General features: G+C 71.9%; 43 protein-coding genes. 22 read left to right on the top strand and 21 right to left on the bottom strand.

The window, feature by feature from the left end; all coding sequences use genetic code 11:
- Positions 1–7: 7 nt before the first annotated feature.
- The 4 genes from BGO91_RS10315 to BGO91_RS10330 all read right to left on the bottom strand — a co-directional run bounded on the left by BGO91_RS10315 (position 8) and on the right by BGO91_RS10330 (position 3,398).
- Positions 8–616: a response regulator transcription factor gene (locus BGO91_RS10315; RefSeq protein WP_290472675.1), complete on the bottom strand. Its 609-nt coding sequence runs from the start codon at positions 614–616 to the stop codon at positions 8–10.
- Positions 613–1,641: an ATP-binding protein gene (locus BGO91_RS10320; RefSeq protein ID WP_290472676.1), complete on the bottom strand. Its 1,029-nt coding sequence runs from the start codon at positions 1,639–1,641 to the stop codon at positions 613–615. Before BGO91_RS10320 ends, BGO91_RS10315 begins: the two co-directional genes overlap by 4 nt.
- A gap of 11 nt (positions 1,642–1,652) precedes the next feature.
- Complete coding sequence (locus BGO91_RS10325; protein ID WP_290472677.1) at positions 1,653–2,549, bottom strand: UbiA family prenyltransferase; 897 nt, start codon at positions 2,547–2,549, stop codon at positions 1,653–1,655.
- A gap of 66 nt (positions 2,550–2,615) precedes the next feature.
- Positions 2,616–3,398, bottom strand: coding sequence for a methyltransferase domain-containing protein (locus BGO91_RS10330; RefSeq protein WP_290472678.1), 783 nt, complete (start codon positions 3,396–3,398; stop codon positions 2,616–2,618).
- 160 nt (positions 3,399–3,558) lie between these two features.
- Between BGO91_RS10330 and BGO91_RS10335 the strand changes: the two genes are divergently transcribed.
- The 8 genes from BGO91_RS10335 to BGO91_RS10370 all read left to right on the top strand — a co-directional run bounded on the left by BGO91_RS10335 (position 3,559) and on the right by BGO91_RS10370 (position 10,973).
- Positions 3,559–4,581, top strand: coding sequence for an alpha/beta hydrolase (locus BGO91_RS10335; protein WP_290472679.1), 1,023 nt, complete (start codon positions 3,559–3,561; stop codon positions 4,579–4,581).
- Positions 4,582–4,926: 345 nt separating this feature from the next.
- Positions 4,927–5,706, top strand: a complete 780-nt coding sequence (locus tag BGO91_RS10340; RefSeq protein WP_290472680.1) for a C40 family peptidase — start codon at positions 4,927–4,929, stop codon at positions 5,704–5,706.
- 34 nt (positions 5,707–5,740) lie between these two features.
- Entirely contained in the window at positions 5,741–6,019 is a 279-nt protein-coding gene (locus BGO91_RS10345) for a hypothetical protein (protein WP_290472681.1), read from the top strand.
- Positions 6,020–6,106: 87 nt separating this feature from the next.
- Positions 6,107–6,565 carry a hypothetical protein gene (locus BGO91_RS10350; RefSeq protein ID WP_290472682.1) on the top strand — a complete coding sequence of 153 codons (459 nt, stop codon included), beginning with the start codon at positions 6,107–6,109 and terminating at the stop codon, positions 6,563–6,565.
- 187 nt (positions 6,566–6,752) lie between these two features.
- On the top strand, positions 6,753–7,883 hold the full coding sequence (locus tag BGO91_RS10355; RefSeq protein WP_290472683.1) for an AI-2E family transporter: 1,131 nt from the start codon (positions 6,753–6,755) through the stop codon (positions 7,881–7,883).
- A 137-nt stretch (positions 7,884–8,020) separates the two neighbouring features.
- The gene (locus BGO91_RS10360; RefSeq protein ID WP_290472684.1) at positions 8,021–8,770 is read left to right on the top strand and encodes a FadR/GntR family transcriptional regulator; all 750 of its coding nucleotides are present in this window, start codon (positions 8,021–8,023) and stop codon (positions 8,768–8,770) included.
- Entirely contained in the window at positions 8,767–10,077 is a 1,311-nt protein-coding gene (locus BGO91_RS10365; RefSeq protein WP_290472685.1) for an MFS transporter, read from the top strand. Before BGO91_RS10360 ends, BGO91_RS10365 begins: the two co-directional genes overlap by 4 nt.
- A 56-nt stretch (positions 10,078–10,133) precedes the next feature.
- Positions 10,134–10,973: an AraC family transcriptional regulator gene (locus BGO91_RS10370; protein WP_290472686.1), complete on the top strand. Its 840-nt coding sequence runs from the start codon at positions 10,134–10,136 to the stop codon at positions 10,971–10,973.
- A 97-nt stretch (positions 10,974–11,070) separates the two neighbouring features.
- Here the strand turns inward: BGO91_RS10370 and BGO91_RS10375 are convergent, their stop codons facing one another.
- Positions 11,071–11,970, bottom strand: a complete 900-nt coding sequence (locus BGO91_RS10375; RefSeq protein WP_290472687.1) for an NAD(P)-dependent oxidoreductase — start codon at positions 11,968–11,970, stop codon at positions 11,071–11,073.
- Positions 11,971–12,064: 94 nt separating this feature from the next.
- Here BGO91_RS10375 and BGO91_RS10380 point away from each other — a divergent pair, with 94 nt between their 5' ends.
- Positions 12,065–12,970 carry a LysR substrate-binding domain-containing protein gene (locus BGO91_RS10380; protein WP_290472688.1) on the top strand — a complete coding sequence of 302 codons (906 nt, stop codon included), beginning with the start codon at positions 12,065–12,067 and terminating at the stop codon, positions 12,968–12,970.
- Positions 12,971–13,070: 100 nt separating this feature from the next.
- Here BGO91_RS10380 and BGO91_RS10385 read toward each other — a convergent pair whose 3' ends face one another.
- A complete protein-coding gene (locus BGO91_RS10385; RefSeq protein ID WP_290472689.1) occupies positions 13,071–16,559 on the bottom strand; it encodes a S9 family peptidase in 3,489 nt (1,162 codons plus the stop codon).
- A 425-nt stretch (positions 16,560–16,984) separates the two neighbouring features.
- Here BGO91_RS10385 and BGO91_RS10390 point away from each other — a divergent pair, with 425 nt between their 5' ends.
- Together BGO91_RS10390 and BGO91_RS10395 are read left to right on the top strand one after the other, a co-directional pair.
- The gene (locus BGO91_RS10390; protein ID WP_290472690.1) at positions 16,985–17,782 is read left to right on the top strand and encodes a hypothetical protein; all 798 of its coding nucleotides are present in this window, start codon (positions 16,985–16,987) and stop codon (positions 17,780–17,782) included.
- 104 nt (positions 17,783–17,886) lie between these two features.
- On the top strand, positions 17,887–18,762 hold the full coding sequence (locus tag BGO91_RS10395) for a L,D-transpeptidase (RefSeq protein WP_290472691.1): 876 nt from the start codon (positions 17,887–17,889) through the stop codon (positions 18,760–18,762).
- 73 nt (positions 18,763–18,835) lie between these two features.
- Here BGO91_RS10395 and BGO91_RS10400 read toward each other — a convergent pair whose 3' ends face one another.
- The 4 genes from BGO91_RS10400 to BGO91_RS10415 form a co-directional block, all read right to left on the bottom strand.
- Positions 18,836–19,159 (bottom strand): hypothetical protein, encoded by a 324-nt coding sequence (locus BGO91_RS10400; protein WP_290472692.1) that lies wholly within the window; start codon positions 19,157–19,159, stop codon positions 18,836–18,838.
- Positions 19,160–19,475: 316 nt separating this feature from the next.
- Positions 19,476–20,891 carry an MATE family efflux transporter gene (locus tag BGO91_RS10405; protein ID WP_290472693.1) on the bottom strand — a complete coding sequence of 472 codons (1,416 nt, stop codon included), beginning with the start codon at positions 20,889–20,891 and terminating at the stop codon, positions 19,476–19,478.
- 102 nt (positions 20,892–20,993) lie between these two features.
- On the bottom strand, positions 20,994–21,473 hold the full coding sequence (locus BGO91_RS10410) for a MarR family transcriptional regulator (RefSeq protein WP_021761224.1): 480 nt from the start codon (positions 21,471–21,473) through the stop codon (positions 20,994–20,996).
- 24 nt (positions 21,474–21,497) lie between these two features.
- On the bottom strand, positions 21,498–22,235 hold the full coding sequence (locus tag BGO91_RS10415) for an alpha/beta hydrolase (RefSeq protein ID WP_290472694.1): 738 nt from the start codon (positions 22,233–22,235) through the stop codon (positions 21,498–21,500).
- A gap of 123 nt (positions 22,236–22,358) precedes the next feature.
- Here BGO91_RS10415 and BGO91_RS10420 point away from each other — a divergent pair, with 123 nt between their 5' ends.
- The 3 genes from BGO91_RS10420 to BGO91_RS10430 all read left to right on the top strand — a co-directional run bounded on the left by BGO91_RS10420 (position 22,359) and on the right by BGO91_RS10430 (position 26,522).
- The gene (locus BGO91_RS10420; RefSeq protein WP_290472695.1) at positions 22,359–23,570 is read left to right on the top strand and encodes an SfnB family sulfur acquisition oxidoreductase; all 1,212 of its coding nucleotides are present in this window, start codon (positions 22,359–22,361) and stop codon (positions 23,568–23,570) included.
- A gap of 14 nt (positions 23,571–23,584) precedes the next feature.
- The gene (locus BGO91_RS10425; protein WP_290472696.1) at positions 23,585–24,973 is read left to right on the top strand and encodes an LLM class flavin-dependent oxidoreductase; all 1,389 of its coding nucleotides are present in this window, start codon (positions 23,585–23,587) and stop codon (positions 24,971–24,973) included.
- A gap of 106 nt (positions 24,974–25,079) precedes the next feature.
- On the top strand, positions 25,080–26,522 hold the full coding sequence (locus BGO91_RS10430) for an APC family permease (RefSeq protein ID WP_290472697.1): 1,443 nt from the start codon (positions 25,080–25,082) through the stop codon (positions 26,520–26,522).
- Between the two features lie 20 nt (positions 26,523–26,542).
- Here BGO91_RS10430 and BGO91_RS10435 read toward each other — a convergent pair whose 3' ends face one another.
- The 5 genes from BGO91_RS10435 to ctaD all read right to left on the bottom strand — a co-directional run bounded on the left by BGO91_RS10435 (position 26,543) and on the right by ctaD (position 30,855).
- Positions 26,543–26,920 carry an SIP domain-containing protein gene (locus tag BGO91_RS10435; protein ID WP_290472698.1) on the bottom strand — a complete coding sequence of 126 codons (378 nt, stop codon included), beginning with the start codon at positions 26,918–26,920 and terminating at the stop codon, positions 26,543–26,545.
- A gap of 149 nt (positions 26,921–27,069) precedes the next feature.
- Entirely contained in the window at positions 27,070–28,242 is a 1,173-nt protein-coding gene (locus tag BGO91_RS10440) for an acetyl-CoA C-acyltransferase (RefSeq protein ID WP_290472699.1), read from the bottom strand.
- A gap of 57 nt (positions 28,243–28,299) precedes the next feature.
- Positions 28,300–28,911: a vitamin K epoxide reductase family protein gene (locus BGO91_RS10445; RefSeq protein ID WP_290472700.1), complete on the bottom strand. Its 612-nt coding sequence runs from the start codon at positions 28,909–28,911 to the stop codon at positions 28,300–28,302.
- 4 nt (positions 28,912–28,915) lie between these two features.
- Positions 28,916–29,164, bottom strand: coding sequence for a hypothetical protein (locus BGO91_RS10450; RefSeq protein ID WP_290472701.1), 249 nt, complete (start codon positions 29,162–29,164; stop codon positions 28,916–28,918).
- The gene (gene ctaD, locus BGO91_RS10455; protein WP_290472702.1) at positions 29,161–30,855 is read right to left on the bottom strand and encodes a cytochrome c oxidase subunit I; all 1,695 of its coding nucleotides are present in this window, start codon (positions 30,853–30,855) and stop codon (positions 29,161–29,163) included. Before ctaD ends, BGO91_RS10450 begins: the two co-directional genes overlap by 4 nt.
- Positions 30,856–30,995: 140 nt before the next feature.
- Here ctaD and BGO91_RS10460 point away from each other — a divergent pair, with 140 nt between their 5' ends.
- Positions 30,996–31,622, top strand: coding sequence for a helix-turn-helix domain-containing protein (locus BGO91_RS10460; RefSeq protein WP_290472703.1), 627 nt, complete (start codon positions 30,996–30,998; stop codon positions 31,620–31,622).
- 15 nt (positions 31,623–31,637) lie between these two features.
- On the opposite strand, the gene BGO91_RS10465 is transcribed toward BGO91_RS10460, so the two are convergent.
- Positions 31,638–32,516 carry a hypothetical protein gene (locus BGO91_RS10465; protein ID WP_290472704.1) on the bottom strand — a complete coding sequence of 293 codons (879 nt, stop codon included), beginning with the start codon at positions 32,514–32,516 and terminating at the stop codon, positions 31,638–31,640.
- Positions 32,517–32,611: 95 nt separating this feature from the next.
- The gene (locus tag BGO91_RS10470; RefSeq protein ID WP_290472705.1) at positions 32,612–35,164 is read right to left on the bottom strand and encodes an MMPL family transporter; all 2,553 of its coding nucleotides are present in this window, start codon (positions 35,162–35,164) and stop codon (positions 32,612–32,614) included.
- Positions 35,165–35,249: 85 nt separating this feature from the next.
- On the opposite strand from BGO91_RS10470, the gene BGO91_RS10475 reads away from it, so the two are divergent.
- Positions 35,250–35,831, top strand: coding sequence for a TetR/AcrR family transcriptional regulator (locus BGO91_RS10475; protein WP_290472706.1), 582 nt, complete (start codon positions 35,250–35,252; stop codon positions 35,829–35,831).
- 118 nt (positions 35,832–35,949) lie between these two features.
- On the opposite strand, the gene BGO91_RS10480 is transcribed toward BGO91_RS10475, so the two are convergent.
- Positions 35,950–36,615, bottom strand: a complete 666-nt coding sequence (locus BGO91_RS10480) for a TetR/AcrR family transcriptional regulator (RefSeq protein WP_290472707.1) — start codon at positions 36,613–36,615, stop codon at positions 35,950–35,952.
- Positions 36,616–36,711: 96 nt separating this feature from the next.
- Between BGO91_RS10480 and BGO91_RS10485 the strand changes: the two genes are divergently transcribed.
- Both BGO91_RS10485 and BGO91_RS10490 read left to right on the top strand, forming a co-directional pair.
- Positions 36,712–38,439: an MDR family MFS transporter gene (locus BGO91_RS10485; RefSeq protein ID WP_290472708.1), complete on the top strand. Its 1,728-nt coding sequence runs from the start codon at positions 36,712–36,714 to the stop codon at positions 38,437–38,439.
- A 23-nt stretch (positions 38,440–38,462) separates the two neighbouring features.
- Complete coding sequence (locus BGO91_RS10490; protein WP_290472709.1) at positions 38,463–38,957, top strand: MarR family transcriptional regulator; 495 nt, start codon at positions 38,463–38,465, stop codon at positions 38,955–38,957.
- A 13-nt stretch (positions 38,958–38,970) separates the two neighbouring features.
- Here the strand turns inward: BGO91_RS10490 and BGO91_RS10495 are convergent, their stop codons facing one another.
- Together BGO91_RS10495 and BGO91_RS10500 are read right to left on the bottom strand one after the other, a co-directional pair.
- On the bottom strand, positions 38,971–40,098 hold the full coding sequence (locus tag BGO91_RS10495) for a hypothetical protein (RefSeq protein ID WP_290472710.1): 1,128 nt from the start codon (positions 40,096–40,098) through the stop codon (positions 38,971–38,973).
- Between the two features lie 20 nt (positions 40,099–40,118).
- On the bottom strand, positions 40,119–41,282 hold the full coding sequence (locus BGO91_RS10500) for a hypothetical protein (RefSeq protein WP_290472711.1): 1,164 nt from the start codon (positions 41,280–41,282) through the stop codon (positions 40,119–40,121).
- Positions 41,283–41,335: 53 nt separating this feature from the next.
- Between BGO91_RS10500 and BGO91_RS10505 the strand changes: the two genes are divergently transcribed.
- The gene (locus BGO91_RS10505) at positions 41,336–42,109 is read left to right on the top strand and encodes a hypothetical protein (RefSeq protein ID WP_290472712.1); all 774 of its coding nucleotides are present in this window, start codon (positions 41,336–41,338) and stop codon (positions 42,107–42,109) included.
- Between the two features lie 11 nt (positions 42,110–42,120).
- Positions 42,121–42,708, top strand: coding sequence for a DUF4865 family protein (locus BGO91_RS10510; protein WP_290472713.1), 588 nt, complete (start codon positions 42,121–42,123; stop codon positions 42,706–42,708).
- Here BGO91_RS10510 and BGO91_RS10515 read toward each other — a convergent pair.
- Positions 42,695–43,705, bottom strand: coding sequence for a PHP domain-containing protein (locus BGO91_RS10515; protein WP_290472714.1), 1,011 nt, complete (start codon positions 43,703–43,705; stop codon positions 42,695–42,697). The two genes, BGO91_RS10510 and BGO91_RS10515, sit on opposite strands and share 14 nt — an antisense overlap.
- 51 nt (positions 43,706–43,756) lie before the next feature.
- On the opposite strand from BGO91_RS10515, the gene BGO91_RS10520 reads away from it, so the two are divergent.
- A complete protein-coding gene (locus BGO91_RS10520; RefSeq protein WP_290472715.1) occupies positions 43,757–44,314 on the top strand; it encodes a dihydrofolate reductase family protein in 558 nt (185 codons plus the stop codon).
- Between the two features lie 114 nt (positions 44,315–44,428).
- A complete protein-coding gene (gene acs / locus BGO91_RS10525; RefSeq protein ID WP_290472716.1) occupies positions 44,429–46,423 on the top strand; it encodes an acetate--CoA ligase in 1,995 nt (664 codons plus the stop codon).
- Positions 46,424–46,710 lie beyond the last annotated feature (287 nt).

Below are 46,710 nucleotides of genomic sequence, written 5' to 3' on the forward strand. Positions count from 1 at the left end.
GCGGGCCTCAGTTCAGCAGGCCCAGCCGGGCGGCCTTCCGCACCGCGTCGATGCGCGACGTGGCCCCGAGCTTCTCGTACATGTTCGTCGTGTGCCGCTTGACGGTGCCCTCGGCGATCGAGAGCGACGTCGCGATGTCGCGGTTGGAGTACGCCTGCGCGATCATGCGCAGCACCTCCTGCTCCCGGATGGTGAGGATGGTGCCGGTCACCTCGGCGTCGGCGCCGGAGTCCGCCGGCTCGTCGGCGGGCGGGGTCGCGCGCTCGATCACCGCGATTAACTGCTCGCTGTCCACGGTCTTGGTCACGAACTCCGCGGCTCCCGCACGGAGCAGCTGCCGCTCGAGCACGGCGTCGCTGTGCATCGTGAGGATGACGATCGCGGTGTCGGGATGGTGTCGCCGCAACCGCGACACCGTCTGCTCCGCCGGCACTCCGGGGATCTCGACGTCCAGCAGGAGCACCTCCGGGGCATGCTCGGAGACGAGGGTCCAGGCCTCGTCGCTCGAGCCGCCCTCCCCGACGATGCGGAACCGCCCCTCGATGAGCGCGCGGATGCCCTGGCGGAACATGCCATGGTCGTCGATCAGGACGACGGTTCGTGATTCGTCTGTCATAGGGTTCCCGGGCCTCTCGGAATGGTCAGGCTGAGGGTCGTCCCGGTGCCGAGGCCCGGGACGATGTCGAGTTCGGCGCCGATGAGCTCGGCGCGCTCCTGCGCCACGATGAGCCCGAGCGCGCCCGAGCGCACCGTCTCGTGGGCGAAACCGTGGCCGTTGTCGCTCACCGCGATGGTGAGGCTGCGCCGGTCCCAGTGGGAGTGGACGCGGATCGTCTCGGCGTGGGAGTGGCGGCGCGCGTTGTGCACGGCCTCGCGGATGATGATGAACGCCTCCTCCTGCACACCCGTCGACAGCCGGTACGGCGTGCCCTCGACAGTGGTCTGGACCGGCGGCCCCGAGTCGTCGAGGTCGTCGACGTAGTCGCGCAGGGCCTCGTCGAGGCGCTTGTCGCCGACCGCGTGCCGGAGGTCGAGGGCGATCGCCCGCGTCTCGTCCAGCGCGGCGCCGAAGAGCTGGAGCCCCTCCCGGAGACGCGGGTCGGAGCCGTCGTCGATGCCGCCCAGCTCGAACCGCTGGAGGCCGGCGGCGATGCTGTGCGCCACCCGGTCGTGCAGCTCGCGCGAGATGCCGAGCCGCTCCTCGCTGTGCGCGACGGCCAGGCGCTCGAGCAGCACGTTGACGTAGCCGACGGACGCCGGGACGACCGCGGCCATGATGGACGAGTTCAGTGCGCGCGCGAGGTCCCCGAGGCTGATGTCGGCGCTGTGGTCGGCGCTGATGATGGAGAAGGCCACGTCGAAGAGCTCCGTCGCCGCGCTGAGGCTGTCGACCGGGTGGATGTTCTGCCGTGCCCGCGTCTCGCCCACCCCCGACCCGTGACGCGCCGGGGTGACGAGGCGTTCCGCGTCCGCCGGCCGTCCCAGCCGGTCGAAGGTGCGGTCGAGGATCCAGTCGACCTGGGTCGCCAGCTGCTCCTTCACCTCCGCGTCGGCCACGAGCGTGCTCTCGGCGGCGCGCAGCCGCTCGAACAAGGTCTCCAGGATGCGGTCGCGCAGCGCGACGCCGTCGTCACCGATCACCAATTGGACTCTCAACCCCCCAGTGCGCCGAGCAGCGCTGCGATGTTCAGAGCGTACTGGCCGGTCATGAAGGACCGGTAGGGACGTTTCTCGTTTCCGCGGTCTCCACCGCGCGCGACGAGCACGAAGACGATGACGACCGGCCCGGCGAAACCGAGCACGAGCAGCGTGCGGAGCTGCTCGACGATCGCGCCCAGCACGAGCGCGGTGGCCGACACCAGACCGGTGCCGATGGCGACGACGGTCCGCGCGCGCTCCTCGCCGAGCAGGACGGGCAGCGTGCGGCGCCCCTCCGCGGTGTCGCCGGCGACGTCGCCGAAGTCCTTGGTGTGACCGACGACCACGATCCAGGAGGACGCCACGGTCGCGAAGGCGAACGCGGAGGCGGGCACCGTGCTCGCGACGATGTGCGCCGCCGCGAGGTACGTCAGGAACACGCCGCCCCCGGCGACCGCGAGCGCGGCGACGCCCGCCTTCTTGGCCGCCCACGGGCCCACGGAGTAGACCAGCCCCAGGCAGACGAACGCCACGACCGCGAGGGGGAACGGGTTGGGGAACAGCGTCGCCATCAGCAGAGACAGCGACAGGAGGGCCACCGCGATCACGATCGCCGGCCGCTTGCCCAGGCGGCCGCTCGCCAGCGGGCGCGACGACCCGTTGAGGCGGTCGCCCTCGATGTCGCTGATCCCGTTGATGAGATAGACGGCCCACACGGCGAAGAGCCACGAGGTGCCCGCGGTCCACAGCATCGGCGACGACCATTCCGCACCGGCGACCAGGAGCGTCCCGACGACGAAACGCAGCGCGAAGACGCCGATGACCACGGGTCGGCCCTCCAGGAAAGCCAGCCCCACCTGCGCCGCGCACTCCGCAAGTGCGCCCCGGCGTGGCTGGACCACACTGCTCATGGGCTCATTGTCGAGCCCTCCTCACCATTGCGGGCGGCGTGGCGGGTACAACGAAAGTCACATCTTTCAGGCCGGGACTGGTCCTCCGACCACGAAGAGTCTCCGGAACCCGAACACGGTCGCGCCGTGCTCGGCCGGGTAGGCGGCGCGGAGGCGCGGTCGCAGCTCGTCGATGAACGCGTCCGCGCTCGCTCCCAGGGCGGCGGCGTAGGGGCGCAGTCGCGTGCCGCGCATCCACTGCAGCACCGCGTCGTCGCCGGTGAGCACGTGCTGGTAGGTGGTCTCCCATCCCTCGACCCGGTGGCCGGATTCGAGGAAGACGTCGAGGTAGTCGCGCATGCCGCCGACCCGCGCGATCACGCCGTCGACGCCCTCCAGGGCCGCCGCCCAGCGCGGCTCGGCGGCGAGCTGACGCAGCAGCACCTGGGAAGGGGAGTCCTCATTGCCCGGGATCTGCACCGCCACCGTCGCTGCGGGGTGCAGCCGGGGGAGCCACGACCGCAGCAGCTCGCGGTGGCCGGGCACCCACTGCAGGGCGGCATTGCTCACCACGAGGTCGACGTCGGCGGTGGGCTCCCACTCCTGGATCGCCTGCTGCCGGAACCGGAGGTTCGCCCGGTCCGACGCGACCGCCTCCGCTGCGGCGAGCATCTCGGCCGACGAATCGATGCCGAGCACCTCGGCCTCGGGCCACTGGTCCGCCAGCGTCGCCGTGAGCTCCCCGGTGCCGCAGCCGAGGTCGACGACCCGCGCGGGGCTCAGCCCGTCGAGCCGGCTCGTGAGATCGAGGAACGGGCGCGCCCGCTCGTCCGCGAACGTGCCGTACACTCCCGGGTCCCAGCGCACCATACGGGCATCGTACGCACGGTCGTCGCCGGGACGGCCGGACCACTCCCGGAATCCCCAGGAGCGAGGGAGTCGAAGATGGTCCCGCGGGACCATCTTTCCGCCGACGCCGCTGGTACCCTCGCCCGATCCGCCGCTGGGCCGGCCGCCATACGTTGAATACATGAATTCCCGCACCGACGGATCCGGTCTCTCCTCCGCCCCGAACGATCCCCACGACCCCGCGCCCACCCGGAAACGGCGCCGCGGGCGGACGTTCCTGAAAGTCACCGCGTTCTCGATCGGCGGCCTCGTGGCCCTCGTCGGCGTCACCCTCGCCGTCACCTCCATCTCCAACGCGGTCGCCACCTCGGCGGAGGCGAAGGAGATCGAGCCCTACGGCCGGAAGGTCGACGTCGACGGCAAGAAGATGAACGTCGCCGTCAGCGGGCAGGGCGAGCAGACCATCGTCCTGCTGCCCGGCTTCGGCACCTCCTCGCCGGCGCTCGACTTCGGCCCGCTCACCGAGAAGCTCGACGCGAACTACCGAACCGTCGTCGTGGAGCCGTTCGGCTACGGTCTCAGCGACCAGACCGACCGGCCGCGCACCTCCGCCAACATCGTCTCCGAGGTGCACGACGCGCTCGGCGAGCTCGACATCCACCGCTATGCACTGATGGGCCACTCCATCGCCGGCATCTACGGCCTCGAGTACGCCAACGCCTACCCCGACGAGGTGACCGCGTTCGTCGGCATCGACAGCAGCGTGCCCACGCAGCCCGGGATGGACGACGAACTGCCGATCGGCGCCATGCAGGCCATGAAGTCGCTCGGGCTGATGCGCGTCGTCACCGACCTCGCGGGCGACCCGTACGCCGGGACCCCGTTCACGGAGGACGCGAAGAAGCAGATGACGATCCTGTCGATGCGGAACAGCCTCAGCCCGACCTACGTGAACGAGACGGAGCACTTCTCGCAGAACTTCCACGACGCGCAGCGCCTCACCTTCCCCCACGACCTGCCGGTGCTCCTGTTCGTGCAGGACGACAACACCGACGTGCAGGGCTGGATGACGCTGCACGAGGAGCAGGCCGCCAGCGTCGACCACGGCGAGGTCGTGCCGCTGAAGGGCGAGCACTACCTGCACCACACCCTGTCGGCGGAGATCGCCCAGGGAACCCAGCGATTCCTGAACGAATCCCGCTGATCCGCCTGTCGGGCCTCGCACCGCGCGCTCACGCGCGGTAACGTGGCCCGACGTCGGGGGGACTCGCCTATCGGGGCGACTCGTCTGGTTCGATTTCCAGAGTCCTCCACCATTCGATCCGCATTCTCCTGGTGGATCCCGCTCGTCGCGCCGGCCCTCGCCGTGATCGCGTTCGTCGTCGCCTCCGGCCTCGTCGATGGGGCCACCGCGACCTGAGAGAACCCGAACCCGCAGCGGGGTGGTTTGCCGGTGGCGCCCAGTGTGGCGCACCTAGGCTCGATCGGGTTGGGGAGGCCGGTCTGCACCGGGAGCACGCACTCACGGGGGCAACGCGGAAGGAACGGGATGGCCACGAGCGGACGAGCGCGTCATCGGATCGACGCCGGGACGACCCGGCCGGCGCGGAGACGGGCTGAGAAGCCTCCCGCGCCGAACGCCTCCGATGCCCGCCACCGCACCGGCCGTGCCGCCGCCTTCACCGCCTCCGCCGCCGCGCTCGCCCTGATCGGCGTCGTCGCGGTCGTGCCGCCGGCGGACGCGTCGACCTCCGCCACCGCGCTGGTCGACGCCTCCATGCTGGCGTCGTCGAGCTCCTCGGCGTTCGGCGGTTCCGGGGCCACGAAGTCCCAGCACCTCGCCCTCGCCCGTTTCGCCGCCTCCACCGTCAGCCGCGACACTCCCGTCGCCTCCGCGCTGGCGGGCATCGTGCAGTCCGAGGGCGGCGCGGCCGGCGATCAGGCGGCGTCGGCCATCCTGGACTCGCTCGCCGCCGGGGGAGCCCGCGCCGCGATCGTGAACGCCGCGCTGTCGTACCTCGGAACGCCGTACGTGCTGGGCGGTGCCTCGCACTCCGGGATCGACTGCTCCGGCCTGGTGATGCAGGCGTATGCCGCTGCGGGCATATCCCTCGGGCACCTCGTGCATCTGCAGGACGACGCCGGCACCGTGATCCCCGAGTCGGAGGCGAAGCCGGGTGACCTGGTCGTGTTCGACGACGAGGAGCACATCGGGATCTACCTCGGCAACGGTACGCTGATCCATGCACCCGATGTCGGCCGGGACGTGTCGATCACCACGGTCTGGCAGGGCGTCGCGCACCACTTCACCCGCATCCTGCCCGGTTGATCGCCGCGGGAGCCTCGACGCGAACGGAGGAACGATGACCGTGAGAACCGCCCGAGCACTGTGGTGCATCGTCCCGTTCGCCCTCGTCGTCGCCGGGGTCGCCTTCGCGCTCGTCGGCGCGCCCGGGATCGACCACGGCCTCTCCACGACCAAAGTCCCGTCCCACACCGTGCTGACCCGCCGCGAGTGGGTCGACATCGCCATCGGCTCCCTCTTCACGCTCATCGCCGTGTTCACCGCCATGCGCCTGCTCCGCCGTCGTCGGCCGGTGGAGGCCGCAGAGCCCGCAGAGGCGCTCGCCACCACCAACTGACCGCCGAAGTTCACGATGTGGCGGCTTCGCGGCCCCGAATGAGCGCAACGTCGTGAACCTCGGCGGGCGGATGGCTAGGATCCGGGCATGGAGTGCTGGGGGAGGCGCGTCGTGGCGGCTGCGCTGGCGGCCGCGCTGGCGGCGCCGCTCGCGCTGGTGCTCGCCGGTTGCGGTTCGGCGGTGCGGTTCGGGCCGCCTCCCTGCCTGCCCGCCCCGCTCCAGGTGACCCCGTCCGCTCCGGCGCGGGGAGGCGCCATCACCGTGTCGAGTCCGCCCGCGAGTTGCGACCTCGGCTACTCCGACGGACACAGCTACTCCGTCATCCTGGCGGCGGCGGCCGCCATCGAGGGCACTCCCGGTCCGCGCACAGAGCCCGTGGAGGCGGAGGTCGCCGCCGACGGTTCGTTCAGCATCCCCGTCGCGATACCGGCCGACTTCCCGCGCGGGGATGCTGTCGTCATCGTGACGGGGAGTCCGTACGACGAGTGCGGGACGGACGGCACCGGATCCTGCGCCGGCTACGCCGCCACCCTCTCCCTCCGCTGACCGGGAGCTGACCCGGGCGCCGAAGTTCACGGCGTGGCGGCTGCGCGGCCCCGAATGAGCGCAACGACGTGCACCTCGGCGCGAGTCAACCGCCTCGGCCGCGGAATGGCGCGGTGGTACGGTCGTGGTCCGGAGTCCGCGCGGGAGGGCGCCGGGTGACCGAGCACCCGCGCTGAGAGCAGGGGACATGAAGCGCAGAAGCGATCCGGACGTGGTGGCGGCATCGGCCACCCCCAGCCGCGCGGCCGGCCGGGGAGCGCTGACCCGCATCCACCCCTTCACCTTCGGGCTGGTCGGCGCGCTCGGTGTGCTGGTGGCCCTGCTGATCGGCGGGGTCGTCGGGCAGCTCTCGACGGTGCTCGTCTACATCGGTCTCGCGCTGTTCCTGGCGCTCGGCCTCGACCCGATCGTCTCGTTCATCGAGCGCAAGCTCCCGCGCGGCGCCGCGGTGAGCATCGTCGTCGCCGTCGTGATCCTGGTGTTCGCGGGGATCATCCTCGCGATCATCCCGGTGCTCGTGCAGCAGATCTCGCACCTCGTCGAGACGCTCCCGACCACCATCGACAACGTCACGAAGAGCGGCTGGTACAAGGACGTCACGAACCAGTACGGCGACAGCATCCAGCAGGGCATCGACGGCGTCCTCAACTTCTTCAAGGACCCGGGCAACCTCGCCACCATCGGCGGCGGCCTGATCGCCGTCGGCGCGGGCATCGCGGGCGGCTTGACCGGCGTGACGATCGTGCTCATCCTCACCCTTTACTTCATGGCGTCGCTGCGCTCGATCAAGCGGATCGCCGCCCGGTTCGTTCCCGAATACCGCCGCGAGGGGTTCTCCGAGCTCGTCGACGACGTCTCCGGCGCCGTCGGTCGCTACGTGATCGGGCAGGCGAGCCTGGCGCTGATCAACGGCATCCTGAGCCTGATCTTCCTCCTCATCATCGGCGCCCCGATGCCGGCCCTGCTCGCGCTCATCGCCTTCCTCGGATCGCTGATCCCGCTGGTCGGAACACTGATCGGCGCGATCGTGAACTCGCTGATCTGCCTGCTGGCGTCGCCCTTGACCGCGATCGTGGCGTTCATCTACTACCTGGTCTACATGCAGGTGGAGGCCTACGTCATCAGCCCGCGCATCATGAACAAGGCCGTGGCCGTGCCGGGCGCGATCGTCGTCATCGCGGCGGTCGGCGGCGGCACGATCGGCGGCATCCTCGGGGCGCTCGTCGCCATCCCGGTCGCGGCCAGCGCGATCATCATCATCCAGAAGGTCGTGTTCCCCGCTCAGGACCGCAAGGTGGTGCCCCCGATCGAGGCGTGACGCACGACGCGTGACGTGCGCGCGAGGCATCGCGAGCAGGAAGGGCCCAGGAGCGATCCTGGGCCCTTCTCTCGTCCGATTTGCCGGTTCGGCAAACTTTGTCCGACATTTGGCCATTTGCTGCTAGCGTGGCCGTCATGCCTCGTCTCGCCCCCAACGTCCCGCTCTCGGAACGCATCGCCATCCAGCTGCGCCAACGGATCGCCGAGGGCGAGTTCCCGGTCGGCACCCTGCTCCCGACCGAGGTCGATCTGGCCCAGGAGTTCGACGTCAGCCGCGGCTGCGTCCGGGAGGCCGTGCGCTCCCTGGTGCACGCCGGGATGCTCGGCGCCCGCGCCGGCTACGGGACGTTCGTCGTCGCCACCAGCGACCTGGCGCCCGCGCTCGCCCGCCGGCTCGAGCACGACCGCATCGCCGACGTGCTCGAGGTGCGGCTGCTGCTGGAGCGCGAGGGCGCCCGCCTGGCCGCGGCCCGGGCCACACCGGGGCAGCGGGAGGTGCTGGCCGAGGCACTGGAGCAGCGTGCGGCCGCCCGCGACACCGGTGACGCGCCGGCGTACGCCGAGGCGGACCGCCGGTTCCACCGTGCGGTCTTCGAAGCCTCCGGCAACGTGCTGCTCGCCGAGCTCTACCGCGGCGCCGGCGGAAACGATCAGGCGCTGCTCCACCTGGACTCCCCGGACGTCGACCTCGCGGCCCTCGCCGACGACATCGCGAGGATCGACGCGACGCACGTCGAACTCGTGGCCGCGATCGACGCCCGCGACCCCGACCGCGCGGCCGACGCCGCCGAGCGGATGGTGCACGTCGCGCACCAGCAGGCCGGCTTCGAGCCGGCGACCCCCGAATCCCGCACCGCCGCCCAGCCCGAGGAGAACGCCCGATGAGCACCGAGACCCGCCCCACCCCCGCGCAGCGGGCCGGCCAGAGGAGCGCCCGGCCGTCCGAGCGCATCCGCCCGCTCCGTCCCGCCCTCGTGATCGCCGGCCTGCTGCTCGTGGCGGGCAACCTCCGCGCCGGCATCACGACCGTCGGCCCGGTGCTCGCCGAGCTGCAGCACGACCTGGGGCTGTCGTCGCTGACCGCGTCCATCCTGATCAGCCTGCCGCTGCTCGCCTTCGCGTTCGTGTCGCCGTTCGCCCCGGCGTTCGCGCGCCGGCTCGGCCTCGAGCGCGCGCTCGGCGTCGCCCTCGCCGGCCTGGCCGTCGGTCTCGTCGTGCGCTCGCTGCCCGGCCTGCCGCTGCTGTGGATCGGCACGGCCCTGCTCGGCGTCGCCATCGCCATCCTGAACGTGGTGCTCCCGGCACTCGTGAAGCGCGACTTCCCGACCCGCATCGGGCAGGTCACCGGCGCCTACTCGGCCGTGCAGGCGTCCTTCGCCGCGATCGCCGCGGGTGCCGCGGTGCCCGTCGCCGCGCTCACCGCGTGGGGCTGGCGCCTGCCCCTCGGGATGTGGGCGGGCCTCGCGCTCATCGCCCTCGCGGTCATGGTGCCGCAGCTGCGCCGCCGCACCGTCGTGCCGCCGTCGGAGGACGACGTCGCGCTGGTCGAGCCGCACCACCCGACGCCGTCCGGAGGCGCGACGGGCGGACGCCAGACCGACGGACGCTCGGCCGGCGGACGCTCGCCCTGGGGCACCGCCATCGGCTGGCAGGTCACCGCGTTCATGGGGCTGCAGTCGGTCGGCTTCTACGTGTTCATCACCTGGCTGCCGTCGATGGAGGGCGCAGCCGGGGTGGATGCCGCCGCCGCCGGCGTGCACCAGCTGCTGCTGAACGCCTTCGGCATCGCGGGCAGCCTCCTCGCCTCCACGCTCATCCCGCGCTTCCGCGACCAGCGCCTGCTCGCCGTCGCCGGGCCGACGCTCTTCGCACTCGCAGCCCTCGGCGTGCTGCTCGCCCCGCAGCTCGGCGGGGTGTGGGCGAGCATGGCCGGTCTCGCCGGCGGGTCGAGCATCGTGCTCGCGCTGTCGTTCTTCGGCCTGCGCACCCGGCACCACGACCAGGCCGCCGCCCTCTCCGGGATGGCGCAGTCGGTCGGGTACGTCCTCGCCGCCGCCGGCCCCATCGCCGCGGGCGCGCTGCACGACGCGACGGGGTCGTGGACTCCGGCGCTCGCGATCCTCACCGGGCTGCTCGTGGTGCTCGCGGTGTTCGGCTACCTCGCCGGCCGCGCGCGGGTGATCGCCGACTGAGCTCCGATGCTCGGTGCCGGCGCGCGGGGTGGCGCATCCCGTAGGCTCGGTGCACCATGAGCGAAGGGCCGTCGAACCGGGCACCCGCGCCGGCGGGCTTCGGCTTCCGCCAGCGGTCGGCCGGCGACGCCGTGGAGACCTGGGACGTCACCCTCGACGGCGTCGGATTCGACCGGCACCGCCACGAGACCTACGGGATCGGCGTGACCCTCTCGGGCGTCCAGCGCTTCTACTACCGCGGCGGACACCACGCCGGCCTCGTGGGGCAGTGGCACATCCTGCACCCGGGCGAGCTGCACGACGGCATGCCCGGCGACACCCACGGCATCGCCTACCGCATCTTCTACGTCGACCCGGCGGCGATCCGCGCGGCGGGCGGCCTGACCGCCCTGCCGTTCGTGCGCGACCCGATCGCCCGGCCCGACCGGCTGCCCCTCCCCGGAGCCGCCACGGTCGCGCGCTGGTCGGCCGCCGGCGACGAGCTGCAGGAGGTGGAGGTCGTCGAGGCGCTCGCACGCGTCCTGGTGACAGCCTCGGGCGGCCCGGCGCCGACGGGGCCGAAGCGGGTCGACCTCCCCGCCGTGCTTCGGGTGGCGCAGGCGCTGCGCGACGAGCCGCAGGCGGACTGGAGCGCTGCGCGGCTGGAGGGGCTCTCCGGGCTCAGCCGGTGGGAGCTCGCCCGCCAGTTCTCGGCCGCCCTCGGGACCAGTCCCAGCCGCTACCGCTCCGCCAGCCGGGTGCGGGCGGCGCGCAGACTGCTCGCCGACGGCTGGTCGCTCGCCGACGCCGCCGCGACGGCCGGGTTCAGCGACCAGGCGCACCTGACGCGCGTCTTCCGCGAGACCCACGGGGTCACCCCCGGCCGCTGGCGCGACGCGCAGCGCGCCGCGGGCTGAGCCTCCCTCTCCCCGCCGAGCGGGCGAATCCTTCGCCGTCTCGGCGGATTCGCGTGCCCTTCGTGCCGCCTCGCCGCCTCGGCGCCTCGCCGCCCGCTCAGGCGCGACGGGAGGCTGCGCGGGCCGAGAGCGCGGTGATCACGGCGGCCATGTCGTCGCCCGCGCGGCCGGAGGCGGCGGTCTCGGCGAACAGCTCGCGGCACACGGCGATGAGGGGATGGGCCGAGCCGGCGTCGCGCGCGGCGTCCTCGATGAGGGCGGCGTTCTTGAGCACGTCGCCGATCGCCGCCTGCGGCGAGAGGTCGCCGTCGACGAGCTTGGCGGCCTTGCCGCGCGAGACCGCGGAGGCCATGGGACCGGCATCGAGCACCTCCCGCAGCACCCTCGGGTCCGCTCCCGTCACCTCGGCGAAGTGGAACGCCTCCGCGAGCCCCGTCACCATCGTGATGAGGAAGGTGTTCACCGCGAGCTTCATCGTGAGCGCCGCGGGAACGGCGCCGCAGACGAATCGCTGTGCGCACATCGCGTCGACGATCGGCGCGACCTCGGCCACCGCGTCCTCCGGGCCGGCGAGCATCGCGACGAGCGTGCCCTCCATCGCGGGCACGCGCGAACCGGAGACCGGCGCCTCCACGTAGGCTCCGCCCGCCGCTGCGATGTCGGCGGCGAGCCCGCGCGAGTAACCGGGCGTGACGGTTCCCATCTGCATCACGATGCGCCCGGCCACGCGCTCGGCGAACGCGGGGCCGGTCCGGTCGAGGACGGCGTCGATCGCGCCCTCGGTGGCGAGCATGAGGATGACGGTGCGGCAGCGGGAGAACAGGTCGTCCACATCCCGGGCGATCGCCGCGCCCCGCTCGGCGAGTTCGGCGGCGGGCCCCGGCGACCGGTTCCAGGCGACGACATCGAAGCCGGCCGCCAGGAGGTTGCCCGCCATCGGGCGCCCCATGATGCCGAGCCCGGCGAAGCCGACGGGGGAGGAGGTCGCAGCGTCCATGGGCCCAGGATCGCGCGCGCCGGGGTGGGTCGTCTTGAACGGATGTGCGACTACGGTGGAGATCGCCACAACCGTCCCTTGTGTCTGGAGCCGCATGCGCGAACCCGATCTCGACAGCCTGCGTCTGTTCGTCGGCGTCGCCGCGGGCGGGAGCCTCTCGCGCGCCGCCCGCGAGGCCGGCGTCTCGCAGCAGGCGGCGTCCGCCCGGATGGCGGCGCTCGAACGCGAGCTCGGCGTCTCGCTCCTGACCCGCACCTCCCACGGCACCCGGACCACCGAGACGGGCGCGCTCGTCGTCGAGTGGGCGACCGAGCTGCTGGCCGCCGTCGACCGGTTCGCCTCCGCCACGGCCGCCCTGCGCGCGCCCGCGTCGGGGAGCGTGCGCGTCGCGGCGAGCATGACGATCGCCGAGCACCTCGCCCCCGCGTGGCTCACCGCTCTGCGCGCGGCCGAGCCCGAGGTCCGCATCGAACTGACCGCGGCGAACAGCGTCGCGGTGGTGGAGGCCGTGCGCGCGGGATCGGCGGACCTCGGCTTCATCGAGACGCCCGACCTCCCCTCCGGCCTCGCGCACCGTTCGATCGCGACCGACGAACTCGTGGTCGTCGTCGGCCGGGGGCATCCGTGGGCGCGGCGCCGTTCGGGCGTGACGGCGGCCGAGCTCGCCGCCGCGCCGCTCGTCGCGCGCGAGAGCGGATCGGGGACGCGATTGGCGCTCGAACGCGCGCTCGCCGGAGCCGGACTCGCGCCCGCCGACCCGGCGCTCGAACTCTCGACGACGAGCGCGATCCGCTCGACCGTGGCGGCGGGCGCCGAACCGGCCGTTCTCAGCATCCTGGCCGTGCGCGATCAGCTGGAGCAGGGCTCCCTCGTGCAGGTGCGGGTGCGCGACCTGCGCGTCATCCGCCCGCTCACCGCGATCTGGGGCGCGGGCACCGGCGCGGGAGCCGAACCCGCCTCCCCGGCCGCCGCCCACCTCCTCCGCCTCGCCGCCCGCTGACCCCGCCCCGCCCCGCCCGCAGCAAACCGCCGAGTACGCGAATCCTCTGCGTACTCGGCGGTCTCCTTGCTGCGTACTCGACTGCTGGGCGAGCCCGGGATTACGAGGCGGTGCGGCGGCGGCGCGAGAGGGCGAGGAGGCCGGCTCCCGCGAGCAGGACGGTCACGCCGCCGAGCAGCCAGAGCCCGACCGCCGATCCGGTCGCGGCCAGCGCACTCGCGCCGCTCGACGAGGCGCCCGCCCCGGACCCGGCCGAACCGGATCCGTCCGTCCCGGATCCACCGGTGGAGGCCGCCGGGGCGACGGTCACCGTGATCGGGTCGGAGGTGGAGGCGCTCGCCGTCGCGGTGCGGGCGAAGGAGGCGGTGATCGCGTGATCGCCCGCCGCGAGGCCGCCGGGGAGCGTCAGCGTCGCGACGCCGTCCACGATCGTCACCTCACCGAGCACCGTCGGCGCAGCGGCGGCGGCAGCAGCCTGAGCGCCCGCCGCATCCACCCCGCCGAGCGCGGAGGCCGTCGCGGTCGGAGCGGCCACCGGCTCGCCTCCGTCGAGGAAGGCGACCGTGCCCGCGGTGTCGCGGCCGGTGACCGTGGCGGTGAAGGTGACCTTCTGCCCCGCCGTCGTCTTTGCCGGTGTCACCGTGACGGTCGTCTCCGTCGGCGCGAGCACCGAGACCGACACGGTCGCCGCACGGCCCGAGCCGGAGCCCGACGCCGTCGCCTCCGCGGGGCCGAGGTCCGCGTCCTCCGGCACGGTCACCACGACCGAGGCGGTGCCGTCCGTGGCCGCGACCTGCGTGCCGAGGTCGGTCGCGCCGTAGCGGAACGCCACCGTCTCACCGGCACGGTAGCCGGTCGCGCGGAGGGTGAACGAGCCTCCCGGTGCCACATCCTCCGCCGAGGTCTCGAGCGGGACCGGGGTCGTGGCGGCGGCGAGCTCGGCGCAGACGTCGCCCTGCTCTCCGACCGGGGCGAGCGCCGGGGCGGCGCCGGTGACCCCGTCGTCCTCGCGCACGGTGAGGTTGGCGAACGCGCTCGCGCCCATGACGGCGTTGGTGCTATTCGTGACGCTCACCTTGAAGGCCGAGCTGGGTGCCGCCGAGGTGGCGGTGTTCCCGAGCGTCGGGACGGTGACCGCTTTGCAGGTCTCGCCGGGGGCGAAGGCGACCTTCTCCATCCCGATCCCGACCGCGGCGGTCGCCGAGCCGATGACCGAGACGTAGGCCGTGACCGCCGACTTCTCCGCGCGGTTCAGGTAGACCGCGACGTCGGCGGTGCCGGGGCCGTCGCCCTCCTCGACCGTGGTGGGTGCGACGTTCACCGTCGTCCGGGTCTGCACCACGGCGGTGCCGACGGAGGGGGTGTCGAAGGCCAGGTCGGAGAGGTAGACGCCTCCCGTGCCGGTGCCGTCCGCGCCGACCGCGGCGGTGAGGCGCACCTCGCGCACGTCCGTCAGGTCGATGCCGGTGATGGTGGAGGTCGGGATGGTCAGCTGCTGCAGGACCACCTTGTTCAGCGTCGTGTTCGTCCCGCCGGGCATCCGGTTGACCGCGAGCGGGTTCACCGCGGAGGCGGTGGTCGCGAACGTCTTGCCCGCGCCGTCCACGACGGTGATGCGGAAGTCGGTGCCGGTCTGCACGGCCTCGTCGGGCGCCGTCTTCAGCGTGAGCTGGGAGTGGCGGGAGGCGTCGCGGTCTTTCGCCGGGACGGTCACGCGCAGCTCGCCGGTGCTCGGGACGGCGGGGTCGGTGGTCGACGCCCCCGTCCAGAGGAACCGGGTGACGGGGAACTCGGGCACGTTCGGCGCGAACGAGCCGGGGGTCCAGTGCGGCACCTGGGCGGAGGCCTTGGTCGTGGCGCAGAACGGGAGCGACTGCGGCACCGTGCGGCCGGTCAGGTTGGTGCAGACCGCCGCGGTGGCGCCTCCCGAGACCCGGACCAGGGAGCTCGTCTCGGTGAAGTCGTTCACCAGGGAGGTCTTCGAGGCGGGCTGCGTCGCCATCGTCCGCACGTCGGCGTACGCCGTCGACGCGGTGGACGGCTTGACCGATCCGTCGAACAGCGACTGGAACCGGGTCTCGCCGCCCATCGTGAGGCGGAAGAAGCCGGTCATGTAGCTGACGCCGACCTGGTACTGCTGCGCCGCGGTCATGCGTGTCGGGTTGGTGGTCGCGCAGGTCGACGTGGTGTCGGTCGTGCGCCAGTCGTCACCCGTGGCGGCCGGGTAGAGTCCCGGCGTCCACACGGTGTTGAAGAAGTTGTGGTTCGCCCCCATGACCCAGACGGCGGAGCGGAGCACGTCGTCGTCGAACGCGTGGCGCGAGTCGTCGATGAAGTGCTGGCCCTGCTGGTTGGAGACGTCGCCGTCGCAGTAGGGGAGGAACACGGCGGTGGGCACATCGGGCAGCGTCATGCGGCCGAAGTCCACCGGTGCGAGCGGGAGCACCGACTCGATGCCGTAGGGCTTCGCGAGCGCCTGGTTGAGAGTCGCGGCCGAGACCACGCCCTCGCCGCCGCGGGAGTGGCCCATGATGCCCACGTGCCCGAGGTCGAAGCGTCCCTTCAGCGACGCGGCGGTGATCCCGGATGCCGCGGCCGGCTGGTCGGTGCGGGTGGTCGCGCGGAGGAGCGCCTCGTCGAGGGTGCGCGTCGTCGTCGTGCTCGGGACGGTGTCGGTCGCCGTGGTGATGTCGTCGTACGCGACCGCGTCGCCGGCCGTGGCCTTCGCCAGCATCCCGAGGGTGTCGAGGACGAGCCGGCCGCGCGCCTGCGCGCCGTAGTCGAGGGCGAGCTGGTTGTCGTTCGAGTTGACCGCGTTCGCCGCGATCGACAGCACGTTGTAGCCGCGGGAGGCGAGCGCCCGCGCCGTGCCCTCGTAGCCGAGGTAGGAGCGGATGTTCATCTGGGTCGGTCCGCAGGGCCAGCGCAGCGGGTTGGCGCCGGTGCCCGAGCAGGAGGTGTGGCGGCCGTGCAGCAGGACGACGGTCGGGCGCGCGCCGGTCGCGTTCGTCAGGTACATCTTGCCGGTGAGCTCACCGCGGATGCCTCCGATGGCGGCCAGCGGAACGGCCTGGTCGCCGAAGTCGTACTCCGCCTCGGTGACCGTGTACGAGCCGAGGTCGGCCGGGTCCTCCACGGCGGCGAGCTGTGCGAACGACTTCAGCTGCTTGGTGAGGGTCGTGTTCTCGGGGACGGCCGGCGTCGCCGGGGCCTCGGGCGTCTCGGCGGCCTTGTCGTCGGCGCCGCTCGACCATCCCTTGGTGACGGAGGAGGCGCTCGCGACAGCGGGGTCGGTGGTGACGACCCCGAGGGTCAGTCCGTCGGCGGACTCGGTGGCGAGGCCGATCGGCTCGCCGTCGACCACGATGGTCGGGGCGTCGTCGACCATCGGCAGCGGTTCGTCGAGGTCGAGCGAGACGAGGTAGCCGCCGGGGGAGGTGGTGACCGCCCAGTCGGATCCGGAGGCGACCACCGGGTCGGGAGCGGGCGCCGCGAGGGCGGCGGGGGCCGTCGTGAGGGCGACGACGGGGATGAGGGCGGCGGCGACGGTGAGGGCGATCCGCCGTCGGACGGGCAGGCGTGTTGGCACGGTTCTCCTAGCTCGGGGGCGTGGGGGGAGTCGCCCGGGCATGGCGAAGCAGCCGGTCCGGGCGGCGAGGAGGAGCACGAGAGCCGAGCTGAACGGTCTCTCAGAAAGGAGGGTATGGGCACCCTGGGGCCCTACGGGGCCGCGGAAACGGACTGGTAACACAACGTTTACGACGGGCGAACAAACCAGCCGCCTGTGATCAGAATCGCACGGGGCGTGTCAAGAGTCCGGCCTCCCCCGTCCGAGGGGAGGTCGACCGTCTCCAGTGGGCCAGCGGCGGGGTCGGATGCGTAACCGTTCGCGCGGACTACTGCATCCTCGTGGCGGGTTACTGAAATCCGGCGAGAAGCCGGAAGGGGTAGCAGACGCTCTCCTAGATTCGCCTGTGGGCGAACTCGCCCGTCTACCTCACCACAGGGAGTTCCATGCTTTCCACCACCAAGGTGCGCGCCGCGTCCGTTCTCGGTGCTGTCGCCGTCGTCGGCGCACTGTCGCTCTCCGCCGTCCCCGCCAACGCGGCCGGCGCGGAGATCTCGGTCGCGTCGACCACGTTCACGATCGGCGACTGGGGCTCCGGCCTCGCGGTCACCGGCTCCGGCTTCGACCTGAGCGCCGATGTCACCGTCTCCCTCGTGGACGTCGAGCCGACCGGCACGGTGGAGCTCGACAGCACCATCACGGCGAGCGACGACACCGGCGCCATCGTGCTCGACTGGACCCCGTCCGTCGACGCGGACCTCCCCGCCGACGCGGACTACGACCACGGCTACCTCGCCGTCGTCGCGACCGACGGCTCGGGCAACACCGCCGCCGAGGTCCCGCTGACCCTCCTCTGGGAGAAGGGCATCTGGACCAGCTCCGACACCATCACCACGGCCGAGCTGATCGACCCCGACGGCGGCGTCACCGTCGCCGCGGGCGGCTACACGCCCGGCGAATCGGTGGCCGTGACGATCACGTACGCCGGTTACACCTTCACCCACACCGAGACGGCGGACCGCTTCGGTCTCGTCGGCTTCACCTGGACCATCATCGGCGGAACGGTCGAGGCCGGGACCATCGAGTTCACCTTCGACGGTGCCACCTCGGGTCTCTCGCAGTCGATCAGCGTCGCGGTGACCGGCCCGGCGATCGAGGTCGGCGGCGCCCCGGAGGACTCCACGACTCCGGCGACGCTCACCCCGGCCGGCGACCCCGTCGCCAGCCCGCGCGTCTCGGGCTGACCTCCGTCATCCCCTGGCCGGCGGCACCCACGGTGCCGCCGGCCATTGCGCTTTCCACACACCCACGCCGTCCGTCCGTCCTGCCACCCGTGTCGAGGAGAACAATGCCGAAGTCCCGAGTCCTCGCCGTCGCCGTGTCCGTGGTCGCGACCCTGTCGTTGGCCGCCTGCGGCTCACCGAGCGCTCCGCAGACCAGCGCACCGCCGACGCCCAGCGCGACGGCGACCGCGGCCGCCCCGATGCCCGCCGTCCCGTCCCTCTCGCGCTCCGAGATCGCGGCGTTGCCGGCGGCCGTCTACGACGCGGTCATCCCCGGCCTCCTGCCCGCGCCCGCGGAACCGATCGCCGCCCCCGCGGCCTGCCGGGTCATGTTCGACGCCCCGCTGTTCGCCGCGGACTTCAGCACTCCGGTCGCCCGCATCCCGGCCACGGATTTCCGGGGCCAGCGGACGGTCGTCGTCCCGGTCCGGATCGACGGACCGTGGGCGCTCGTGCTCACCCCCGCCCGTCAGGTCCTGCCCTCCCAGGTCGCCGCCGGCGAGCCCGCCGCCCCGGCACAGACCGCGGCCTGGATGCCGGCGGCCAGCCTGTCCGGCAAGAAGACGCTCGCGACGTCGGTGCGCATCTCGGTCGCCGCGCAGACCCTGAGCATCCTCGACGCCGCGGGCACGGTGACGGACTCCTGGAGCGTGGGAGTCGGCACCGACGAGACCCCGACACCGACCGGCGTGACCGGCTACCTGCAGGCCCGCTACACCGATGCCGACCAGGGCCAGCCGGAACACCCGATCCAGCTCACCTCCCTGCACGCCACCGCCGCCGACGAGCCCTTCGGCGGCTCCGACGGCGGCCTGATCGGCATCCACTACTTCGAGCAGAGCAGCGGCGCGGTCTCCCACGGCTGCGTGCGGCTGCCCGCCGCCGCGATCGACGCCGTGAACGCGCTGCCCCTGGGGTCGCTGGTCGTCATCGAGGACTGATGGCGGTGTCGCGAGCGTCAGGGTGACGTTCTGGCTGCTCGTCGACGCCGACTGGTGGCTCAGCGCCGGTTCGTCAGAACCCACCTTCCGACACATCGCGCCAAGCGTGAGCGATATCGCCTGCGCCCATCCCTGGCTCGAGGTCGACGTACTCGCTCGCGTCGTCGTTGACGAGAACGACACGCGGGAAGACATCCGGCAGACTGGCTCGGACGGCGGCGGCGACGCGGTAGGCCTGGTCCGGAGTGCCATCGGTGCTGAGGTGACCGTCGCTGTACTTCTCCACGCGGAAGGACGGCTGATCGGGTTCCTCGACCATCACCTGGTACTCGGTGTATTGCGGTCGTCGGCTCGGGTAGAAGGTGACGTTCTCTGCACCGAATTCGGTCTGAGCCATCCGGAGAAGGCTGTCGGCGTCAAGCACCGGGGTGTTGTCGCTCGCAGCAATCATCATTTGGTGCCCCCGCAGTGATGGTCCGATCGACTTTAGCGGCGCCGGGCCTTTGATCGTCACCTGAGCGCGCGTCGAGTTTTCAGAAGCCGCCGTCGGAGATGTCGCGCCAGCCGACCTCGACGTCGTGGGCCTCCGCTCCACCACCCGTCATGCAACGCCCGTTTCAGTCCGTCCGCCTATACGGAGGGGCCGTTCCCGATTCCATATCCGGTGCCGCCAGCGTGGGCTCGTGGACGCCTGCCCCGGGGGCGATCAGCCCTCACGCCGCCATCGCCTCCTCTGCGGCCGCGAGCGCCGCCTCCGCCTGCTCGGGAGTGGCGACCAGCGCCTTCCGCGACGCGGCGAACAGGGCGGCGCCGAGGACGAGCACCAGCAGCTCCGTGACCGTCATCGCCCAGATGACGCCGGTGATCCCGAACACCGCGTTGCCGATGAGCACGACGGGGATGAACAGGATGCCCTGCGCGACCGACATGATCGTCGCGTTGCGCATCTGCTCGGTGGCCTGGAAGACGGCGATGATCAGGCCGGTGAAGCCGTTGAACAGGGTGGAGACGAGCATGGCGGTGAGGATGAGGGTGCCGTCCTCGATGACCGACGGGTCGGCGCTGAAGAGGGCGAACACCTGGTCGCGGAAGAGGAAGACGATCGTGGAGAAGACGAGCACGATCCCGGCGATGGCGACGGCGCTGCCGGTGATGGCCTTGCGCAGCCGGGCGCCGTTGCGGGCGCCGAAGGCGTAGGCGAACAGCGGGATGGCGCCCATGAAGACGCCCATGCAGATCATCTCGGGCAGCTGGGCGATGCGCAGCGCGACGCCCATCGCGGCGAGCAGGGAGGCGCCGTAGGCGATCGCGATCCAGTTCATGACGAGGGTGGTGACGATGAGGAACGACGACATCAGGAGCTCGGAGGCGCCGACGCCGAACACGGTGGTGAGCATCTCGCGGTCGGCGCGGAAGAACCGCGGCGCGAGCGAGACGGACTCGCTGCGGCGCGAGAGCCACCAGACGTAGTAGGCGACGGTCACGATGTTCGAGAGGCCGAGCGCGATGCCGGCGCCGAGCACGCCCCAGCCGAGGCCGAGGATGAAGATCACGTCGAAGACGAGGTTCGCGATGGTGGAGGCGATGAGGCCGGTCATGGAGGCGACGGCCGCACCCTCCGCCCGCACGAGCTGCTCGAGCGCGAAGGCCGAGACGTAGATCGGGGCGAAGGCGAACATCGCGCCGATGTACAGGGCGGTCGGGGCGAGGGAGGCTCCGGACGCCCCGACCGCCATGGCGATCGGCGTCGCGAAGATCACGCCGAGCACGCCGATGACGACGCCGCCGGCGATCGCACCCCAGAAGGTGAACGACGAGACCTGCTTGATGCGCGTGGCCGCGGCGTCCACATCCGCCCCCGGCTCCTCCTGCGATCCGAGGAGGCGAGAGACGAACGTGCCGCCGCCGACGCCGAAGACGCCGCCGACCGCCATCACCAGCGCGAAGACCGGGAGGGAGAACGTCAGCGCCGCGAGCAGCGGGGTGGAGTGGAGGGCGCCGACGAAGCCGGCGTTGATGATGTTGTAGACGGCGCCGACCGAGAAGCCGGCGATCATGGGCACGCAGAGGTGCACGAGCGCCCGCCAGATGGGGGCCGATGACAGGGTGAGGCGGTTGGATGAGGACATGACGATGTCTCCGTTCCGGTGAACGGCTGGGAAGCCTGGTGATCAGAGGGATGCCGGCGGCGGGTGCCGACGAGCGGCGTGCCGGCGCGCGGCGGAGGCCGGCTAGCGGCGGCGGCTGCGCTCGGTGGTGCCGGGCGGCGGAGCGTCGCCCGCTTCGACGATGGAGTCGGCGAGCGGCTGGAGCAGGGCGATGAGGGCGTCCTGGTCGGCGTCGTCGAGCACCGCGAAGATGCGCTCCTGCGCCGCGGTCATGACGTCGTCGAACCCGGAGACGACCCGGGAGCCCTCCGCGGTGGCGCGGATGAGCTTCACGCGGGAGTCCGTCGGGGACGGCTCGCGCGTGATGTAGCCGCGCTCCTCCAGCCCCTGCAGGAGGCTGGTGACGCTGGCCGGCGTGGTACCGGACATCTCGGCCAGTTCGCGGGCGATCACTCCGCGGTCCTGGTTCTCGTCGAGGTAGGCGAGGGTGAACGACTGGGAGCGGGTGAGCCCGCTCTGGCGGATCCACTCCTCCCCGGCGGCCCGCTGCGCGAACAGGATGGTGCGCAGGAGGTCGGCCAGCCGCTCGGTTCTCGATGTCATAGTTAGAACTCTAATCATTAGAATTCAAACTGTCAACAGGATCTCCCGCAGAACACGCCCGAACCGCTCCGGCCGTTCGAGCATCATCAGGTGGCCGGCCTCCGGGACGATGGCGTCGCCGCGCGCCTCCCGTCGCGCCCACCCGGGCACGTCCCACCCGGCCGCGCTCCGGGAGCCGGCGACGAGGGAGACCGCCGTACGGCCGAAGACCCGCCGGAGCCGGGCCTCGTACTGAGGCGACGCGGTCTCCTCGACGACCGCGCGAGCGGACTCCCACACCGTGCGCCAGGGCTGGAACGCGAGCGCGCTCGCCGCCGCCTCCTGCAGCCGTTCGCTCGGCTCGATGCCGTCGGACGCGAGGAAGGCGGCGGGATCGGCGAGATGCGTCTCGATCTCTGCACGCGCCTCCGCCTCGGCCATCGCCGCGAGGGAACGCGACCAGAAGGCGTCCGCGAGCGAGAAGTTGCCCTCCACGGTGACAAGGCCGGCGACGCGCTCGGGCGACTCGTCGGCGAACCGGAAGGCGTAGACCGCCCCGATCGAGTGCGCGACGAGCACGACCGGGGTCTCCCCGTGCAGGCGGTCGACATGATCCCGGAGCGCCTCGACCTGGCCGTCGACGGTCACGGCCTCGCCCGCGGCGGCGCCGTACCCGCGCAGGTCGGGCGCCGAGCAGTGCGCCGGGGCCAGCTCCGCGAACGTCCGCGCGTCGGCGAACGGGCCGAACAGACCGTGGACGAAGACGAGCGGCGAGAGGGGCACGCTCGATCCTCCCACCGCGGGCCACCCGGTTGTTACCGCACGTTTCGGGAAGCGAGCGAGCCCGGTCGCGCCCGCACTACCGTTTCGGGACGGACCCCTCCCGCCCCCCCCGAAGGATCAGCCATGACCGCCGACACCGACGTCACCACCGCCCCGCCCCGCGCCCGGGTGATCGCCTCCGACACGGAGGCGCGCGCGGTCGCCCGCGAGTTCGCCGAGTCCGTGCGCCCGTACGCGGCGCAGATCGACGCCGAACGCCGCATCCCCGCCGAGGTCGTGGATGCGTTCAGCGCGACCGGGCTCTGGGCCATCACCATCCCGCGCGAGCACGGCGGCGCCGACGTCTCGCAGGCCACCCTCGCCGACGTGATCGCGACCGTCTCGGCCGTCGAGCCGTCGCTCGGGCAGATCCCGCAGAACCACTTCTGCCTCGTCGAAGACATCCGCCTCTCCGGAACGGAGGAGCAGAAGGCGTTCTTCTTCGGCCTCGTCCTGGCCGGCGCGCGCTTCGCCAACGCCTTCTCGGAGGCGGGCGGCAAGAACGTCGCCGAGATCCAGACCCGGCTGGTGGCCGACGGCGACGAGGTCGTCGTGACCGGGCGCAAGTTCTACTCGACGGGCTCCGCGTACGCGCACTGGATCCCCGTGCTCGCCGTCGACGAGAGCGGCCTCGAGCAGCTGGTCTTCGCCGAGCGCGACAGCGCCGGCCTCACCGTCGTCGACGACTGGTCCGCATTCGGCCAGCGGGCGACCTCCAGCGGCACCGTCCTGCTGGAGGGGCTGCGCGTGCCCGCCGACCGGGTGTTCCCGATGCACACCGAGTACGAGAACCCGACCATCGCGGGGCCGTTCGCCCAGCTGACCACCCTCGCGATCGACCTCGGCATCGCCCGGGGAGCCATCCGCGAGACCCACGAGGCGGTGCGCGCCGCCCGCCCCTGGATCGACAGCGGGGTGGACTCCGCCGCCAAGGACCCGCTCACCCTCGAACGCGTCGGGCGCCTCGACATCGACCTCGCCGCCGCGGAGGCCCTCACCGAGAAGGCGGGGGAGGCCGTCGACGCCGCGAAGCCCGCGGCCGACGAGCACAATGTCGCCGCGGCCTCCATCGCCGTCGCCCGCGCGAAGGTGCTGACGACCGAGCTCGCGCTCGAGGCCGCCAGTCGCCTGCTCGAACTGGGCGGCACCCGCTCGACCCTCGGCGCCAAGGCGCTCGACCGGTACTGGCGCAATGCGCGCGTGCACACGCTGCACGACCCGGTGCGCTGGAAGCCGGTCATCGTCGGCGACTACGTGCTCAACGGCACGCTCCCCGCCCGCCACTCCTGGATCTGAGCGGCGGCGACGGGATGGCGCAGCAGATCCGCCTCAACGCGTTCACGATGAACTCGGTCGGGCACCTCTCGCCCGGCCTCTGGCGGCACCCGCGCGACGAGTCGCGCCGCTACCTCGACCTCGACTACTGGACCGGGCTGGCGCAGACGCTCGAGCGCGGGCTGATCGACGCCGTCTTCCTCGCCGACGTGCTGGGCGTCTACGACGTCTACGGCGGCAGCCGGGATGCGGCCCTGCGCGGCGGCGTCCAGGTGCCGGTCAACGACCCCCTCCAGGTCATCCCGGCGATGGCCGCGGCGACGGAGCACCTGGGCTTCGGTGTCACCGCGAGCGTCTCGTTCGAGCATCCCTACCCGTTCGCGCGCCGCATGTCGACGCTCGACCACCTGACGCGCGGGCGCATCGGCTGGAACGTCGTCACGAGCTACCTGAACAGCGGCGCCCTCAACCTGGGCGTGAGCGGGCAGGAGGCGCACGACCGCCGCTACGAGATCGCGGAGGAGTACCTGGAGGTCGCCTACAAGCTGTGGGAGCGCAGCTGGGACGACGACGCGGTGGTGGCGGACGCGGAGACCGGCGTCTACGCCCACCCCGACCGCGTGCACCCGATCGAGCACGAGGGCGAGTTCTTCCGCGTGCCGGGCATCCATCTCAGCGAGCCGAGCCCGCAGCGCACCCCGTTCCTGTTCCAGGCGGGCGCCTCCCCGCGCGGTGTCGCGTTCGCCGCCCGCCACGCCGAGAACGTGTTCGTGGCCGCTCCCTCGAAGAAGGTGCTGGCCGCGCAGGTCGCCGCGCTCCGGGAGGCCGTCGGCGAAGCCGGGCGCGACCCCGACGCCGTCGCCGTGATCAACCAGCAGACGGTCATCGTCGCCGAGACCGACGCCGAGGCGCAGCGACGCCTCGACGAGTACCTCGCCGTCGCCTCCACCGAGGGCGCGCTGACGCTGATGTCGGGCTGGACCGGCATCGACTTCTCCCGCCTCGACCCCGACGCGGTGCTGCGCGATCAGGAGTCCAACGCCATCCAGTCCGTCGTCCGTGCGTTCAGCGCCGCCGACCCGGACCGCGCGTGGACGGTGCGCGAGATCGCGGAGTACGCCCGCATCGGCGGCGACGGCCCGGTCATCGCCGGGTCGGCCGAGACGGTCGCGGACGCGCTGGAGGAGTGGGTCGACCAGACCGGCGTGGGCGGGTTCAACCTCGCCGCCGCCGCCGTCCCCGAGACGTTCGAGGGCGTCGTCGACCTGCTCGTGCCCGAGCTGCAGCGTCGCGGCCGCTACCAGACCGCGTACCGCCCCGGGACGCTGCGGGAGAAGCTCGGCGCGACCGGACCGCGCATCGCGGCGACGCATCCCGCCGCCGCCGTGACGCTCGGCGAACCCGTCGCCGGCAACATTCGGTAACCGGCCGAGACGGCGGGGCGGCCGCGACGCTACATTCCCTCCAGCGTGCACCGCCCTCCAGCGTGCACCGCCTTCCTGCACCCCTTCCCGAACCGCGAGGACCCCCATGGCCATCGACGACCAGACCGCGACGACCGCCCCGGCGGACGCACCCGCCCGCTCCCGGCTCCGAGGCAACCTCGGCGTCGCCTCCATCGTGTTCATGGTGGTCGCCGCCGCGTCGCCCCTCGGCGTGATCGGCGGACCCGTGCCGCTCGGCATCGCCGTCGGCAACGGCGCCGGCTTCCCCGCCACGTTCATCATCGCGACCGTCGTGCTGCTGCTCTTCGCCGTGGGCTTCACGACGATGACCCCGCACGTGAAGTCGGCCGGCGCGTTCTACTCCTACGTCGACCGCAGCCTCGGCCGCAGCGCGGGGCTCGGCACGGGCTTCGCCGCCCTGCTGTCGTACCTCACGCTCGAAGCGGCCGTCTTCGGCCTGATCGGCCCGGGCGTGGACTCGCTGCTCGGCTCGTACGGGGTGCCCAGCATCCCCTGGTGGATCTACGCCTTCGTCGCGTTCGCCGTCGTGGCGTTTCTCGGCTACCGCAACATCGAGCTCTCCGGCCGCGTGCTCGCCGTGCTCCTCATCGCCGAGGTCGCGATCGTCCTGGTGCTGGATGCGGCCATCGTCTTCAGCGGGGGAGGCCCGGAGGGGCTGTCCACCGGAATCGTCACGCCGTCCGCGATCCTCTCGGGCGCTCCGGGCATCGGGATCCTGTTCGCCATCCTGAGCTTCATCGGCTTCGAGGCGACCGCGGTGTTCCGCGACGAGGCGCGCGACCCCGACCGCACCATCCCGCGCGCCACCTACCTCTCGCTCGTGCTGATCGGCGTCTTCTACGCGCTCTCCAGCTGGGCGCTCATCAGCGCGGTCGGCGACTCGACGGTCGTGAAGACCGCCGCGGACCACGGCGGCACGCTGCTCTCCGACGTGACGCAGCGGTACCTCGGCACGGTGGGCGAGCACATCATCCAGGTGCTGTTCGTGACCAGCCTGTTCGCGTGCATCCTGTCGTTCCACAACATCGTGTCGCGGTACGTGTTCACCCTCTCGGGCCGCGCCGCCCTGCCGCGGCGGCTCGGGCACGCGCACACGCGCTTCGGGTCGCCGCACCGCGCCTCCCTCGCCGCGGGCGTCGTCGTCGGCGTGCTGCTGGTCGTGGGAGCCGCGACCGGCCTCGACCCGATCAACCAGTACTACACCTGGCTCGCCGGGTTCTCGTCGGTCGGCGTCGTGCTCCTGCTCGGCATCACCAGCGTGGCCGTGCTCGTCTTCTTCGCCCGCAACCGCAGCGCGGCCTCGCTCTGGCGGCGGGCTGTCGCGCCGGCCCTCGGGCTGCTCGGGCTGGTCGTGTTCCTGGTGCTGATCCTCCAGAACCTGCCGACCCTCGTCGGCGGGAGCGTCCCGCTCGCCGTGGGGATCGTCGTGCTGCTGCTCGTGGCGTTCGCGCTCGGCCCGATCGTCGCGCGCCTGCGGGCGTCGGCGGGCGTCGCCTCCGACGACTGACCCGCCTGGCGCGGGTCCGGTCAGGCGGCGCCGGGATGCGCGCGGCGCGACTCGATGCGGGCGCCGAGGTCGCCGAACACCGCGTCCGCGCGGGTGTTGCCGCGGCAGCCGAGCCACATCACGAACGGGGCCTGCTCCTCGCCCATCGCCTCCGGCATCCACTCGTCGATCCACGCGGCGACGGCGCGCATCGCCAGGTCGCCCCGGGCCGCGTGCCGGTCGCCGCGGACGAGCCAGGTGACCTGGATGCCCGGTGGCACGGGCCAGATCATCGCGTCCATCCCGTCGCGAACCTCGAGGTAGATCTGCCCGTAGGCGTCGACCGGCAGGCGCGAGACGAGCGGCTGGAGCACGGGGAGATCGGTCTCGTCGCCGACGAGGAGGAAGTGGGCGGGCACGTCTCCGACGCTAGCCGAGCGTCTCCACTTAGGCAAGCCTTACCTAACCACTCTCGGGCCGCCGGGTGGCGAGTCGGCGAACAGTCCGCCGCCTCGCCGGTTTCGCGTGCACTTCGTGCTGCCTCGCGGCTGCCGGAACGCGCTCGGGGTCAGGACTGCAGGATGACCGCCATGCCTTGGCCGACGCCGATGCAGATCGCCGCGACGCCGATCCCGCCGCCGCGCGCCGCGAGAGCGTGCGCGAGGTGCCCGACGATCCGGGCCCCGGAGGCGCCGAGCGGGTGCCCGATGGCGATCGCGCCGCCGTGCACGTTGACCTTCGCCGGGTCGAGCCCCGGCCAGAGCCGCAGGCAGGCGAGGGACTGCGCGGCGAACGCCTCGTTCAGCTCCACCAGGTCCACGTCGTCCCATGTCAGGCCCGTGCGGGCGAGGGCGCGCTCGACCGCCGCGACCGGAGCGATCCCGAAGGCGTCGGGCTCGTTGCCGACGACCGTGCGGGCGACGATGCGCGCCAGCGGCGCCGCGTCGAGAGCGCCCTCGGCGCCGAGCAGCAGCAGACCAGCCCCGTCGTTGAGCGGCGAGGAGTTGCCCGCCGTGACCGTGCCTCCCTCGCGCCGGAACGCCGGCGCCAGACCGGCCAGCGCCTCCGCCGTCGTGTCGGGACGGATGCTCTCGTCCCGCTCGAGCGGAACCCCGGGCACCGGCACGGCCTCGGCGGCGTAGGCACCGGCGTCCCACGCGGCGGCGGCGCGGCGGTGCGACTCCAGCGCGAACGCGTCCTGCTCCTCGCGCGGGATGCCGAACCGGTCGGCGAGCAGCTCCGCCGTCTCTCCGAGCGGCACGGTCCAGGCGGCCGGCATCGCCGGGTTCACGAGGCGCCAGCCGAGCGTCGTGGAGACCAGCGCCTGGTCGCCGGCGGGATACGGCCGGTCGGTCTTCGGGAGCACCCACGGCGCTCGCGACATCGACTCGACGCCGCCCGCGACGACGAGGGAGGCGTCCCCCGTCTCGACGGCGCGGCTCGCCTGCACGACCGCCTCGACCCCCGAGCCGCACAGCCTGTTCACCGTGGCACCCGGAACCGTGACCGGCAGTCCGGCCAGCAGCACGGCCATCCTGGCCACGTTGCGGTTGTCCTCGCCGGCCTGGTTGGCATCCCCGAGGAGCACATCGTCGATCGCCGCCGGGTCGAGCCCGGGATGCCGGTCCACCAGGGCGCGCAGCGTCGAGGCCGCCAGGTCGTCGGGGCGGACCCCGGCCAGGGCCTTGCCGTAGCGGCCGAACGGCGTGCGCACGGCGTCGTAGACGAACGCGGCGGTCATGCTGCCTCCTCCGGACGCCCGCCTCGTCGCGGTGCGATCCTCCGCCAGCCTAGGTCGTCACACGAACGCCCGGTGGATCCAATCGAGCTGCACCTGCGCGAGCACGGCCACGATCGCGTAGCAGGCGACCGTGATCAGCGGCACCCAGCCGTAGAGCGTCGCGCACACCCGGCGCGCCCGCTCGGGAAGGGGGATGTTCCCCGACTTCAGGTTGTACAGCGTGACGCCCCAGAAAGTCGGGATGGTGACCGCCCACGTGACCATGCACCACGGGCAGAGGATGTGCAGCGCGGTGAGGGACGCCGTGATGAGGAACACCACCAGCGCCAGCGCGAGGACGACGCCCGCGTTGAAGGCGATCCAGAACCACCGCGACAGACCGCCGCGGCTCGCCAGCACGGCGACACCCGCGGCGATCGTCGCCGTCCAGCCGATCAGCCCGAGCAGCGGGTTCGGGAACCCGAGCAGCGAGCCCTGCCAGGAGGCGAGGTTCGTCGCGCATCCGATCAGGACGTTGACGCTGCAGGTCAGCTGCGCGTTCGGGTCGCGCAGCATGTCCAGCTTGTCGATCGTCAGGAGGAAGGCCGCCGCCAGGCCGATGGCGCCCGCGACGATCAGCCAGATCGCGAGGAGGCGCGGCCTCGGGTCGAGCCGGGAGGCGGTCGTCATCGGTTCACACCGGCCAGGGGAGCAGGCAGACGCACACGACGAGCGTGGTCGCCGCGGCGATCGCGACGGCGCCGGCCGCGGAGTGACGGCGCGCGTGCGGAGTGGCGCCCCACAGCTCGGCCCGCGCGCAGGTGCGCTCCGCATCCCGGACGATCTCGCCGGTGCCGGGGAGGCCCAGGTCGAGCGTCCCGCGCCGGGCCTGCCGGCGGATGCGTTCGGCCTCGTCGACCGTCATCGCCGTCGCGCTGCTCATCGGGCCGGCTCCGGCTCCTCGGCCGCGCCGGTCGTCAGCGGCGCGAGCTCGGCGCCGGTGCCGTGGTGCAGGTCGAACGCGGGCGACTCCGAGCGGATGCGCGGGATCGACGTGAAGTTGTGCCGCGGCGGCGGGCAGCTGGTCGCCCACTCGAGCGATCGGCCGGTGCCCCACGGGTCGTTCACGGTGACCTTCGGCGCGCGACGCCAGGTCAGGTAGATGTTGACCAGCAGCGGGATCATCGACGCGGCCATCACGGCCGAGCCGAGCGTCGAGAGCTGGTTCATCCAGGTGAACCCGTCCTGGGGCAGGTAGGTGGCGTAGCGCCGCGGCATGCCGATGACGCCGAGCCAGTGCTGGATGAGGAACGTCATGTGGAAGCCGATGAACAGCAGCCAGAAGTTCCACGTGGCGAGCGTCTCGTTGAGCATCCGCCCCGTCCACTTCGGCCACCAGTAGTAGAGGCCGGAGAAGGTCGCGAAGATGACCGCGCCGATCAGGACGTAGTGGAAGTGCGCGACGACGAAGTACGTGTCCGAGACGTGGAAGTCGAGGGGAGGGGAGGCGAGGATGACCCCGGTCAGGCCGCCGAACGTGAAGTTGATCAGGAACCCGATGGCGAAGAGCATGGGCGATTCGAACGTCAGCGAACCCCGCCACATCGTGCCGACCCAGTTGAAGATCTTCACGCCGGTCGGCACCGCGATGAGCATCGTCATGAGCGAGAACCAGGGCAGCAGCACGCTTCCGGTCACGTACATGTGGTGCGCCCACACGGTGATCGACAGGGCGGCGATCGCGACCGTGGCGTAGACGAGGGTCTTGTAGCCGAAGATCGGCTTGCGGCTGAAGACCGGGAGCACCTCGGAGACGATCCCGAAGAACGGCAGCACGATCACGTAGACCTCGGGGTGGCCCCAGAACCAGAAGAGGTGCTGCCAGAGCAGCGCGCCTCCATTCGCCGCGTCGAAGATGTGGGCGCCGAAGACGCGGTCCGCCATGGCGGCGACGAGGGCCGCGGCGAGCACCGGGAACGCCATGAGCGCCAGGATCGACGTGATGAGCGTGTTCCAGGTGAAGATCGACATCCGGAACATGGTCATGCCGGGCGCGCGCATGGTCATGATCGTGGTGATGAAGTTGACCGACGAGAAGATCGTCGCGAAGCCGAGCAGGACAGCGCCGGCGAACCAGAGGGTGTTCCCGAGCCCGGGCGAGAACGTCGTCGAAGCCAGCGGCTGGTAGGCGAACCAGCCGAAGTCGGCGGCGCCCTGCGGCGTCAGCAGACCGCCCGCGGCGATGAGTCCGCCGAACAGGAAGCACCAGAACGAGAAGGCGTTCAGCCGCGGGAACGCCACGTCGGGGGCTCCGAGCTGCAGCGGGATGATCACGTTGGCCGCGCCCGTGAAGAACGGCATCGCGTAGAGCAGCAGCATGATCGTGCCGTGCATCGTGAACATCTGGTTGTACTGCTCGCCCGACAGGATGTGCAGGCCCGGCTCCATCAGCTGCGCGCGGATGAGGAGCGCCATGATCCCGCCGATGGCGAAGAACACCCCGGACGCGACCATGTACATGTAGCCGATGGTCTTGTGATCGGTGGAGGTGATCCAGCTCACCACGATGTTGCCCTTGCGGGTCGGGCGGGTGAGCGCTCGCTGCTGCGGAGGGTCCGTGATGGTCGCGGTCATCCCTCGATCGTGGTCGCCGGGGGAGGCGCCCCGCCGGACCGAACGCCGGAAATAATGCATACGTTGTGACAGGTGCGCAGCCCCTTCTACACTACGTAGAAGAGGCGTCCCGCTCCGGGATGCGGAGCGGGGAAGAGCACGTGGCGCAGCGGGAGACGACCGGAATCCGGCGCACGCTCGTCTCGTCGCCGCGTCTCCGCCTCCTCGAACGCCTCCAGCAGGAGAGCCCCCAGACCGCGCCCCGGCTGGCGCAGGCGGTCGACCTGCACCACAACACCGTCCGCGAGCACCTGGATCGCCTGGTCGACGACGGCCTGGTCACCCGCACGACCGAGCACCGCACGGTGCGGGGGCGTCCGCAGGTGCTCTACTCGGCGAGCCGCGGCCTCGACGGTGCGAGCGAGCGTGCCCGCGCCCAGACCGGCCGCGCGATCGCGCTGGGCCGCGCGTATCGCCAGGCGTTCCCGCCGTCGCTCGACCGCGGCGCGACCGATGCGGACGACGCCGCCGACGCCCAGCTCGACGTGCTCGAGGACTACCTCGACCGCTGCGGCTTCGAACCGTGCGTCGACCGGGCGGCCCTCGAGATCCGGCTGACCTGCCCGTTCGGCGCCCTGCGTTCCGAGTTCGCCGACTCGCTCTGCACGGTGGACCGCACGGTGGTCTGCAGCGTCGTCGCCCGGGTCGAGGGCCCGCTCGACGTGACGGGGATCACCCCCGCGGCCGACGCAGGCACCTGCGTGCTCCGGATGGTGCGGCGGGACTAGCGACGCGGGCGGCCGTCACTCCAGCCCGAGCTCGCGGCGCCAGTGCGCCAGGAACTCGGCGCCGGCGTCGTCGTGGATCGCGTCGCCGATCGTGATCACCTCGTACGGGCGGTCCAGGATGCCGTCGGCCGGCCGCACATCCACGTGCGCGACCTCGAAGCCGGCATCGTGCACGTAGTCGGCCATCTTGTAGTCGCTGCGCGAGTCGCCGACCGAGCGCCAGCGCCGCGGGAGCGGACCGCGCTCGGCGAAGTACTCGAAGGCCCGCTGCGCGCCGCGGTCCTTGTCGAGCAGCACCGACTCGATGTCCGTCGAGATGATGGTCGGGTCGATGCGGAACGGCACCGTGCCGTCGGCGCCGGGGGTCGAGCGCTCGCCGTGGCGCAGGCCGATGCCCATGCCGGTCAGGAGGTCGTAGGCCGCATCCTCGAAGCGCGGCTGCGCCTCCTTGTAGACCTCGGACTCCACGTCGGTGCGCTGCTCGACCGAGATCATTGCGCGCTTCGTCTCGTCGAAGAACATCGTGTCGGCGAACCGCTCGCGCACGAGGGAGCGGATGCCGTCGACCGCCTCCGGGGAGAACGCGACCGACTCGTCGACCGTCACCTCGCCCATCCCGTCGGCCGTGATCGCCGCCCAGGCGCCGCCCTTCTCGAAGACGCCGAACATCCGGGCGCCCTGCTGCTCGAGCGCATCCCCCAGCCCCGCGTCGAGGAGCGGCGCGACGACCTGGTGGCGGATGAAGTCGCCGGAGCGCCCGGTGATGAACGCGATCGGCACCCCCGCCGCCGCGATGGCGACGAGGTCGGTGACGATGCTGCGCACGTTGATCGTGCGGGTGACGGGGCTGGCGAGGGGGCCGTCGACGTCGAAGAGGAGTCCGAGATTGTGCACACCCCATTGTCGCGGATGGCGCGCGCCTCCACATTCGTCACGAATGTCGTGAAAGCGACGCCCAAAGGCGACATTCGTGACGAATGTGATGACGGCTAGCGGGTGGGGAGGGGCTCCGGGTCGGCCGCGGTGTCGGGGGCGGCGGCCGCCGCGTCCACCGGGGTGCCGTCGAGATGGTGGCGGCGTTCGAGGTTGGCGCCCTCGACGTCCACGTTCGGGAGGATGCGGTCGAGCCAGCGGGGCAGCCACCAGGCGCCGCGGCCGACGAGGTGCATCAGGGCGGGCATGAGCAGCATGCGCACCACGAAGGCGTCGAGCAGCACGCCGAACGCGAGGCCGAAGCCGAGCGACCGGATGATGGTCGAGTCCGAGAAGATGAACCCGCCGAAGACCGACACCATGATGATGCCCGCCGCGATGACGACCGAGCGGCCGGCCCGGAAGCCCTGCGCCACGGCCAGGCGCGCGGGGGAGCCGTGCACGTACGCCTCCCGCATCCCGGTCGAGAGGAACAGCTGGTAGTCCATCGCCAGCCCGAACAGGATGCCGACCAGGATGACCGGCAGGAAGCTCAGGATGGGCCCGGTCGTGTGGATGCCGAACAGCGCCCCGAACCAGCCCCACTGGAACACGGCCACGATCGCGCCATACGTCGCGAACAGCGAGAGCACGAAGCCTCCCGTCGCGATCAGCGGCACCACGAACGAGCGGAACACCACGATCATGATGATCAGCGACAGGCCGACGACCACCGCGAGGTAGAGCGGCAGGATGCCGACGATCTTCTCGGAGATGTCGATGTTGCTGGCCGCCTGCCCGGCGACGCCGAGGGTGATGCCGTCGCCGACCGCGGGGAGGTCGCGCAGGTCGCGCACGAGCTGCTCGGTGGAGGCGCTGCTCGGCCCCTCCTTCGGCACCACCTGGAACGCGGTGAGGCGGTGGTCGTCCGAGACGGCGATCGGGGCGACCGCGGCGACGTCGGACTGGTCGGCGAGCGTCTTCGCGATCGTCAGCTGGGTCGCGGTGACCTGGTCGTCGTCGAGACCGGCGGGCAGCGTCGCCGAGACGAGCAGAGTGCCGTTGGCGCCGGCGCCGAAGGAGTCCTCGATCACCTGGTACGCGCGGGCGGTGGTGGAACCGGCGGGCTCCTGGGCGCCGTCCGGCAGGCCGACGCGCATCGTCAGGATGGGCGCGGCGATGACGAGGAGGCCGACGATGGTGGCGACGACCGTCACGACGGCACGCCACGTCTTCATCGGCCGCACCGGCTTCTGGGCGCGGTGCTCGTGGGCGGCCGCGCGGGCGCGGGCCTTCTTGGTGAGCACGCGCATCCCGACCAGGCCGAGGAGCGCGGGCGTCAGCGTGATGGCGATCAGCACGGAGACGGCCACGGCGATCGCGCCCGCGGTGCCCATGAGGCCGAGGAACGGGATGCCGGTGACATTGAGCGCGAGCAGGGCGATGACGACGGTCGCGCCGGCGAAGACGACCGCGTTGCCGGCCGTGCCGGTGGCGAGGCCGATCGACTCCCGCACCTCCGCGCCCTGGAGCAGCTGCTTGCGGTGCCGATTGATGATGAAGAGCGCGTAGTCGATGCCCACCGCGAGCCCCAGCATCACCCCGAGCACGGGGGTGACGGAGGCCATCTGCACGACGCCCGAGAAGGCCAGGGTGCCGACGGCGGAGATGGCGACGCCGAGGATGGCGGTGACCAGCGGGAGCGCCGCAGCGATCACCGAGCCGAGCATCACCAGCAGCACGATGGCGGCGATGATCACGCCGACCAGCTCGCCGACGCCGAGCACCTCCGGCACGCCCTGGGCGAGCTCGGTGGAGAAGTCGGCCGTGACGCCCGCGATCGGGTCCTTCTCGAAGTGGTCGATGACGGCGTTCTTCGACTCCTCCGAGAGCTCGAGCCGCGGCTTGTCGAACGCGACGTTCACGAGCGCGGCGGACCCGTCGGACGAGACGAGGCGGATGTCCTTCGCGAGGCCGAGGAGCTCGGCGCCCTGGTCGAGCTTCGCGGTCTGCGTCGTCAGCTCGGTGCGGCCGTCGGTGAGCTTCTGCTGCTGCGCGGCGAGCTGGGCCTCGCCCGCGTCGAGCTGGGCCTGCTGCGCGTCGAGCGCGGTGGTGGGCTGCCCGGCGGCGATCAGCTGCTGCTTGCCGGCGTCCAGCTGCTGCTGCGCGGCGGCGAGCTGCGCCTTCCCGGCGTCCAGCTGCGCCTGTCCGGCGTCGAGCTGCGCGGTCGCGGCGGTGATCTTCGCGCGGCCGTCGGTGATCTGCTGTTCCTGGTCGGCGCGCTGCTTCTCGGTCGAGAACGGGTCGGTCACGCCCGAGACGTCGGGCAGGCTCTTCGCGCTCTCGATGCGGTCGGCGATCGCGGTCTTCTGCGCGTCGGTGAAGGCCGAGCCGTCCTTCGTGGTGAGCACGACGGTGCCGGAGGCGCCGCTGAACTTCGGCAGCTTCTTCGCGAGGTCGTCGGTCACCGCGCCGGAGGCCGTGCCCGGGATGTCGAAGCTCGAGCTGAGCCCCTTGTAGCCGATGAGGAACCCGGCGCCCGCGATCGCGAGCACCACGATCCACGCACCGATGACGACCCAGGCCCGCTTCGCGGATCCCTTTCCCAGGCGGTACAGCAACTCGGCCATCTCATCCTCTCTCGTGGCGTCCACGCGCCGACTGGGTCGATGATACGCACCGTCTCGTATCGAAAGATGAACATAAGATGTGAGGATGACCGGCCGCAGCGGGCGCTCGCGCAGCGAGGAGGCGCGGATCGCCATCCTCGAGGCGACGGCGCGGCTCTTCGCGACCCGCGGCTACGACCACATGACGATCGAGGGCGTGGCCTCCGAAGCCGGTGTCGGCAAGCAGACCATCTACCGCTGGTGGGGGTCGAAGAGCGAGCTCGTGGTCGACTGCCTGGTCGAGGGCGTGCTCATCCCGGAGCCGCTCATCCCGCCGGACACGGGCGACCTCCGCGCCGACCTCGTCTCCTGGCTGCGCGACGTCTTCCGCGTGCTGCTGCGCACCGACGGCGAGAACCTGATCCGCTCGTTCGCCGCGGCCGCCGCCGAGAACGCCGAGGTCACCCGCCGCATCCGCGACAAGCTCGGCGCCGGCTCCGCGCTCTCGGCGCGGCTGGAGTCGGCGGTGGCGGCGGGCCAGCTGGCCCCCACGGTCCCGATGTCCGAGTTCGGCGAAGTGCTGGTCGGAGCGATCATCCTGCGCGCCCTGGCCCGGGTCGAGACCGACGACGCCTCCGCGGAACGGCTGGTCGCCGTCGTGCTCGACGGGCCTGCGCTGGGGCGCTAGGGGATGCGGAGAACGGGCCGCCGCGCCCTTCTGCGCTGAGCCGCGGGGTCCATCCGTCACAACACGCCGCGCGGGCACGGAGCCGCGCGGCGTGTTGTGACGACCGGGTGACCGGCTGCTACAGCACCGTCCCCATCGACCGGGCGATCGCGACCGTGCGCGCGGCGATCTCGTCGGCCGTCTCCGTCGCGCCCGCGTCCGCCCACTCGCGGACCGCGATGCGCACGGCACCGATGCACACGACGACGAGCATCTCGGCGCGGGATTCGCGGTCGACGTCCGGGTCGGCGATCGCCGCGCCGGCCTCCTCCGCGCGCGCGATCAGCTCCGAGACGGCCGCGATCAGCCCCTCGCGCAGATCGCCCAGGCGGCGGAGACGGCGGTGCACGACGCCGGGGTCGCGCGCGGCGAGGAGCATCCGCGCCTCGTGCAGAGAGGGGTCGCTGGTCTCGGCGGGGAGCCCGCGGAAGAGCGTGTGCACCACCGCCGCGACGAGGTCGCCGTCGTAGGCCTCGCCGAGCTGGGCGGCGACGAGCTCCCGATCGCCCCAGGCGCGGCGGATGCCGTAGAGGGCGTCCTCCTTGCTGTCGAAGTAGTTGAAGAAGGTGCGGTGCGACACGGGGATGCGGGCGCAGATGTCGTCGACGGTGACGTCGTCCGGGCCGTGATCCAGGGCGAGTTCGACGGCGGCGCGCTCCAGGTCGGAGCGGGTCTGGGCCTTCTTGCGCTCGCGGAGGCCGGGGGCCGGCGACGCTGCCGGCGGGATGTGCGGAAAATCATGCATAAGAGGAAATTTTGCGTGAGTGCAGTTTGTTAGTTGATTTCGGTCACCTAATTATATATGGTTGCTCACTGTCAACCAATTGTGCGAAGGAATCACATGTCAGGAACCCTCACCACAGAGGACGCAGCACCCGCTTCGGCGATGTCGCACCGCCAGGTACTCGAATCCCTCTCCGGGCTGCTGCTCGGAATGTTCGTCTCGATCCTCGCGGGGACGGTCGTCTCGACCTCGATGCCGCGGATCATCTCCGAACTCGGCGGCGACCAGACCGCCTACACCTGGGTCGTCACGAGCACGCTGCTCGCGACAACGGTCTCCACCCCGATCTGGGGCAAGCTGGCCGACCTCTTCAACCGCAAGCTGCTCATCCAGCTCGCCCTGGTGCTCTTCGTGCTCGGCTCGGCGCTCGCCGGCTTCTCGCAGGACACCAACATGCTCATCGGCTTCCGCGTGGTCCAGGGCCTCGGCGCCGGCGGCCTCACCGCCCTCAGCCAGATCATCATGGCCGACATCATCAGCCCGCGTGAGCGCGGCCGTTACATGGGCCTCTTCGGCGGCATCATGGCGGTCGGCACGGTCGGCGGCCCGCTGATCGGCGGTCTGCTCACCGACTCCATCGGCTGGCGCTGGAACTTCTTCGTGGGCGTGCCGGTCGCGATCGTCGCGATCATCCTGCTGCAGTTCACGCTGCGCCTCCCGAAGCGCGCGATCCGCAAGGTCCGCATCGACTACCTCGGCGCCATCTTCCTCGCGGGCGGCATCTCGCTGATCCTGATCTGGGTCTCGATGGCCGGCACCAACTTCGACTGGTGGAGCCCGGAGACCATCTGGATGGTCGGCGGCTCGATCGCGCTGCTCGTCGCCACGGTCGTGACCGAACTGGTGGTCAAGGAGCCGATCATCCCGCTCGCGATGTTCAAGAACCGCACTTTCACCCTCGCGGTCATCGCCTCCATCTCGGTGGGCGTCGCGATGTTCGGCACGTCGGTGTTCCTCGGCCAGTACATGCAGGTCGCCCGCGGCGCGACGCCGACCCAGTCGGGCCTGCTGACGCTGCCGATGATCCTCGGCCTGCTGCTCTCGTCGACGATCGTCGGAAACCTGATCAGTCGCTTCGGCAAGTGGAAGAGCTTCATGGTCGTGGGCTCGATCCTGCTGACCATCGGCCTCTACCTGATGAGCACGATCAAGTACGACACGAACTACGTGCTCGTCTCGCTCTACATGCTCATCCTCGGCGCGGGCGTCGGCATGGTGATGCAGAACCTCGTGCTCATCGTGCAGAACACCGTGCGGCCGGAGCAGCTGGGTGCGGCGAGCTCCAACGTCGCGTTCTTCCGCAGCCTGGGCGGCACCATCGGCGTCTCGGTCATGGGCAGCATCCTGGGCACGAAGGTCGCCGACGGGATGGCCGCGCACGGCGCGGAGCTGCAGGGCATCCTCGCCAAGCTCGGAGCGAAGGGCGCCGAGATCGGGCAGCTGCTGAAGAGCGGAACGCTGCCCGAGGTGAACACGCTCCCTGCGAGCGTTCGCAGCATCGTCGAGTCGGTCTACGGGCAGGGCGTCGCCGACGTGTTCCTCGTGGCGGTGCCGCTCGCGATCATCACGATCATCGCGATCGCCTTCCTCCCGAACAACACGCTCGGGACGAAGACGGCCGTGGAGCTCATGAAGGAGAAGAGCCCGGAGTCGGCCGCCGAGGCCGCCGAGGAGAACCTCGTGGAGGTCGCCGAGGCGATGATCGCGGCGCCGGTCACCGGCTCCGTCGCAGCCGTCCGATCCGGGCAGACGGCCGGCGACCGTCCCGCTCAGGAAGATCGCTGACCGCACCGGTTATGATCGCGGCCATGGACAACATCGAGCGGGCGACGGCGCACGATGCCGCCGCCCGTTCGGCCGCCCCTGACCCGGCGGTCGACCAGGCGATCGCTTCGGTCGAGGAGCAGTTCACCATCCTCTTCAACCAGGTGAGCTCGGGGATGCGGGAGCGCGCCGCGAAGGTGCATCCCGAGCTCCAGCCTGTCGGCTACCGCCTGCTCAGCACGCTCGTGCGCACCGGTCCGCTGCACGCCGGCGCCCTGGCCGGGCTGCTCTCGACCGACAAGAGCGTGGTCAGCCGCCAGGTGCGCATCCTCGAGGGCCTCGGGCTCATCGAGCGCCGCGTGGATCCGGCCGACCGTCGCGCGAGCTTCCTCGTGGCGACGCCTCCCGCGATCGAGAAGGTCAATGAGGCGCGTGTGGCCGACCAGGCCCGGCTGTACCGCAGCCTGCGCAAGTGGGGCGTCGACGACGTCGGCCGCCTCGCCGACCTGCTGGCCCGCCTGAACTCGACCCCGCTCTGACGCGCTCCGCGGTCTAGGTGTTGTCGAGCACCCAGCCGAGCACGTGCGGGAAGGCCAGCATCGCCGCGACGACGGCCGCGATGATCGCGGCCGTCCAGGCGCCGGACCGCCGGCGGAGCCGCCGACCGGCGACGGCGACCTCCCGTCGGGGAGCGGCTGCGCGCGGATCGGTGTAGGTCGCCGCCTGGTGCCCGAGCTCCGCGCCGATCAGCTCGGAGAACCGCAGCAGCGCCGGGACCTCGGTGCGGTCGAAGCGTCGCCGGAAGCGGGTGGAGGCGACGACGACCCGATCCTCCACCACCTCGATGTCCCAGTGCCGGCCGTATTCGAGCAGGCACACGAGCACGTCGGGGGTGAGCAGCTGCAGGGCGTCCCGCTCGTAGCCCGGCGGTGCGTACACCGCGAAGTGCCGATCGACGTCCCCTTCGAGCGAGATCCGCTGGGTGCCGGGCAGCAGGGTGCGGAGGCGGCCGTTGCGCAGCGAGTCGATCATCAGGTGCGGGAGGGTGCGCGGCATCCGGGTCGCGAGGAAGCGGAACGCGTTCCTGGCACCCTTCGAGTCGTTCTTGCCGCCCGCGTAGGTGGCGACGGCGATCTGCAGGGCGGGTCCGCCGAACCGCTCGCCCCGGGTCAGGGCGAACTCGGCGCGGAAGCGGGAGGCGGCCGGCGGGCCCTGGTCCGCACCGCGCCGAGGCCGGCGTGCCCGTCCTGCCGTCGGCCCCTCCGCGAACAGGAGGCCGAGCGGTTCGGGCGCGACGCCGAGGCGCTGGTACCCGAGGCCGTGCCGCTCGCCGAAACGGCGGAGCGCGATCGCCCGCCGGCTGTCCGACGGCATCGAGAGCAACGACCAGGCGAAGACGCCCAGCCCGAACGCCGCGAAGAAGAGGACGACCGTGAGGAATCCCCGCGCCCAGTCGATCCACTCGGGCAGCATCACGGCGACCGGCAGCTCGAACGAGACACTCGTCCAGGCGACGACCGCGAGCAGGGCGGCGGGCACGAGCAGCGCGCCCTGCGCCGCCGAGCGGAACGCCTCCGGGTCCTCCTCGCGCACTTCGCTCCACCGCACGCGGGCCGGGAAGTCGGCGCGGTACTGCTCGAGCCGGTGGTCCGTCCCGCCCGTGTCCGCCCAGTACTCCACGAGGTCACGATAGCGCGGGACTACGCGGCGGCCTCCGCCCCCGCGGCTCCCTCCGCATGGGCCGGTCGCCGCGCCATGCTCCGCCAGGTGTGCAGGATGTCGCCGGGCGCGCCCGGACCGTACCGGAACAGCCGCACGGCCACGAACAGCCCGACCGACGCGACCAGCCACACGACGAGCACGATGTACGGCTCGAGGTGCAGGTTCCCCGGGAAATACGTGAGGTCGCGCACCGCCCGCACGGTAGCCCCGGTCGGCAGCCAGCGCCCCATGAACTGGTAGAACGGCGGCAGCAGCTCGGGAGCGACGGCACCGCCCGACGACGGGTTGCTGATCAGCACGAACACGATCCAGGTGGGCAGCATCGCCCAGCGGCCGCCGATCAGCACCCTCCAGAAGCTGTACGTCGCCCCGGCGATCAGCATCGTGAGCGCGAGCACGCCCCAGACGGGGAAGAAGGGGATGGGCAGCACGCCGAGCAGCGGGCCGACCGTGAACGCGATGGCGAAGCCGCCGAGGACCGAGCGCACCACATCCCAGAACAGCTCGCCGGCCAGCGTCAGCTTCGCCGCGTTCACCCGGGTCTGGATGGCGCCGACGAACCCGATGACGACGGCGGCGAGGGCGACGTAGAACAGGACCAGCCCGTTCGGGTCCTTCGCGCCGAGGGGATGCGCGTCGATCACGGTGACGGGCCGGCCGATCGACTGCTCGAGGCGCGGCGCGTCGGCCTCCAGCAGCCGCGCGACGGAGGCTCCGGAGGCGCTGGAGACGTAGAAGCGCACCGAGCCGTCCGGCTCCTCGACCAGCGCGCCGTATACCACCTGCTCCCGGATCGCCGCCTCCGCGTCGGCCTCCGTGTCGTAGGGTCGCACGACGAACGAGGTGCCTGTGCGCGCCTGCAGCTCGGTCGCCAGCTCCGTCGGGGTGTGTGTGGTCGACACCAGCCCGATCGGCACGTCGTGCGGCTGCGGATCGCCCATCGCCCACGCGTACGTGCCGGCGAAGAGCCCGGCGACGACCGTGACGATCAGGGTGACGACGAGGGCGGGGAGGTGCGGCCCGTCGCGGAACCGCCGGGAGGGCGTTGCGGCGGAGGCCTCGGTCGCGGTCGGTTCGGCCGTCTCCGTCGTCTCGCTCGTCGTGGTCGTCTCGGGCTCCGCTGCGTTCTCGTTCGAGGTCATCGGTCCCTCCTCCCGGTTCCATTCCAGCACGCCTTTGGTACTCTCGGTCGGGTATGCAGCCCGCATCCGTCACCCCCGGCGCTCGCGGCCGCCGTTCGGCAGGCCGTCGCACGGCCGCGCCCGCTCCGGCTCCCGCGCGCACGCCGGCTCCCCGCCTGGTGACCAGGATGCCGCTGCGCAACCGCCTGGGCGTCACGCTCGCCCTCGTCGCGCTGGTCGCCGGATTCTCGATCGTCCCGACGGACGCGGCGCTGGCCGCCACGGTCCTCGCCGCCCCGGTCTCCACCCTCGCGCCGGGCGAGACCCCCGTGGACGGCGGCCCCGCCGAACCCGACCAGCGCCTCGCCGTCGACGCGACCATCGCCGCCCCCGTGATCGACCGCGACACGATCGGCGCGACCGACGGCCTCCAGACGCTCGCCAACGTCGGCACCAACGAGTCGTGGGCCAAGCTCGTCCTGATGTTCGGCGGCTGGCCGCAGACCGACGCCAACGTGACCGTGATGCTGCGCTGGATGCGGCAGGAGAACGGGCCGCCGGACTGGTGGAACCGTAACAATCCTCTCAACAACGGCTACGGCTCCGGAGGGGGCGCCGGCCTCGGCAGCTACCCGGACCTCGTGAGCGCCGCCGAGTACTGCGCCAAGAACCTCCAGCGCGGGTATCCCGGCATCGTCGCGGGGCTGCAGGCCGGCACGAGCGCGGACGCCACCGCGGCCGCCATCTGGGCGTCGCCGTGGGCGACCAGCCACTACGCGAACGGCGCGCACTGGAGCACCCGGCCCGTCGAGATCGTGCAGGCGCCCGCGTCGGCGTGGGGCCAGTAGGTCGCAGCCCGATGATCGCCGCACAGTACGAGATCCCGCTCCCGCGCGACTACGACATGGACATCATCCGCCGTCGCGTCGCGGAGCGCGGCAGCGCGCTGGACGATCGCGCCGGCCTCGGCCTCAAGGCGTACCTGATCCGGGATGTCGCCGACGGGGCGCCCCGCAACGCGTACGCCCCCTTCTACCTCTGGCGCGACCCCGCCGCCCTGGCCGCCTTCCACTGGGAAGGGCAGGGATTCTCCGGCATCGTGGGCGACTTCGGCCGGCCTCCGGTGCGCACGTGGATCGGCGGCGGCTTCTCCCGCGGAGCCGACTTCGCCGCCGCACCCGGCTATGCCGTCCGGCGCCTCCGCCCGTTGCCCGCCGACGTCGACCCCGTCCACGTCGCGGCCGCTCTCCGTGCGGACGAGGACGTGTCGGCAGCGGCGGGTGTGCACTCGCGCGCGTGGGGCATCGACCCGACCGTCTGGCAGTCGGTCGAGTTCACCCTGCTCTCCCGGCGCCCCGACGCGGATCCCGGGCCGGACGCCACGGTCTACCGTGTGCTGCACCTGTCCGCCCCGGAGATCGAGCACCTTCGCCCTAGCTCTTCCTGAGCCAGTCGCGCAGCCGCTCCAGCGGCCAGGTGGTGACGATCCGGTCGGCGGGCACGCCGTTGGCGGCCGCGCGTGCGGCGCCGTAGGAGAGGAAGTCGAGCTGGCCGGGCGCGTGCGCGTCCGTGTCGATCGAGAAGAGGCAGCCGGCGTCGAGGGCGAGCCGGATGAGGTCGTCGGGCGGGTCCTGCCGTTCCGGACGCGAGTTGATCTCGACCGCCACCTGGTTCTCCGCGCACGCGGCGAACACGGCCTCCGCGTCGAACTCCGACGGCGGCCGGGTGCCGCGGGAACCCTGCACCAGCCGTCCGGTGCAGTGGCCGAGCACGTTCGTCTGCGGCGAGCGGATGCCGCCCAGCATCCGCGCGGTCATGGTGCGGCGGTCGGCGCGCAGCTTGGAGTGGACGCTCGCGACGACGACGTCGAGCCGGTCGAGCAGCTCCGGCGTCTGGTCGAGCGCGCCGTCCTCCAGGATGTCGACCTCGATGCCGGTGAGGAGGGTCACCGACCCCGTGTCGAGGGCGGCGATGGCCTCCAGCTGCTCGGTGAGGCGCTCGGGACTCAGCCCGTTCGCGACGGTCAGGTTGGGGGAGTGGTCGGTGATCGCCTGGTACTCGCGGTCGAGCAGCGCCGCGGCGGCCGCCATCGCCTCGATCGGCGTCGTGCCGTCCGACCACTCGGTGTGGGCGTGGAGGTCGCCCCGCAGCTGCGCGCGGAGCTCGGCGCCCGCGGCATCCAGCGGCTCCGTGTTCTTCGCGCGCAGGTCGGCCAGGTAGTCGGGCACCTCGCCGGCGACGGCCTGCGAGATCACCTGGAACGTGCGGTCGCCGATGCCCTTGGTGCGCTTGAGTCGGCCGTCGGCGACGCGGTCGGCGAGCTCGCCCGGGTCCAGCGGGGCGATGATCGCCGCGGCCGTTCGAAACGCCTTGACCTTGAAACTGGGGGCCAGGTCGCGCTCCAGCCAGAAGGCGATCTCGGTGAGGGCGTCGACGGCATCCATGCGCCCATGCTCCCACCGAGGGGTGTCGGTCGTCACCGGTACCGTCGCCACATGGGAAAGATCGTCTTCGACACCGCCACGTCCATCAACGGCTGGATCGCCGACGAGCAGAACTCGCTGGCCTGGCTCTTCGCGGTCCCGGGCGGGGACGAGCCCGCCGAGGGCCTCCTACCGGACGACGCCGCCGTCATGGTCGAGGGGTCGACCACGTACGAATGGGTCCTCGCCGAGTCCGACATCCTCGCGCATCCCGAGCGGTGGCACGAGTTCCACGGCGACCGGCCGACGTTCGTGTTCACGCACCGCGAGCTGCCGGTGCCCGAAGGCGCGGACATCCGCTTCGTCTCGGGCTCCGTCGCGGACGCGCTGCCCACCATCCGCGAGGCCGCGGGCGACGGCGACATCTGGGTGGTCGGCGGCGGCGAACTGGCCGGGCAGTTCCTCGACGCGGGAGCCCTCGACGAGCTCGCGATCTCGGTCGCGCCCGTCGCGCTCACCGGCGGCGCCCCGCTCTTCCCACGCCGCATCGAGTCCGACCGGCTGACGCTCGAGTCGGCGGAGGCGATCGGGCAGTTCGCGCGGCTGCGGTACAGCGTGCGGAGCGCATAAGGGACGCGCGCGTTTTTATGAGCTGAGCCCGGAGCTCATAAATCGACCGCTCCCGGTTACGCAGCGTTGCGCGCATCCCGGCGTCCCGCGCGGCCGCTCGGCTAGCGTCGGAGCGTGAGTGCGCCCATCGAGACCCTCGGCCGTGAGAGCCGTCTCTACGAGCCGTCCGCCGCGTTCGCCGGGCAGGCGAACGTCGACGCGAGCGTCTTCGTCGACGCGGCCGATCCGGTGGCGTTCTGGGAGCGGCAGGCCGCGCGGCTCGACTGGGCGGAGCCGTGGCACACCGCGCACACCTGGGAGCCGGCGACCCGTGAGGCGGACGGTGCGTTGAGCATCCCGCGTGCCGAGTGGTTCGCCGGCGGACGCCTCAACGCCGCGGTGAACTGCGTCGACCGGCACGTCGACGCCGGCAACGGTGACCGCGTTGCGCTGCACTTCGAGGGCGAGCCGGGCGACACCGAGACGATCACCTACGCCGAGCTGCAGCGCCGCGTCGCGCAGGCGGCGAACGCGCTCACCGCGCTCGGGATCGGGAAGGGCGACCGCGTCGTCGTGTACCTGCCCGTCATCCCCGAGACCGTCGTCATCACGCTCGCGATCGCGCGCGTGGGCGCCATCCACTCGCTCGTCTTCGGTGGCTTCTCGGCCGAGGCGCTGCGGTTCCGCGTGGAGGACACCGGCGCGAAGCTCCTGGTCACCTCGGACGGGCAGTTCCGCCGCGGCACCGCGGTGCCGGTGAAGGAGAACGCGGACGCTGCCGTCGCGGGCGACAACGCGATCGAGCACGTGCTCGTCGTGCGCCGCACCGGGGACCTCACCCCGGACATCCCGTGGACCGCGGGACGCGACATGTGGTGGCACGACGTCGTCGGCACCGCCTCCGACGTGCACGACCCTGAGTTCTTCGACGCCGAGACCCCGCTCTTCATCATCTACACCTCCGGCACGACAGGCCGGCCGAAGGGCGTCGTCCACACGACCGGCGGCTATCTGACGCAGGCGTCGTGGAGCCACTGGGCGCTCTTCGACGCGAAGGAGTCGGACGTCTACTGGTGCACGGCCGACCTCGCCTGGGTCACCGCGCACACCTACGTGCTCTACGGTCCGCTCTCCAACGGCACGACCTCCGTGATCTACGAGGGCACGCCGAACACGCCGACGACCGGCCGCCACTTCGAGATCATCGAGCGCTACGGCGTGACGACGTACTACACGGCGCCGACGCTGATCCGGACCTTCATGACCTGGTTCCCGGAGGGCCTCGGCGACCGTTGGGACCTCAGCAGCATCCGCCTGCTCGGAACGGTCGGGGAGGCGATCAACCCGGAGGCGTGGGTGTGGTTCCGCGAGCAGATCGGCGGAGGCCACGCCCCGGTGGTCGACACCTGGTGGCAGTCGGAGTCCGGCGCCGCCATCGTCGCGCCGCTGCCCGGTGTGACCGCGCTCAAGCCGGGGTCGGCGACGGTCGCCGTCCCGGGAGTGACGGTGCGCGTCGTCGACGAGCGCGGCGACGACGTGCCCCGCGGTTCGGGCGGCTCGATCGTGATCGACGGCACCTGGCCTTCGATGTCGCGCACCGTGTGGGGCGACCCCGAGCGGTACCGCGACTCGTACTGGGCGCCGTACGCCGACCGCGGCTACTTCCTCGCCGGCGACGGCGCGGCGGTGGATGCGGACGGCTACATCTGGCTGCTCGGCCGCCTCGACGACGTCATCAACGTCTCGGGCCACCGCCTCTCGACGATCGAGATCGAGTCGGCGCTGGTCGCCCATCCCGCCGTCTCCGAGGCCGCGGTCGTCGGCGTCGGGGACGAGACGACGGGGCAGGCGGTCGCGGCGTTCGTCGTGCCGTCGGGAGGCGCACCGACCGAGGCCGAACTCCGCGACCAGGTGACCCGCGAGATCGGCGCGATCGCCAAACCGCGCCACATCGTCCTCGTCGACGACCTCCCCAAGACCCGCTCGGGCAAGATCATGCGCCGCCTCCTGGTCGACATCTTCGACGGCCGCCCCCTCGGCGACACCACCTCCCTGCAGGACGAAACCGTCCCCGCCCGCATCGTGGAGGCCGTGCGCCCGCCCACCGCCGCCCCGGTCCCGACCACCTGAGGCGCCTCCGCCACCCTCACCGCACCTCCGGAGAATTCCGGCCCCGCACCCCGAATCACCGTACGAACGGCGAGCTGAGCGGCGCGTCGTGACGTGGCTCCGGAGTTCCGGCGGCAACGTCCCGCCGCCCGCCATCCGCCATCTGCGCGACCGGGCGCCGGAGTTCCGGCGTCGATCGCGGCCACGCCGCTCAGCTCGCCGGAACTCCGGCACCGACCGCCGCCACGCCGCTCAGCGCGCCGGAACTCCGGCATCGACCGCCGCCTCACCGATCGGCTCGCCGGAGT

The sequence above is a fragment of the Leifsonia sp. 71-9 genome, from assembly GCF_001898805.1.
Lineage (GTDB): Bacteria > Actinomycetota > Actinomycetes > Actinomycetales > Microbacteriaceae > Leifsonia.

Coding starts and splice junctions, on each gene's coding strand:
- BGO91_RS10315 (WP_290472675.1), bottom strand. CDS start 616: ATGACAGACGAATCACGAACCGTCGTCCTGATCGACGACCATGGCATG.
- BGO91_RS10325 (WP_290472677.1), bottom strand. CDS start 2,549: ATGAGCAGTGTGGTCCAGCCACGCCGGGGCGCACTTGCGGAGTGCGCG.
- BGO91_RS10330 (WP_290472678.1), bottom strand. CDS start 3,398: ATGGTGCGCTGGGACCCGGGAGTGTACGGCACGTTCGCGGACGAGCGG.
- BGO91_RS10335 (WP_290472679.1), top strand. CDS start 3,559: ATGAATTCCCGCACCGACGGATCCGGTCTCTCCTCCGCCCCGAACGAT.
- BGO91_RS10340 (WP_290472680.1), top strand. CDS start 4,927: ATGGCCACGAGCGGACGAGCGCGTCATCGGATCGACGCCGGGACGACC.
- BGO91_RS10345 (WP_290472681.1), top strand. CDS start 5,741: ATGACCGTGAGAACCGCCCGAGCACTGTGGTGCATCGTCCCGTTCGCC.
- BGO91_RS10350 (WP_290472682.1), top strand. CDS start 6,107: ATGGAGTGCTGGGGGAGGCGCGTCGTGGCGGCTGCGCTGGCGGCCGCG.
- BGO91_RS10355 (WP_290472683.1), top strand. CDS start 6,753: ATGAAGCGCAGAAGCGATCCGGACGTGGTGGCGGCATCGGCCACCCCC.
- BGO91_RS10360 (WP_290472684.1), top strand. CDS start 8,021: ATGCCTCGTCTCGCCCCCAACGTCCCGCTCTCGGAACGCATCGCCATC.
- BGO91_RS10365 (WP_290472685.1), top strand. CDS start 8,767: ATGAGCACCGAGACCCGCCCCACCCCCGCGCAGCGGGCCGGCCAGAGG.
- BGO91_RS10370 (WP_290472686.1), top strand. CDS start 10,134: ATGAGCGAAGGGCCGTCGAACCGGGCACCCGCGCCGGCGGGCTTCGGC.
- BGO91_RS10375 (WP_290472687.1), bottom strand. CDS start 11,970: ATGGACGCTGCGACCTCCTCCCCCGTCGGCTTCGCCGGGCTCGGCATC.
- BGO91_RS10380 (WP_290472688.1), top strand. CDS start 12,065: ATGCGCGAACCCGATCTCGACAGCCTGCGTCTGTTCGTCGGCGTCGCC.
- BGO91_RS10390 (WP_290472690.1), top strand. CDS start 16,985: ATGCTTTCCACCACCAAGGTGCGCGCCGCGTCCGTTCTCGGTGCTGTC.
- BGO91_RS10395 (WP_290472691.1), top strand. CDS start 17,887: ATGCCGAAGTCCCGAGTCCTCGCCGTCGCCGTGTCCGTGGTCGCGACC.
- BGO91_RS10400 (WP_290472692.1), bottom strand. CDS start 19,159: ATGGCTCAGACCGAATTCGGTGCAGAGAACGTCACCTTCTACCCGAGC.
- BGO91_RS10405 (WP_290472693.1), bottom strand. CDS start 20,891: ATGTCCTCATCCAACCGCCTCACCCTGTCATCGGCCCCCATCTGGCGG.
- BGO91_RS10410 (WP_021761224.1), bottom strand. CDS start 21,473: ATGACATCGAGAACCGAGCGGCTGGCCGACCTCCTGCGCACCATCCTG.
- BGO91_RS10420 (WP_290472695.1), top strand. CDS start 22,359: ATGACCGCCGACACCGACGTCACCACCGCCCCGCCCCGCGCCCGGGTG.
- BGO91_RS10425 (WP_290472696.1), top strand. CDS start 23,585: ATGGCGCAGCAGATCCGCCTCAACGCGTTCACGATGAACTCGGTCGGG.
- BGO91_RS10430 (WP_290472697.1), top strand. CDS start 25,080: ATGGCCATCGACGACCAGACCGCGACGACCGCCCCGGCGGACGCACCC.
- BGO91_RS10440 (WP_290472699.1), bottom strand. CDS start 28,242: ATGACCGCCGCGTTCGTCTACGACGCCGTGCGCACGCCGTTCGGCCGC.
- BGO91_RS10445 (WP_290472700.1), bottom strand. CDS start 28,911: ATGACGACCGCCTCCCGGCTCGACCCGAGGCCGCGCCTCCTCGCGATC.
- BGO91_RS10450 (WP_290472701.1), bottom strand. CDS start 29,164: ATGAGCAGCGCGACGGCGATGACGGTCGACGAGGCCGAACGCATCCGC.
- ctaD (WP_290472702.1), bottom strand. CDS start 30,855: ATGACCGCGACCATCACGGACCCTCCGCAGCAGCGAGCGCTCACCCGC.
- BGO91_RS10470 (WP_290472705.1), bottom strand. CDS start 35,164: ATGGCCGAGTTGCTGTACCGCCTGGGAAAGGGATCCGCGAAGCGGGCC.
- BGO91_RS10475 (WP_290472706.1), top strand. CDS start 35,250: ATGACCGGCCGCAGCGGGCGCTCGCGCAGCGAGGAGGCGCGGATCGCC.
- BGO91_RS10480 (WP_290472707.1), bottom strand. CDS start 36,615: ATGCATGATTTTCCGCACATCCCGCCGGCAGCGTCGCCGGCCCCCGGC.
- BGO91_RS10485 (WP_290472708.1), top strand. CDS start 36,712: ATGTCAGGAACCCTCACCACAGAGGACGCAGCACCCGCTTCGGCGATG.
- BGO91_RS10490 (WP_290472709.1), top strand. CDS start 38,463: ATGGACAACATCGAGCGGGCGACGGCGCACGATGCCGCCGCCCGTTCG.
- BGO91_RS10500 (WP_290472711.1), bottom strand. CDS start 41,282: ATGACCTCGAACGAGAACGCAGCGGAGCCCGAGACGACCACGACGAGC.
- BGO91_RS10505 (WP_290472712.1), top strand. CDS start 41,336: ATGCAGCCCGCATCCGTCACCCCCGGCGCTCGCGGCCGCCGTTCGGCA.
- BGO91_RS10510 (WP_290472713.1), top strand. CDS start 42,121: ATGATCGCCGCACAGTACGAGATCCCGCTCCCGCGCGACTACGACATG.
- BGO91_RS10515 (WP_290472714.1), bottom strand. CDS start 43,705: ATGGATGCCGTCGACGCCCTCACCGAGATCGCCTTCTGGCTGGAGCGC.
- BGO91_RS10520 (WP_290472715.1), top strand. CDS start 43,757: ATGGGAAAGATCGTCTTCGACACCGCCACGTCCATCAACGGCTGGATC.